Origin of the sequence: Neorhizobium tunisiense (genome assembly GCF_039631515.1) — a bacterium.
GTDB lineage: Bacteria > Pseudomonadota > Alphaproteobacteria > Rhizobiales > Rhizobiaceae > Neorhizobium.
The window spans coordinates 110,319-167,478 of sequence record NZ_JBDIUU010000005.1; the positions used below are offsets into that span (position 1 = coordinate 110,319).

At 62.8% G+C, this 57,160-nt stretch carries 55 protein-coding genes and 1 other RNA gene (2 of these 56 only partly in view); 30 read left to right on the forward strand and 26 right to left on the reverse strand.

Translation table 11 applies throughout. From position 1 onward, the window contains the following. The 3 genes in view from nthA to ABCW43_RS18735 are tightly spaced (at most 11 nt apart) and all read right to left on the reverse strand, a layout consistent with a single transcriptional unit that may run on beyond the window. Positions 1-140, reverse strand: the 5' portion of a protein-coding gene (gene nthA, locus ABCW43_RS18725; RefSeq protein WP_345927165.1) for a nitrile hydratase subunit alpha. The gene continues 517 nt to the left of window position 1, outside the view; the window shows 140 of its 657 coding nt (coding positions 1-140); it begins with the start codon at positions 138-140; its stop codon lies beyond the left edge, outside the window. Between the two features lie 11 nt (positions 141-151). Beyond that, positions 152-745: a LysE family translocator gene (locus ABCW43_RS18730; protein WP_345927167.1), complete on the reverse strand. Its 594-nt coding sequence runs from the start codon at positions 743-745 to the stop codon at positions 152-154. 8 nt (positions 746-753) lie between these two features. Next, positions 754-921, reverse strand: a complete 168-nt coding sequence (locus tag ABCW43_RS18735) for a hypothetical protein (RefSeq protein ID WP_345927169.1) — start codon at positions 919-921, stop codon at positions 754-756. Here ABCW43_RS18735 and ABCW43_RS18740 point away from each other — a divergent pair. Beyond that, positions 920-1,762: an aldo/keto reductase gene (locus tag ABCW43_RS18740; RefSeq protein WP_345927171.1), complete on the forward strand. Its 843-nt coding sequence runs from the start codon at positions 920-922 to the stop codon at positions 1,760-1,762. The two genes, ABCW43_RS18735 and ABCW43_RS18740, sit on opposite strands and share 2 nt — an antisense overlap. A 71-nt stretch (positions 1,763-1,833) precedes the next feature. Here ABCW43_RS18740 and ilvN read toward each other — a convergent pair whose 3' ends face one another. Beyond that, positions 1,834-2,406 carry an acetolactate synthase small subunit gene (ilvN, locus tag ABCW43_RS18745; protein ID WP_345927173.1) on the reverse strand — a complete coding sequence of 191 codons (573 nt, stop codon included), beginning with the start codon at positions 2,404-2,406 and terminating at the stop codon, positions 1,834-1,836. 49 nt (positions 2,407-2,455) lie between these two features. After that, the gene (locus ABCW43_RS18750) at positions 2,456-4,264 is read right to left on the reverse strand and encodes an acetolactate synthase 3 large subunit (RefSeq protein WP_445738976.1); all 1,809 of its coding nucleotides are present in this window, start codon (positions 4,262-4,264) and stop codon (positions 2,456-2,458) included. Between the two features lie 395 nt (positions 4,265-4,659). On the opposite strand from ABCW43_RS18750, the gene ABCW43_RS18755 reads away from it, so the two are divergent. After that, complete coding sequence (locus tag ABCW43_RS18755) at positions 4,660-6,777, forward strand: ATP-binding protein (protein ID WP_345927175.1); 2,118 nt, start codon at positions 4,660-4,662, stop codon at positions 6,775-6,777. A gap of 6 nt (positions 6,778-6,783) precedes the next feature. Here the strand turns inward: ABCW43_RS18755 and ABCW43_RS18760 are convergent, their stop codons facing one another. Both ABCW43_RS18760 and miaA read right to left on the reverse strand, forming a co-directional pair. Then, positions 6,784-7,038 (reverse strand): hypothetical protein, encoded by a 255-nt coding sequence (locus ABCW43_RS18760; protein WP_345927177.1) that lies wholly within the window; start codon positions 7,036-7,038, stop codon positions 6,784-6,786. Positions 7,039-7,118: 80 nt separating this feature from the next. Then, on the reverse strand, positions 7,119-8,015 hold the full coding sequence (gene miaA / locus ABCW43_RS18765) for a tRNA (adenosine(37)-N6)-dimethylallyltransferase MiaA (protein ID WP_345927179.1): 897 nt from the start codon (positions 8,013-8,015) through the stop codon (positions 7,119-7,121). Between miaA and serB the strand changes: the two genes are divergently transcribed. The 4 genes from serB to ABCW43_RS18785 are packed head-to-tail and all read left to right on the forward strand — an operon-like array spanning position 8,016 to position 10,226. Next, positions 8,016-8,906 (forward strand): phosphoserine phosphatase SerB, encoded by an 891-nt coding sequence (serB, locus tag ABCW43_RS18770; RefSeq protein WP_345927181.1) that lies wholly within the window; start codon positions 8,016-8,018, stop codon positions 8,904-8,906. Between the two features lie 49 nt (positions 8,907-8,955). Further along, entirely contained in the window at positions 8,956-9,309 is a 354-nt protein-coding gene (locus tag ABCW43_RS18775; RefSeq protein ID WP_345927184.1) for a type II toxin-antitoxin system RelE/ParE family toxin, read from the forward strand. Continuing rightward, positions 9,306-9,620 (forward strand): helix-turn-helix domain-containing protein, encoded by a 315-nt coding sequence (locus ABCW43_RS18780; RefSeq protein ID WP_345927186.1) that lies wholly within the window; start codon positions 9,306-9,308, stop codon positions 9,618-9,620. The genes ABCW43_RS18775 and ABCW43_RS18780 overlap by 4 nt, the downstream gene beginning before the upstream one ends. A 15-nt stretch (positions 9,621-9,635) precedes the next feature. Further along, complete coding sequence (locus ABCW43_RS18785) at positions 9,636-10,226, forward strand: GNAT family N-acetyltransferase (RefSeq protein ID WP_345927188.1); 591 nt, start codon at positions 9,636-9,638, stop codon at positions 10,224-10,226. Positions 10,227-10,242: 16 nt separating this feature from the next. On the opposite strand, the gene ABCW43_RS18790 is transcribed toward ABCW43_RS18785, so the two are convergent. The 6 genes from ABCW43_RS18790 to ABCW43_RS18815 form a co-directional block, all read right to left on the reverse strand. Next, positions 10,243-11,889: a Do family serine endopeptidase gene (locus ABCW43_RS18790; RefSeq protein ID WP_345927190.1), complete on the reverse strand. Its 1,647-nt coding sequence runs from the start codon at positions 11,887-11,889 to the stop codon at positions 10,243-10,245. Between the two features lie 217 nt (positions 11,890-12,106). Next, the gene (hflC, locus tag ABCW43_RS18795) at positions 12,107-13,057 is read right to left on the reverse strand and encodes a protease modulator HflC (RefSeq protein ID WP_345927192.1); all 951 of its coding nucleotides are present in this window, start codon (positions 13,055-13,057) and stop codon (positions 12,107-12,109) included. After that, the gene (hflK, locus tag ABCW43_RS18800) at positions 13,054-14,148 is read right to left on the reverse strand and encodes an FtsH protease activity modulator HflK (protein ID WP_345927194.1); all 1,095 of its coding nucleotides are present in this window, start codon (positions 14,146-14,148) and stop codon (positions 13,054-13,056) included. The genes hflC and hflK overlap by 4 nt, the downstream gene beginning before the upstream one ends. Positions 14,149-14,288: 140 nt before the next feature. Further along, positions 14,289-14,819, reverse strand: a complete 531-nt coding sequence (locus ABCW43_RS18805; RefSeq protein WP_345927196.1) for a dihydrofolate reductase — start codon at positions 14,817-14,819, stop codon at positions 14,289-14,291. Then, complete coding sequence (locus tag ABCW43_RS18810; RefSeq protein WP_345927198.1) at positions 14,816-15,610, reverse strand: thymidylate synthase; 795 nt, start codon at positions 15,608-15,610, stop codon at positions 14,816-14,818. Before ABCW43_RS18810 ends, ABCW43_RS18805 begins: the two co-directional genes overlap by 4 nt. Before the next feature lie 110 nt (positions 15,611-15,720). Beyond that, positions 15,721-16,614: an NAD-dependent epimerase/dehydratase family protein gene (locus tag ABCW43_RS18815; protein WP_345927200.1), complete on the reverse strand. Its 894-nt coding sequence runs from the start codon at positions 16,612-16,614 to the stop codon at positions 15,721-15,723. Between the two features lie 428 nt (positions 16,615-17,042). Here ABCW43_RS18815 and ABCW43_RS18820 point away from each other — a divergent pair, with 428 nt between their 5' ends. The 10 genes from ABCW43_RS18820 to ABCW43_RS18865 all read left to right on the forward strand — a co-directional run bounded on the left by ABCW43_RS18820 (position 17,043) and on the right by ABCW43_RS18865 (position 23,178). Next, a complete protein-coding gene (locus tag ABCW43_RS18820; RefSeq protein ID WP_345927202.1) occupies positions 17,043-17,474 on the forward strand; it encodes a hypothetical protein in 432 nt (143 codons plus the stop codon). Positions 17,475-17,562: 88 nt separating this feature from the next. Further along, entirely contained in the window at positions 17,563-17,781 is a 219-nt protein-coding gene (locus ABCW43_RS18825; RefSeq protein WP_345927204.1) for a hypothetical protein, read from the forward strand. A 5-nt stretch (positions 17,782-17,786) separates the two neighbouring features. After that, the gene (locus ABCW43_RS18830) at positions 17,787-19,247 is read left to right on the forward strand and encodes a TolC family protein (RefSeq protein ID WP_345927206.1); all 1,461 of its coding nucleotides are present in this window, start codon (positions 17,787-17,789) and stop codon (positions 19,245-19,247) included. A gap of 14 nt (positions 19,248-19,261) precedes the next feature. Continuing rightward, entirely contained in the window at positions 19,262-20,620 is a 1,359-nt protein-coding gene (locus ABCW43_RS18835) for a multicopper oxidase family protein (RefSeq protein WP_345927208.1), read from the forward strand. 32 nt (positions 20,621-20,652) lie between these two features. Continuing rightward, positions 20,653-21,129 (forward strand): cupredoxin domain-containing protein, encoded by a 477-nt coding sequence (locus tag ABCW43_RS18840; protein ID WP_345927210.1) that lies wholly within the window; start codon positions 20,653-20,655, stop codon positions 21,127-21,129. 17 nt (positions 21,130-21,146) lie between these two features. Next, positions 21,147-21,431, forward strand: coding sequence for a copper-binding protein (locus tag ABCW43_RS18845; protein WP_345927212.1), 285 nt, complete (start codon positions 21,147-21,149; stop codon positions 21,429-21,431). A 199-nt stretch (positions 21,432-21,630) separates the two neighbouring features. Further along, positions 21,631-22,011, forward strand: a transfer-messenger RNA (tmRNA) gene (gene ssrA, locus ABCW43_RS18850). 120 nt (positions 22,012-22,131) lie between these two features. Continuing rightward, entirely contained in the window at positions 22,132-22,638 is a 507-nt protein-coding gene (locus ABCW43_RS18855; RefSeq protein ID WP_345927470.1) for an SspB family protein, read from the forward strand. A gap of 21 nt (positions 22,639-22,659) precedes the next feature. Further along, the gene (locus ABCW43_RS18860; protein ID WP_345927214.1) at positions 22,660-22,854 is read left to right on the forward strand and encodes a DUF4169 family protein; all 195 of its coding nucleotides are present in this window, start codon (positions 22,660-22,662) and stop codon (positions 22,852-22,854) included. Positions 22,855-22,968: 114 nt separating this feature from the next. Next, entirely contained in the window at positions 22,969-23,178 is a 210-nt protein-coding gene (locus ABCW43_RS18865) for a ribbon-helix-helix domain-containing protein (protein WP_046626051.1), read from the forward strand. A gap of 20 nt (positions 23,179-23,198) precedes the next feature. On the opposite strand, the gene ABCW43_RS18870 is transcribed toward ABCW43_RS18865, so the two are convergent. From ABCW43_RS18870 to ABCW43_RS18880, 3 genes are all read right to left on the reverse strand, one after another. Beyond that, a complete protein-coding gene (locus tag ABCW43_RS18870; protein ID WP_345927217.1) occupies positions 23,199-26,909 on the reverse strand; it encodes an AsmA family protein in 3,711 nt (1,236 codons plus the stop codon). A gap of 76 nt (positions 26,910-26,985) precedes the next feature. Continuing rightward, on the reverse strand, positions 26,986-28,401 hold the full coding sequence (locus tag ABCW43_RS18875) for an FAD-binding oxidoreductase (protein ID WP_345927219.1): 1,416 nt from the start codon (positions 28,399-28,401) through the stop codon (positions 26,986-26,988). A 378-nt stretch (positions 28,402-28,779) separates the two neighbouring features. Then, the gene (locus ABCW43_RS18880) at positions 28,780-29,274 is read right to left on the reverse strand and encodes a hypothetical protein (RefSeq protein WP_345927221.1); all 495 of its coding nucleotides are present in this window, start codon (positions 29,272-29,274) and stop codon (positions 28,780-28,782) included. Positions 29,275-29,338: 64 nt separating this feature from the next. On the opposite strand from ABCW43_RS18880, the gene ABCW43_RS18885 reads away from it, so the two are divergent. Then, entirely contained in the window at positions 29,339-30,175 is an 837-nt protein-coding gene (locus ABCW43_RS18885; RefSeq protein WP_345927223.1) for an NAD(P)-dependent oxidoreductase, read from the forward strand. Positions 30,176-30,242: 67 nt separating this feature from the next. Here the strand turns inward: ABCW43_RS18885 and ABCW43_RS18890 are convergent, their stop codons facing one another. After that, on the reverse strand, positions 30,243-33,446 hold the full coding sequence (locus ABCW43_RS18890) for an efflux RND transporter permease subunit (RefSeq protein ID WP_345927225.1): 3,204 nt from the start codon (positions 33,444-33,446) through the stop codon (positions 30,243-30,245). Further along, positions 33,443-34,690, reverse strand: coding sequence for an efflux RND transporter periplasmic adaptor subunit (locus ABCW43_RS18895; RefSeq protein ID WP_345927227.1), 1,248 nt, complete (start codon positions 34,688-34,690; stop codon positions 33,443-33,445). The genes ABCW43_RS18890 and ABCW43_RS18895 overlap by 4 nt, the downstream gene beginning before the upstream one ends. Before the next feature lie 277 nt (positions 34,691-34,967). On the opposite strand from ABCW43_RS18895, the gene ABCW43_RS18900 reads away from it, so the two are divergent. The 4 genes from ABCW43_RS18900 (at position 34,968) to ABCW43_RS18915 (ending at position 40,529) form a co-directional block, all read left to right on the forward strand. Then, complete coding sequence (locus ABCW43_RS18900; protein ID WP_345927229.1) at positions 34,968-37,454, forward strand: ATP-dependent helicase; 2,487 nt, start codon at positions 34,968-34,970, stop codon at positions 37,452-37,454. Further along, a complete protein-coding gene (locus tag ABCW43_RS18905; protein ID WP_345927231.1) occupies positions 37,451-38,050 on the forward strand; it encodes an AAA family ATPase in 600 nt (199 codons plus the stop codon). The genes ABCW43_RS18900 and ABCW43_RS18905 overlap by 4 nt, the downstream gene beginning before the upstream one ends. A gap of 249 nt (positions 38,051-38,299) precedes the next feature. Then, positions 38,300-39,301, forward strand: a complete 1,002-nt coding sequence (locus ABCW43_RS18910; protein ID WP_345927233.1) for a zinc-dependent alcohol dehydrogenase family protein — start codon at positions 38,300-38,302, stop codon at positions 39,299-39,301. 82 nt (positions 39,302-39,383) lie between these two features. Continuing rightward, the gene (locus ABCW43_RS18915) at positions 39,384-40,529 is read left to right on the forward strand and encodes an amidohydrolase (protein WP_345927235.1); all 1,146 of its coding nucleotides are present in this window, start codon (positions 39,384-39,386) and stop codon (positions 40,527-40,529) included. Between the two features lie 49 nt (positions 40,530-40,578). Here ABCW43_RS18915 and ABCW43_RS18920 read toward each other — a convergent pair whose 3' ends face one another. Further along, positions 40,579-41,967, reverse strand: a complete 1,389-nt coding sequence (locus ABCW43_RS18920; RefSeq protein WP_345927237.1) for a DUF2778 domain-containing protein — start codon at positions 41,965-41,967, stop codon at positions 40,579-40,581. A 759-nt stretch (positions 41,968-42,726) separates the two neighbouring features. On the opposite strand from ABCW43_RS18920, the gene pncA reads away from it, so the two are divergent. From pncA to ABCW43_RS18935, 3 genes are all read left to right on the forward strand, one after another. Then, entirely contained in the window at positions 42,727-43,353 is a 627-nt protein-coding gene (pncA, locus tag ABCW43_RS18925; protein WP_345927239.1) for a bifunctional nicotinamidase/pyrazinamidase, read from the forward strand. 119 nt (positions 43,354-43,472) lie between these two features. Beyond that, positions 43,473-44,192, forward strand: a complete 720-nt coding sequence (locus tag ABCW43_RS18930) for an AzlC family ABC transporter permease (protein WP_345927241.1) — start codon at positions 43,473-43,475, stop codon at positions 44,190-44,192. Position 44,193: 1 nt separating this feature from the next. Next, positions 44,194-44,508: a branched-chain amino acid transport AzlD family protein gene (locus tag ABCW43_RS18935; protein WP_345927243.1), complete on the forward strand. Its 315-nt coding sequence runs from the start codon at positions 44,194-44,196 to the stop codon at positions 44,506-44,508. Between the two features lie 16 nt (positions 44,509-44,524). Here the strand turns inward: ABCW43_RS18935 and ABCW43_RS18940 are convergent, their stop codons facing one another. Further along, positions 44,525-46,357, reverse strand: coding sequence for an aminopeptidase P family protein (locus ABCW43_RS18940; protein ID WP_345927245.1), 1,833 nt, complete (start codon positions 46,355-46,357; stop codon positions 44,525-44,527). 254 nt (positions 46,358-46,611) lie between these two features. Between ABCW43_RS18940 and ABCW43_RS18945 the strand changes: the two genes are divergently transcribed. Then, positions 46,612-46,785, forward strand: a complete 174-nt coding sequence (locus ABCW43_RS18945; protein WP_046607519.1) for a hypothetical protein — start codon at positions 46,612-46,614, stop codon at positions 46,783-46,785. A gap of 195 nt (positions 46,786-46,980) precedes the next feature. Here the strand turns inward: ABCW43_RS18945 and ABCW43_RS18950 are convergent, their stop codons facing one another. The 3 genes from ABCW43_RS18950 to ABCW43_RS18960 form a co-directional block, all read right to left on the reverse strand. Then, positions 46,981-47,859, reverse strand: coding sequence for a 50S ribosomal protein L11 methyltransferase (locus ABCW43_RS18950; RefSeq protein ID WP_345927248.1), 879 nt, complete (start codon positions 47,857-47,859; stop codon positions 46,981-46,983). Positions 47,860-47,936: 77 nt separating this feature from the next. After that, on the reverse strand, positions 47,937-48,536 hold the full coding sequence (locus ABCW43_RS18955) for an SCO family protein (RefSeq protein WP_345927250.1): 600 nt from the start codon (positions 48,534-48,536) through the stop codon (positions 47,937-47,939). Positions 48,537-48,656: 120 nt separating this feature from the next. Then, complete coding sequence (locus ABCW43_RS18960; RefSeq protein WP_345927252.1) at positions 48,657-48,812, reverse strand: hypothetical protein; 156 nt, start codon at positions 48,810-48,812, stop codon at positions 48,657-48,659. A gap of 281 nt (positions 48,813-49,093) precedes the next feature. On the opposite strand from ABCW43_RS18960, the gene ABCW43_RS18965 reads away from it, so the two are divergent. From ABCW43_RS18965 to ABCW43_RS18980, 4 genes are all read left to right on the forward strand, one after another. Continuing rightward, positions 49,094-51,058 carry a methyl-accepting chemotaxis protein gene (locus ABCW43_RS18965; protein ID WP_345927254.1) on the forward strand — a complete coding sequence of 655 codons (1,965 nt, stop codon included), beginning with the start codon at positions 49,094-49,096 and terminating at the stop codon, positions 51,056-51,058. 1 nt (position 51,059) lies between these two features. Continuing rightward, the gene (locus ABCW43_RS18970; RefSeq protein WP_046607492.1) at positions 51,060-51,527 is read left to right on the forward strand and encodes a chemotaxis protein CheW; all 468 of its coding nucleotides are present in this window, start codon (positions 51,060-51,062) and stop codon (positions 51,525-51,527) included. Positions 51,528-51,730: 203 nt separating this feature from the next. Further along, positions 51,731-52,054, forward strand: coding sequence for a hypothetical protein (locus ABCW43_RS18975; RefSeq protein WP_345927260.1), 324 nt, complete (start codon positions 51,731-51,733; stop codon positions 52,052-52,054). A gap of 159 nt (positions 52,055-52,213) precedes the next feature. Beyond that, positions 52,214-53,872, forward strand: coding sequence for an FAD-binding dehydrogenase (locus tag ABCW43_RS18980; RefSeq protein ID WP_345927262.1), 1,659 nt, complete (start codon positions 52,214-52,216; stop codon positions 53,870-53,872). A gap of 6 nt (positions 53,873-53,878) precedes the next feature. Here ABCW43_RS18980 and ABCW43_RS18985 read toward each other — a convergent pair whose 3' ends face one another. Both ABCW43_RS18985 and ABCW43_RS18990 read right to left on the reverse strand, forming a co-directional pair. Continuing rightward, on the reverse strand, positions 53,879-54,376 hold the full coding sequence (locus tag ABCW43_RS18985) for a CreA family protein (protein ID WP_345927472.1): 498 nt from the start codon (positions 54,374-54,376) through the stop codon (positions 53,879-53,881). Positions 54,377-54,468: 92 nt separating this feature from the next. Then, positions 54,469-55,059, reverse strand: coding sequence for a 3'-5' exonuclease (locus ABCW43_RS18990; protein ID WP_345927264.1), 591 nt, complete (start codon positions 55,057-55,059; stop codon positions 54,469-54,471). A gap of 276 nt (positions 55,060-55,335) precedes the next feature. Here ABCW43_RS18990 and ABCW43_RS18995 point away from each other — a divergent pair, with 276 nt between their 5' ends. Then, positions 55,336-55,875: a GNAT family N-acetyltransferase gene (locus ABCW43_RS18995; RefSeq protein WP_345927266.1), complete on the forward strand. Its 540-nt coding sequence runs from the start codon at positions 55,336-55,338 to the stop codon at positions 55,873-55,875. A gap of 4 nt (positions 55,876-55,879) precedes the next feature. Here the strand turns inward: ABCW43_RS18995 and ligA are convergent, their stop codons facing one another. Next, a protein-coding gene (ligA, locus tag ABCW43_RS19000; protein ID WP_345927268.1) for an NAD-dependent DNA ligase LigA crosses the window boundary here: on the reverse strand, positions 55,880-57,160 show its 3' portion. 876 nt of this gene lie beyond the right edge of the window; only the last 1,281 of its 2,157 coding nucleotides appear in the window; the start codon falls outside the window, past its right edge; its stop codon occupies positions 55,880-55,882.

The following is a 57,160-nucleotide window of genomic DNA, read 5'->3' on the forward strand; positions in this document are numbered from 1 at the left end:
AATCCCTTTTCGGTCAGCACCGTCTCCAGCGCTTTGACGCGTGCCTGCATGTCGCTGTAGCGATTGTCGTGCCCGTGGTCATGCCCATGGCCGTGATGGTGGTCGTGATCGTGATCGTCGTGATGATGATCTGCAGACATGGAGGTCTCCCTTATTTCAGCATTGGCCAGAGGCTCGCGACAAGCAAGAGCGCCATCGTGATGTTGAACCATTTCAGCCGCGCCGGAACCGATAGCCATTCGCGCAGCGCCGAACCGAAACCGGCCCAGGTCGAAACGCTCGGCAGGTTGACGGCCGCGAACGCCAGCCCCACGAGCATCACGGTCGGCAGGTAATATTCCGGGTCCGTATAGGTCGCCATCGCCGTGACCGCCATGACCCAGGCCTTCGGATTGACCCATTGGAAAACCGCCGCGCCAATAAACGTCATCGGCTGCGCTCCGGTCCTGCCGTCCGACAGGCTGCGCGACGTGCCGATCTTCCAGGCGACCCAGAGCAGATAGGCGCCGCCGGCGAATTTCAAAGCTGTGTAGACGACCGGCACCGAATGCAGCAGCGCGCCGAGACCGAGGCCGACCGCGATCAGCAGCGACAGAAAACCGGCACCGATGCCGAGCATGTGGGGAATCGTCCGCACGAAGCCGAAATTTACGCCCGACGCGAAGAGCATCATATTGTTCGGCCCCGGCGTGATCGAGGTGGTCAAGGCGAACAGGACGAGGGCCAGAAAGGTTTCCAGCGACATATTTTCTCCTAGCGCCAATCCGCCCCGGTTGCCTCGACCATCTCGTTTCGCGGATGACCTGTTGTTCCGGTGATAATGTCGTTGGACATGATCTTCAAGCGGAACTTGGCAGCTTCAATCGAAGCCATATGTGAGTAGGATGACTTCTCCAGAAGCGACAGATCGAGGCCCGCCATGTCCGATATCCCGACAGTCACCCTGCCCTCCGGCATTTCCGTCCCGGCGCTCGGCCTCGGCACCTGGCAGATGGGCGAGGATGCCCGCAAGGCCGGCATCGAGATCGAGAGCCTGAAGCGCGGCCTCGACCTCGGCCTGACCCTGATCGACACGGCGGAAATGTATGGCGAAGGCGGCGCCGAAAAAATTACCGCAGAAGCGATTGCCGGCCGGCGAGACGAGGTGTTTCTAGTCAGCAAGGTCTATCCTTGGAATGCCAGCCGAAAGGGCGTCATCGACGCCTGCGAACGCAGCCTCGACCGGCTGAAGACCGACCGCCTCGACCTCTATCTCCTGCATTGGCGCGGCGAGCACCCATTGACTGAGACCGTCGCCGGCTTCGAGGAACTGCGCCGGACCGGCAAGATCGGCGCCTGGGGCGTCTCCAATTTCGATCTCGACGACATGCAGGAACTGATGGAGGTGCCGGATGGCGGAATGTGCGCCGCCAACCAGGTCCTCTACAACCTCTCCCGCCGCGGCGTCGAATACGATCTTCTGCCCTGGTGCCAGGAGCGCGGCATCCCGGTCATGGCCTATTCGCCGATCGAACAGGGCCGGCTTGCCAGAAGCGGCGAACTGATCCGCATCGCCAAGGCCTATCAGGCGACGCCGGCGCAGGTGGCGCTGGCCTTCCTCCTGGAGCGCGACGGCGTCATCGCCATTCCCAAATCCGCCAATCCGGACCGGGTGGCGGAAAATGCCGAAGCAGTCGACCTGGACCTCAGCGAAGCGGACTGGACGGCCCTCGACGCCGCCTTCCCGCCGCCGTCGCGCAAGGCGCCGTTGGAGATGATCTAGCGGAGATCGGGCGTCCCCCGTCCCGCCAGCATCTCGGGCGCTCGGAAGACATCGATCTCCCCCCGAGCCGTTTACATTCCCTGCGGACCGCGGTTCATCGCCGCGATCCCGGTGCGGCACACCTCGACCAGCCCGAGCGGCTTCATGATCGCCACGAACTGGTCGATCTTCGAGGATTTTCCGGTGATTTCCAGGATGAAATGCTCGACCGTTGCATCGACGACCTTGGCGTGGAAGGCGTCCGCAAGCCGCAGCGTCTCGGCGCGGCGGTCACCCTGGCCGACAACCTTGACCAGCGCCACCTCGCGCTCGATCGGCCGCTCCTGGCCAAGCGCATAGGCGCGCACCGTCAGGTCGACGACCCGGTGCACCGGCACGATCCGTTCGAGCTGCGCCTTGATCTGTTCAAGCACCGTCGGGGTGCCCCGCGTCACGATCGTGATGCGGGATAGGTGCGCTTCATGTTCGGTCTCCGAAACCGTCAGGCTTTCGATATTGTAGCCGCGGCCGGAAAACAGGCCGATCACCCGTGCGAGGACGCCCGGTTCGTTGGCGACGAGAACCGAAAGCGTATGGCTTTCGGCTTTTGCCGTCTCAGGCGCGATAAAATAGGCGGATCCAGTCGGTTGCTGATGCGCATTCATGGTCTTAGGTCCATTTCCTCAGAATTTTGTTGAAGGACGACGGCTCGCTCTAGACGAGCTGGCGACCCTTGGCATCGATGGCATTGGCAACCGCTTCGTCCGTGGCTTCGTCCGGCAGCAGCATCTCGTTATGCGCCTTGCCCGAGGGGATCATCGGGAAGCAGTTAGCGAGATTGGCGACGCGGCAATCGAAGATCACCGGCTTCTTGACCGCGATCATTTCCTCGATCTTGCCGTCGAGCTCCTTCGGGTCGTCGCAATACAGGCCGACGGCGCCGTAGGCTTCCGCGAGCTTCACGAAATCGGGCATGGCTTCCGTATACGAATTCGACAGGCGGTTGCCATGCAGCAATTGCTGCCACTGGCGGACCATGCCCATATACTGGTTGTTCAGGATGAAGATCTTGACCGGCAGGTTATGCTGGATGGCGCAGGACATTTCCTGGATGCACATCTGGATCGAGGCGTCACCCGCGACGTCGATGACGAGAGCGTCCGGATGGGCGACCTGAACGCCGATCGCGGCCGGCAGACCATAGCCCATCGTGCCAAGACCGCCCGAAGTCATCCATCGGTTCGGCTCGTCGAATTCGAGGAATTGCGCCGCCCACATCTGGTGCTGGCCGACTTCCGTGGTGATGTAGGTGTCATGCCCCCTGGTCGCCTCGAAAAGGCGCTGCAGCGCATATTGCGGCATGATGACATCGTTGGAATGTTTGTAGGAAAAACTCTTGCGAGCCCGCCAGCGGTTGATCTGGCTCCACCATTCCTCGGTCTGCGCCATGGCCGGCTTTTTCGACAGCGCACGCCACAGGCGAACCATATCTTCGAGAACGCTGCCGACATCGCCGAGGATCGGGATATCGACATGCACGTTCTTGTTGATCGACGACGGGTCGATATCGATATGGACCTTGCGCGAATTCGGTGAGAACGCGTTGAGGCGGCCGGTAATGCGGTCGTCGAAACGGGCGCCGATGCAGACCATGACGTCGCAGTCGTGCATCGCCATGTTCGCCTCGTAGGAACCGTGCATGCCGAGCATGCCGAGCCAGTTCTTGCCGGAAGCGGGATAGGCGCCAAGCCCCATCAGCGTCGAGGTGATCGGGAAATCGCTGAGCTCGACCAGCTCGCGCAGCAGTCGCGAGGCCTCCGGGCCGGAATTGACGACACCGCCGCCGGTATAGAGGATCGGCCGGCGCGCCGAGGCCATCAGCTCGACAGCCGCCTGGATGGCGTTGATGTCGCCCTGGGTTCGCGGCTGATAGCTGGTGTTCCGGGCGACCTCCGGCTTCCGCGTATAGGTGCCGGTAGCAAACTGAACGTCCTTCGGAATATCGACGACGACCGGGCCTGGCCGGCCGGTCTGGGCGATGCGGAAGGCCTCATGGATGATGCCGGCGAGTTCGTTGACGTCCTTGACCAGCCAGTTGTGCTTGGTGCAGGGCCTGGTGATACCAACGGTGTCGCATTCCTGGAAGGCGTCCGAACCGATCAGCGTCGTCGGGACCTGGCCCGACAGGCAGACCAGCGGCACCGAATCCATCAGTGCATCCTGCAACGGGGTGACGGCATTGGTGGCGCCTGGACCGGATGTCACCAGCATGACCCCGACCTTGCCCGTGGAGCGGGCATAACCTTCGGCCGCATGGCCGGCGCCCTGCTCGTGGCGCACCAGAATGTGCTGGATGTCATCCTGCTGGAAGATCTCGTCATAGATCGGCAGGACGGCGCCGCCCGGATACCCGAAGATATGCTCGACGCCATTGTCCTTCAGGGCCCTCAGGACGATCTCAGCGCCAGTCATCTGGTTGTCTGGCATCTGGTTACCTGGCTCCTGGTTGTTCGTATCCGTCATTGTCTTGGTCCATTCGCTGCTGGATTTTTACCGGCGGCTCCTCCGAGCCGGATTGAAGGCATAAAAAAAGGCCCCTGGAGGAGCCTGTCTTTCCGCGCATGGGTGGCTGTCGCCGGACGGTTACACCGTCCTGCCCATGCGCGTTCCCACCACAATAAGAGCGATCGAGATTTTCATGGCGCGAAGTGTTAGCCAGATAAATGTCGTTCGTCAACGTGGGCATGCACCAAAAATCCTCATCGGCCTGATTTTGCTGCTCCGTTTCCATCCGCCGGTGACGCGATTTCCTACACGAGTTGTTAAGCCCGGCACAATATAGTTGGCGTGTTTGGAGGGTAACGACCCGACAGATGAACCATGACTATATCCGCCACCCCAATGATAGGGGCTCGAGTTTGTTGAACAACGATCTGCACCGTTCCACGTCTGCAGGAGAGCAGGATCGTCGTGACGTCCAGAAGCCCGGCAACCGCATGCTTGGTCGCGTCGTCGCCTGCAACGGCTCGCACGCCACCATTTCCGCCGTTGCCGAACAGGGCGAGACTGATCTTACCGAACTCTGGTCCGTAGGCCGGCTGATCTCCATCAGCGTCGGCGAAAACCGTGTCGTGGCGCTCGCCTATGCGATGCAGACCGGCGGCAAGGAGTGGAGCGAAAACGGCAACACCAGCTTTCACATCGAGGCCGAACTGCTCGGCGAGGTGCGCAAGGGACCCGATGGTCGCGACGAGTTCACCGGTGGCATCTCCTGTTATCCCTATCTCGGCGCCGTCGCGCACCGCATTCGTGCCGCCGACCTTTCCCGCATTTATGATACCGGCAAGAACGAGACCTGCGTGGTCGGCAAGCTGACGCAGGACGAAACGATCGACGCCACGATCCATATCCCGTCGATGCTGTCGAAACACTTTGCCATCGTCGGCTCGACAGGCGTCGGCAAATCGACCGCCGTCTCCCTGCTCCTCCACAAGGCGATCGAGACCGACCCGAAGCTGCGCGTCCTGATCCTCGATCCGCACAACGAATTTGCCGCAGCCTTTCCCGATCACGCGGTCGTCATCGATACCGAAACGCTCGACCTGCCCTTCTGGCTGATGCGGCTCGAGGAGTTCTCCGAAGTGGTCTTTCGCGGCCGCCCGGCGGTGGCGGAAGAACTCGACATCCTGCGCGACCTGATTCCGGAGGCCAAACGCGCCTTCCGCGGCAACGAAACCTCGCTGATGCGCCGCTCGACCGAAAAAAGCTCGGTCACCGCCGATACGCCGGTACCCTACCGCATGGCGGACCTGCTGGCGCTGATCGACGAGCGCATCGGCCGCCTGGAGGGCCGCGGCGAGAAACCCTTCCTGCGCGCCTTGAAGATGCGCATCATGTCGGCGATCAACGACCCGCGCTACCACTTCATGTTCTCCAACAATACGATCAACGACACGATCATGGAGACGATCGCCTATATCTTCCGCATCCCTGGCGGCGACCGGCCGATCTCGACCTTCCAGCTCGCCGGCATCCCGTCCGAAGTCGTCAATTCCGTTGCGTCGATCCTCTGCCGCATGGCGTTTGAACTGGCGCTCTGGAGCAATGGCGCAATCCATATGCTCGTCGTCTGCGAAGAGGCGCACCGCTACGTGCCGGCCGACCGCGAACTCGGCTTCTTCCCGACAAGGCAGGCGATCTCGCGCATCGCCAAAGAAGGCCGCAAATACGGCGTCTCGCTCGGCGTTATCACCCAGCGTCCCGGCGAACTCGACCAGACGATCCTGTCGCAGTGCTCGACGGTTTTTGCGATGCGGCTTTCCAACGACCGCGACCAGGAAATCATCAAGTCGGCGATCCCCAATTCGTCGATCTCCACCACCAGCTTTCTATCGTCGATCGGCAATGGCGAGGCGATTGCCTTCGGCGAGGCGATCTCCGTGCCGATGCGCATGCGGTTTGCCCGCGTCGAGAAAAAATTCCTGCCGAAAGCCAACGGCGTCGCCGACAAGGGCACGGAGGATACGCCGGACACCGTCGATCTGCGCACCGTGATCGCCCGCATGCGCGCCGTCAGCGGCCCGGATATTTCCGCATTCCAGCAAAGCTACTCCACCGCGACGGTGCCTTTCCCGGAAGGCGCTTCCGGTGCCGAGGAAGACACGGATGATGATTTCCCGCCGGCAGGCGATGCCGAACTCGATCGCTGGAACCGGGAGATCCGCTCGACGGGCCATGTGACGATCAACCCGACGCCACCCATGGCAGGCAACCCGCAGCCGGAGCCCTATCGGCCGGACATGCTGCCGCGCGCTGCTGCACCCGAACACCCCCCGGCACCCCGCCCCGACCGTTTCGCAGATCTGCGCCGCGAACGCCCGCCCGAGCCGCCGCCCTACCAGCCTGCGCCTCCGACATTTCAGCGCCCGCCGGCGCCCGAAGGCGCCCCGCGCCCGAACCCGCTGCTCCGGCGCGAAGGATCGCTGCGCGAAAGCCTGCTGAAGAAACCGCTGAGCAGTCTTTACGACAAGGATTGAGCTGCATTACTGAGGGCGTTTGGTCGCCTCAGCGATGATACTTAGATGCCGCTCGATCATGACCAGCAGAGCTATCGTCCCGCAGATCAGCGCTGCGAAAATCAATCCCGCGACAGCTCCGAAAACTGCGCCAATCACAAACATCCCCGATCCGCCCTGCGCGGATGCTGCTGTCGCTCCCGACAGCGTGGCGACGACAAGAATGACGATTGCCACAAGCGCATTGATCGAAGAGAGAGTCTTTGCCAGGAAATTGTTCATGAGGTCCCCAACCTTCGGCTATTGAAGCTGCAGAACCGTAACCGATTCGGCAACCACAATCTCTGGTCGCACCACGAAGGTTAGAGAAATTCCCCGCGCTCCCAGCTTTCGTCCATCTGGTTGCGAAACCAGGTCATCTGGCGCTTGGCATATTGTCGCGTCAGTGCCGATCCGCGTTCGACAACCTCTTCCCGGCTCATGCGGCCTTCCAGCATTTCGGCGATCTGGGTGACGCCGATCGCCTTCATGGCAGGCAGGTCGGATGAAGGGCCGAGCGCCAGCAGCGCCCTCACCTCGTCCACGGCCCCGCTCTCAAGCATCGTCTCGAAACGGCGGTCGATGCGCTCGTGCAGGATCTTTCGGTCCGGCAGCACGACGAGTTTCCTCGCACGCGAAGGATCGATCACCATCGGCCCCTGCCTGCCCTGAAACTCGGCGATGGAACGACCGGTCTCCGCCAGAACCTCCAGCGCTCTCACGATCCTCTGCCCGTCCTTCGGCTCGAGGCTCGCGGCCACCGGCGCATCGCGCATCAGGAGCTCCGCATGCAGCGCCTCCGGCCCTTCTTCCTTCAGACGCAGGCGAATCTCGCAGCGAATATCCTGCGATATTTCCGGCATATCGGACAGGCCACCCGTCAGCGCCTTGAAATAAAGCCCGGTGCCGCCGACGAACACCGGCAGCCGGCCTTCGCGCTTCAGCTGCGGCAGAAGCGCCGTCACGTCCCGCAGCCACTCGCCGGTGGAATAAGCCCTCGTCGCCGGCACATGCCCGTAGAGCAGATGCGGCACGCCCTCCATCTCGTCTTCGGCCGGCCGCGCCGTCAGGATCCGCAACGTGTCGTAGACCTGCATGCTGTCGGCATTGATCACCACGCCGTTTCTCTCGCGGGCCAGACGCAATGCAAGCGCCGACTTGCCGCTGGCCGTCGGCCCGGTTATCAGGATCGCATCAAAATTCTCGATAAGGTCGCTCATATGGCTTTCGTTGCCACGCTCATTGCCCATCCGTCAAACCCCGTTCTCACGCAACAGCTCGGAGAACAAGCGGCGGAGGCGGTGAAAGCCTCGGGCCTCTACTGGCTGGCGGACGGGATCGCCTGCGATATAGCGCTCCGCGACGGTTCGGATAGCGAGGTCGCCGAGGCCGATCTGCGGGCCGTCATCGGGAGCGCTCCGATTGATCTCGTCATCCAGGACGCGGACACGCGGCGAAAAAAATTCCTGATCGCCGACATGGATTCGACCATGATCGGCCAGGAATGCATCGACGAGCTTGCCGATGTGGTGGGCTTGAAGGACAAGGTCGCGACGATCACCGCCCGCGCCATGAACGGCGAGATCGCCTTCGAACCCGCCCTTCGTGAACGCGTCGCGCTTCTGAAGGGCCTGCCGATCACGGTCGTCGACGATGTCATCGCCAAGCGCATCACGCTGACGTCGGGCGGCCCGGAACTGATCGCCACCATGAAGGCCAGGGGCCACTACGCCGCCCTCGTATCCGGCGGCTTCACCGTGTTCACCAGCCGCATCGCCGCCACCCTCGGCTTCGACGAGAACCGCGCCAACATCCTTCTCGAAAAGGACGGCATCCTCAGCGGCGAAGTCGCCGAACCCATCCTGGGCAAACAGGCCAAGGTGGACGCGCTTCTCGCCATCGCGGAAAAGCTCGGCATCTCCCCGGAAGACACGATCGCCGTCGGCGACGGCGCCAACGATCTCGGCATGCTCGGCATCGCCGGTTCCGGCGTCGCGCTCCACGCCAAGCCCACCGTTGCCGCCCAGGCAAAGATGCGCATCGACCACGGCGACCTGACCGCCCTCCTCTATATCCAGGGCTATCGCAAGACGGATTTCGTGACGGCCTGATTACAACCCTTGCGATTGACGGATTGAAATATACATCGCATCATTTGCATTGAAGATCATTGCAAAAATGGTATATTTCATGCGTTGGACGATTGAGTTTCTCGATGCTGAAGTAAGGGAAAAACTCTACTCCCTTCCCTTGGACATGCGTGCGGTCTTCGAGCGCATCTCTCACCTGATCGAAGACCATGGCCTTGCCGGGATGCGCGCGCCATATGTGAAGCATCTCGAAGGCCCCATTTGGGAAATGCGCCTAACGGGGCGCGATGGCATTGCCCGTGCCGCCTATATCACGGTGAAAGAAAGACGCGTCGTTGTCGTGCATGTTTTTCGAAAGAAGACACGGAAAACGCCGCGTCGCGACATCGAATTCGCGCTGAAGAAAGCGAAGGAGGTCAAATGACGAAACGAAATAGTCTGCTTGCCCGGGATGCCTTTGAAGAGTGGCGCAAGGACCCCGAATTTGTCGCGGCCTACGACGCCCTCGAAGAGGAATTCGCCCTCGCGGAGGCCCTGATCAAGGCACGCGCGCAGGCTTCCATGACGCAGGAGGACGTCGCCAAGGCCATGGGCACCACGCAGGCCGCAATCGCGCGGCTGGAGAGCGGCCGCTCCATGCCCTCCACCCGCACCTTGCAGCGTTTCGCTGACGCCACCGGCACCAAACTCCGCATCAGGTTCGAAAAGCCGAAATCCTCTGCGAAGGTCTCGTAGGATAAAGTCCAAGACATGCCCCCACAGATCATCCTCGAAACCGAACGCCTGCGCCTCAGAAGCTGGATCGACAGCGATCGCGATCTCTTTCGCGAGATCAATTCCGATCCGAAGGTAATGGAATTCTTCCCGTTCCGCCGCACCCACGAAGAGGCGGATGCCTTCCTCGCCAAGCTCAACGACGCGATCACCGAGACCGGGCTCGGCTTCTACGCGCTGGAACTGAAGGAAACCCGGGAGCCGATGGGTTTTTGCGGCCTGTCGCTCGCCAACATGCCGGATGTTTTTCCGGTCGAGACCGTGGAGATAGGCTGGCGTCTGGCGACCCGCTTCTGGGGCAATGGCTATGCCACGGAAGCCGCCCGCGCCCTTCTCGACTTCGCCTTCGGCGAAAAGCATCTCGACGCGGTGGTCTCCTTCGCGGTCGGCGAAAACAAGCGATCGACCGCGGTGATGAAGCGTCTCGGCCTGCACCGGATCACCGGCATGGATTTCGACCATCCGCGGGTGCCGGATACGCATCCGCATCTGAAACCGCATGTGGTCTATGCGATAACCCGCGACGAATGGCAGCGCCAGCGAGCGTCCGCGGGACGCGCCCGCTGACCCGCTCACGCCAGGCTTATTCCAGCGGGAGCGCCACGAAGCGCAGGTTTCCGGAAGGATCCGAGACCATTACATGCGCGTTGCGCCGGCCCTCGGACTTCAGGACCGCAATCCGCTTGACGACGTCGGCTGGGCTTTCCACGAAATCCTGTGCCACTTCGACCACGACCTCGCCGACCTTCAGCCCCTTCTGGGCGGCCGGTGAGTTCGGCGCGACGGCGGTGATCAGCACCCCCTCGACGCTTTCGACGATGCTGAAACTCTTGCGGCGGTCCTCGTCCAGCACGGCGAGCGTCATGCCGAAGGCTGCGGCAGGATCCTGGCTGAGCTCGCCCTTCTGGTCTCCGGGCGCATTGTTGCCCGGCGTCTTGTTCTCGCCCTGGCCTTCCGGCAAGGCCGGCTGGTCGTCTTCCTCCTCCGGATCGGCGCTATCCTCCAGGCGGCCGAGCGTCACCTTGACGGTCTGCTGCTTGCCGTCGCGCAGGATCACCACGTCGACTTCCTTGTTGACCGGGCTTTCCGCGACGATACGCGGCAGGTCGCGCATCTCGTTGACGGACTGGCCGTCGAAGGTGAGGACCACGTCGCCGGCCTTGATCTCGCCGTTCTTGATCGGCCCGCCATTGACGACGCCCGATACCAGGGCGCCGCGCGCCCGGTCGAGGCCGAGGCTTGCCGCCACGTCGTCGGTGACCGGCTGGATGCGCACACCGAGCCAGCCGCGGCGCGTCTCGCCGAATTCGGTGAGCTGGTGGACGACGTTTTCGGCGAGTTCCGTCGGTACCGCGAAACCGATGCCGATCGAACCGCCGGACGGCGAAATGATCGCGGTATTGATGCCGATCACCTCGCCGCGCATGTTGAACAGCGGGCCGCCGGAATTGCCCTTGTTGATTGCCGCATCCGTCTGGATGAAGTTGTCATACGGCCCGGCATTGATGTTGCGGCCGCGGGCCGAGATGATGCCCAACGTAACAGACCCGCCGAGACCGAACGGATTGCCGATCGCCATCACCCAGTCGCCGATCCGCATGCGGCGGGAATCGCCGAAGCGCACTGCCTTGAGCGGCGCCTTGGGCTCGACCTTCAGCACCGACAGGTCGGTCTTGGTGTCGGTGCCGACCAGCCTGGCCTTGAGCTTGGTGCCGTTCGGAAAGATCACCTCGATGTCGTCGGCGCCTTCGATGACGTGGTTGTTGGTGACCACGTAGCCGGAGGGATCGATGACGAAGCCCGAACCGAGCGAGGAAACCTTCTGATTGCTGTTCTGGTTGCCCTGGCCGTCGAAGAAATCCTCGAAAAACTCCTGGAACGGCGAGCCTTCCTGTATCTGGGGTTGCGGGCCGGCACCCTGGTCCTTGACACTCTGGGAGGTGGAGATGTTGACGACGGCATCGAGCAGGCCCTCGGCCAGATCGGCGATCGAACCCGGCCCGCCGCCTGTCATCGGCCCTGGAGCCGGAGGCGGATTGATGCTCGGAGACGGTGTCGGCGGAGCCGGCAGCATGAGGCCCGGAGAACCGGCGGCCGGCGGATTGGCATTCTGCCCCGGAGCGGCAGGGATCGCGGTCTGGGCAATCGCCTGCAAGGGCGCCGCCAGCAGGGCAAAAGTTGCCGCAAGCGTGACGGTGCGCTTGAAGGTCGATCGAACCGAATGAGCCATCTGGCATCCTCGCTGTTGGATTGTCCGCAACCCCGCAAGAGCGGTCTCTACCCGGGCAGGCTATAGGAACCTTTGAATCGGGCGGAGTTTCGGCAGAGCATAAGGCGGAATGACGACTGTGGAAATTACCTTTTCGTGAGGATTGCGCCCTACCCGTCACACTTATGGATGGTCTTGTCATGAAAGGGGCGGCTTGCGCCGCCCCAAGCTTGTCGGATCAGTTCGTCGGCGCTGCGGGCGCGCCAGGCGGTGCCGGTCGGGCCGGAGGCTGGATCGGCGCAAGTGCCTGACCTGCGGATGACTTGAAGAACCGGAAGAACTCCGAATCCGGCGACAGCACCAGGGTCGTGCCGTTGTCGGCAAGTGCCGCCACATAGGCACGCATGGTGCGGTAGAACTCGAAGAAGGCCGGGTCGCGCTGGAAGGCTTCGCCGAAGATCTTGTTGCGTTCGGCATCGCCCTGACCGCGCAGGATTTCCGCATCCCGCTGTGCTTCGGAGACGAACTCGACGACCTGACGGTCGGCGATCGCCCGCCGCCGCTGGCCCTGCTCGTTACCACGGGCGCGGATCAGTTCGGCCTCGGCAAGACGCTCGGCCTTCATGCGCTGGAAGGTCTGCTGCGAGACTTCCTGGGTGAGGTCGGTGCGGCGGATACGAACGTCGCGGATCGCGAGCCCGAGTGTTTCCGCAGCAGCAGTGAGGTCTGCGCGTACCTCCTGCATCATCGAAGAGCGCTCGTTGGAGAGTGCCGCATCGAAATTGCGCAAACCATAAACGCGGCGAAGGGCCGCGTCGAGGCGGGTACGAAGCCGCGATTCGGCCGAATCGCGATCACCCGAGACGGTTTCCCGGAAGAGGCGCGGGTCGGTGATCGAGTAGACGACGAAAGCGTCGACTTCATAGAAGGCACCGCCGCGCACCTGGACGCGGATATTGTCGAGATCGAAGCGCAATGCCCGGTCTTCGACATATTGGACGCGGTCGGCGTCCATGAAGGCGAACGGCAGCTTGAAATAGATGCCCGGTTCGCGCTTGACGTCCTGGATCTCGCCGAAGCGGACGACGATCGCCTGTTCGCGCTCGTTGACCACGAAAACCGACGAATAGATGAGCACGAGGAGAACGGCGAGGCCGATCAGGATTGCGGGGAGTCGATTGGAGTTCATCGTGTGCCTCCCTGCTTCGTCTGCGGCTTCACCATCTCGTTGAGCGGCAGATAAGGGACGACGCCGTCCTTGCTGTCCAGAATGATCTTGTTGGAGTTCTTCAGGACCGCTTCCATGGTTTCGAGGAAGATTCGCCGGCGCGTGACTTCAGGCGCATTGGCATATTCGTTGTAGATCGAGACGAAACGTTGCGCCTCGCCCTGCGCTTCGTTGACGACCCGGTCCTTGTAGGCGGACGCCTCTTCACGGACCTGGGCTGCCTGACCGCGGGCCTGGCCGAGCTTCTGGTTGGCGTACTGGTTCGCCTCTTCGACGAAACGATCCTCGTCCTGCTCGGCACGCTGCACTTCTTCGAAGGCGTCGGCCACTTCACGCGGCGGTGCCGCATCCTCGATCGGTACGGCATTGATGGAAAGGCCGGAACCGTAGGTGTCCATCGTGCCCTGGATGATATTGCGCACTTCGGTCGAGATGCCTTCGCGGTTGTCGCGGAAAATATCCTGCGCCGGACGGCGGCCGACGACTTCGCGCATGGCACTTTCGGAAACCTGCTGCAGCGTCGACGCCGGACCTTCCAGGTTGAAGAGATAGGCCTTGGGATCGGTCACGGTAAACAGAACGGAGAACTGAACGTTGACGATGTTCTGGTCGCCGGTCAGCATCCAGCCGGCATTGGAGCTGGAGCCCCGGGCCGCACCGATATTCTGCTGCTGTTCGGTGACCTTGACGATCTCGACGGATTCGAACGGCCAGAAATGGAAATGCAGGCCCGGCATGGAGATTTCGTCCTTCGGCCGGCCGAAGCGCAGTTCGACCCCGCGCTCGTCCGGCTGGACCGTGTAGACGGACTGGAACGCGAGGAAGGCAATGATCACGATGAGAACGATCGCGAAGGCGCCGCCGTTGAAGCTGCCGGGCATCACGCTGCGCAGCCGGTCCTGACTGCGCCTTATGATGTCCTCGAGGTCGGGTGGACCACCGCTGCCGCCGCCGCGCGGGCGGTTCGGTCCCTGTCCCCAGGGCCCTTGATTATTACCGCCACCGCCGCCCCAAGGGCCGCCGCCGCCACCATTCTGATTGCTCCAGGGCATCAAAACCTCTTTGTTCGTATTCGCTCCCAAGCCGCGACCCTGCCGTGTGGCAGCAATCTGGCTATTGCCCGTTATAGGGATGGGAAGGCCCGCTTTCAACGCAGGTTCAATAACTTCCCGTTCAACGGTAACGAAATGTTTCAGTTTGTCGCGGTTCGGCGGGTATAAGTGGTGAAACGGGTCGGATAACTGTCCTTCTCCCCCACCGGAACGGCAACCTCCTCCACCTTCTCGAACGCCGCCGGATCGATGGCAGGAAAGAACGTATCGCCGTCTGAGATATCGGTCTCGACATGGGTGACGCGCAGCATGTCTGCGATCTTGATCGCCTGGGCGTAGATCTCACCGCCGCCGAGCACATAAATCTCGTCGGCCCCAACCTCCTCGGCCCTGCGGCCGGCGATCTCCAGAGCCGCGTCGAGGGATACGGCCACGTCGACGCCCTCGTACCGGAAATCCGGATTGCGCGTAACGATCACATGCGGCCGCCCCGGGAGAGGCCTGCCGCCGAAACTGTCGAACGTCTTGCGCCCGACGATGACCGGTTTTCCCAAGGTCAGCGCCTTGAACCGCCTGAGATCGGTCGAAAGCCTCCAGGGCATGTCCCCGTTCCGGCCGATGACGCCGTTCTGCGAGACCGCCGCGATGATGACGAGGCGAGGCTTGCTCACACCGCCACCGCCGCCTTGATATGCGGATCGGCCTCATATCCTTCGAGCGCAAAATCCTCGAAGCGGAAGGAGAAGATGTCCTTCACGGCAGGATTGATGCGCATGGTGGGCAGCGTCTTGGGAGTACGGGTCAGTTGCAGCTTCGCCTGCTCGAAATGATCCGAATAGATATGCGTGTCGCCGAGCGTGTGGACGAAATCGCCCGGTTTCAACCCCGTCACCTGGGCAACCATCATCGTCAGCAATGCGTAGGATGCGATGTTGAAGGGCACGCCGAGAAAGACGTCGGCTGAGCGCTGGTAGAGCTGGCAGGAGAGCTTGCCGTCGGCGACATAGAACTGGAACAGGCAGTGGCAGGCCGGCAGCGCCATGTCGTCGAGCTGGCCGACGTTCCAGGCAGACACGATATGCCGGCGCGAATTGGGGTTGACCTTGAGGCCCTCGATCAATTGCGAAATCTGATCGACATGGCTGCCGTCGGGGGCGGGCCAGGAGCGCCACTGGTAGCCGTAAACGGGGCCAAGTTCGCCCTTCTCGTCGGCCCATTCATCCCAGATCGAAACGCCGTTTTCTTTCAGATAGGCGATATTCGTATCGCCCTTCAGGAACCACAAGAGCTCGTGGATGATCGATCTCAGATGCAGCTTCTTGGTCGTGAGGACCGGAAAACCTTCTGCGAGGTCGAAGCGCATTTGATATCCGAACACCGAGCGGGTACCCTTGCCGGTGCGGTCGCCCCGGTCGGTACCGGTTTCCATCACATGCCGAAGAAGATCGAGATATTGTTTCATGGGTCAGGCCGCCGATTCCATCGTCAGGGAATGATATAATAGCATAAGGCCGCCCGACAAATCTCCCGTGGCGGCTTTCCCCGCTATTTTGGCAGGCCCGGCTTTCGGGATCACCTGGTGACGTATTTGCGCCAATCGTGGTTCTCGGCGAAACCCAGGACCTCCCTGATCTTGCGGTTGCTGATCGGAGCCTCGAACCCGCCGATCGCGCCGACGATAGGCGTGCCGGGCGCCCAGCGCTCGAGGAACGGCCGGGTCGGCTCAAGCGCGGTAATCGTATCGTTGACCGCGTTGAAGACCTGGAAGCCCAGGCCGTCCTTTTCGATACAGAGATGCACGATCTGACCGAGATCGCGGGCATCGATATAGCTCCAGGCATTGCGCTTGCGCGATGGCGGGTCTGCCAGGAAACCGGGGAAGCGGCTGTAATCCTCCGGCGAGATCACGTTGCCGATCCGAAGCGCATAGATGTCCGCGCCGAAACGCATGGCAAAGGCCCTCGCCGTCTTTTCGTTGACGACCTTGGAGAGGCCGTAGCTGTCCATCGGGTCGACATCGTAATCTTCGGTGAGCGGAAACGAATGATAGTCCTTGTCCCCCTCGGCAAAGCAGACCCCATAGGTCGTCTCGCTGGAGGCGATGATCACCTTGGGGATGCCGAGCTTCATCGCCGCCTCGATGACATTGTAGGTGGAGATCGTGTTGGCGGAGAACGTCGCATTGTCGGGGCGCATCAGGATGCGCGGCACGGCGGCGAAATGCACCACCGCATCGACGGGCGCAGGCCCTTTGCCACTTTCCAGCCCCTGGAAGCCGAAATGCATGGAGAGCGCGTTGAAGGTCTCGCCGCCGTCCCTCAGATCGGTGATCAGCGTGTTGACGCCGGGGCAATCGAGCGGCACCAGATCGAGGTTGAAGACCTCATGCCCTTCTCCGAGGAGATACGGCACAACATGCCGTCCCGCCTTGCCGCTGCCGCCGGTGAATACGATCCGCTTGCCCATGATGCCGCCTCCTCAAATCCCATCCGACCCTGCCGCGACTGCCGGCATAGCCTGCCTGCTGCGACGAGGCATGGCCGAAACGACGTAACCGGGGCGATGATGAAGCATGGCACCGCCTGCCCGTCAATGTCGATCGCGCCTGCCGATCGTCGCCTCCGCTTCACAAGAACGTGCAGTCAAGCGCTTCCCCTTGGACCTTGCCCGAAGGGAAAACGTGACTGGCGAACGTTCACAAATCGACGAGGTGGAAAACGGCGCTCCGGAAGGGTTGCGACGCAAGCATCACGAGAGCAGGAAGTCCCGGCACTCCGCTGCCTGCAAGGCACCGGCCGCCGCCAATGCCAGGCCCGGCCGTCCTCCCCGGCCTTCGTGACGTTGTTGCGGTGCCACACAAACGACGCGAAATGGTGGTTGGAGAAGGGCGGCGGTTGACAAGCTTGAAGGCTCTGTCGATCCTGACAGGCATGAGCGGGATGTATCGAATCACATCTAAAGCAATGGCACTGATGTTCAGACTGGTGATGATCTTGTCACTGGCTGGCTACAGCTTTTCTGCCGTCAGCGCCGCCATGCATCCCGAAAGCTCCGCCCAGATCGCGCAGATCGTAGAGGGCCACTCCTCTCATCATGGCGACGATCGCGTTGCGATGGCCGATACCGATCATCACGGCAACCAGCAAGACCACGGCAGCCCGGAGAAATCCAAGAACTCCTGCTGCAAGGATTATTGCGGGGTTGCGGCCATCACATGCTCCGGCTCCTCGTTAAACCATCCGCGCGTGGTTTCCATTCGCGAGTTCATCGACGACACGGATGCCGCCGGTCAAAAGCCGAGCCTCAATCGTCCACCTAATATCTGAGAACTAGCACCCGCTGGGCGGGTCTTGCTGTGCCTGTGCGCGAGTGAGCGCCATGGCGCAATTGCGATCATATTCTCGGATTTTCACCATGAAACATTTGTTCCTGGTGGTTGCTCTTCCGCTTTTTGCCAGCGGATGTGCATCCACACTGCCTGAAGTCGTTGCTTCGACGGACCACCCTGACACCGTGTCCGACGTCAGGCCCGCCCGGTATCAGAGCCCGTTGGGCGGCTACACTCACCGCATGCCCGTCGATCCGAAGCCCTGGCGCGGTCTCAATGACGCCCAGGCTCCGAAAAAAGGATGAGCGCGATGATCACCCATCACATCAAACTCGTGTCCGCCATCGTCTTTCCCCTCGTCGCCGCAGGCTGCGTTACGACGGACTACGCAGCCAGAGATGCCGGTTTCGTGAATGCCTCGTCGAAAAGCAGCGAGGCAACCGGCAAACAAACCGTGTGGGTCCAGAACCGACAGCAGGCTCAGGCAGTCCGGGACCGCGTGAAGGCACTGATGGCCAGGAAGACCGTCGACGTCGAGACCGCCGTCCAGGTCGCTCTCCTGAATAACAAGGGCCTCCAGGCCTCCTATGCCGATCTCGGGGATAGTGCTGCGGACGCATGGCAGACACAGCTTTCGGTTTTTCCGACCTTCTCCGTCGGCCTGACCGGGATAGCCACTCCCGGACTCGAGGCCTATCGTGTTCTCGAAGGCGCTATCGCGGCCAATATTCTGGCACTGGCGACATACGACAAGAACATCAGGCTGGCCGATACCCGCTTCCGCCAGGCTCAGCTCAGCGCGGCCATCGCCACACTCTCTCTCGCCGCCGAAACCCGCCGAGCCTGGATCAACGCCGTGGCGGCATGGGAGAACGTCGCCTACCTCAACCAGGCCAAGGTAGCCGCCGACGCTGCCTCCGAGCTCGCCAAGAAAATCGGCGAAGCCGGATCGATGCCGAAGGGCGACCAGGCACGGGAGCACGTCTTCTACGCCGAGCTGACTGGCGAGACCGCCAAGGCAAGGCTCGAAGCAAAGCTTGCCAAGGAAGAGCTGGTCAGGCTGATGGGCCTTTCCGGCTCCGACATCGACTTCCAGATTCCGAACCGTCTCCCCTCGCTGCCGAAGGCATTGATCAAGCGCGACGACATCGAGGCCGAGTCGATTCACAAGCGCATGGATCTGCAGGTCGCCCGCCTGGAGCTTGAGGCGACTGCCCAGTCCTACAAGCTCGAGGATGCCACCCGGATCGTCACCGACATCGAGCTGGTCGGCACTTACGAAAAGGAACGCGAGCGCGAAGACGGCAAAATCCTCTCGGACGTCTCGAAGACCGCATCGCTGGAGTTCACGATCCCGATCTTCGATTCCGGCCAGGCGCGTCTGCGAAAGGGTGAACTCGCCTACATGCGGGCCGCCAACCAGCTGGCGGAACTGGCGGTCAACGCCCGTTCGCAGGCGCGCTCTGCCTATCTGGCCTACAAGTCGAACTACGACATCGCACGCCATTACCGAAACAGCGTCCTGCCGTTGCGCAATGCCATCGAGGAGCAGTCCCTCCTCTCCTACAACGGCATGATCACCAGCACCTTCGAACTGATCGCCGACACCCGCGAAAAAATCGACTCCACCATCCTCGCCGTCAACGCCAAACGCGACTTCTGGCTCGCCGAAGCGAACCTTGCTCCCGTCATCTATGGCGGCAGCACCGGTTCTGCCTCGGCAGAAACCGAGGTGGCTTCGGCTGAAAAAGCCGCAAGCGGCGGACACTGAGAAAGGAAACGAGAATGTTCAATAGAAGACAACTGCTCGGAGCAGGTGCCGCCGGAGCCGCCCTCGTCTCCTCCCAGGCTTGGGGCCAGACCTCGAATATGGGTCTGCCGGAGGCGGCCGTCATGGGCACTGCCGCAACCCAGACGCCGGTTCGCCCGTCTGCCGGCCCCGATTACAACCCGGTCCTGACCCTGAACGGATGGACCCTGCCCTTCCGCATGAACAACGGTGTCAAGGAGTTCCATCTCGTCGCCGAGCCTGTCGAGCGCGAAATGGCGGAAGGCATGACCGCCTACCTCTGGGGTTACAACGGCCAGTCGCCAGGTCCGACCATCGAGGCGGTCGAGGGCGACCGGGTCCGTATCTTCGTGACCAACAAGCTGCCGGAGCACACGACGGTCCACTGGCACGGCATGATCGTTCCGTCGGGAATGGACGGCGTGGGCGGTCTTTCGCAACCCCACATTCCCGTCGGCAAGACCTTCGTCTACGAGTTCGACCTCGTGAAGTCCGGCACCTTCATGTACCACCCGCATTCCGACGAGATGGTCCAGATGGCGATGGGCATGATGGGGTTCTTCGTGGTGCATCCCAAGGACCCGAAGTTCATGCCGGTGGACCGCGACTTCGTTTTCCTGCTCAGCGCCTATGACATCGATCCCGGCACCTACGTGCCGCGCGTCATGGAGATGACCGACTTCAATCTCTGGACCTGGAACAGCCGGGTCTTCCCGGGCATCGATCCGCTGGTGGTCTCGAAGAACGACAAGGTCCGCGTCCGCGTCGGTAACCTGACGATGACCAACCACCCGATCCACATGCACGGCTACGATTTCGAGGTGACCTGCACCGACGGCGGCTGGGTCAGGCCAGAGGCACGCTGGCCGGAGGTCAGCATCGACATTCCCGTCGGCGCGATGCGGGCCTACGAGTTCGACGCAAAGCATGTCGGCGACTGGGCGATCCATTGCCACAAGTCGCATCACACGATGAACGCGATGGGCCACGACATCCCGACCTTCATCGGCGTCGACAAGAAGGACGTCACCAGGAAGATCAGGCAGATCCGTCCCGAGTACATGCCGATGGGTACGGCCGGCATGGCGGATATGGGCGAGATGTCCATGGAAATACCGGAAAACACCGTTCCCATGATGACTGGATGGGGGCCTCACGGCCCCATCGAGATGGGCGGCATGTTTTCCGTGGTGAAGGTCCGCGAGGGTATCTCGGCGGGCGATTACACCGATCCGGGCTGGTACGAAAACCCACCCGGCACACAGGCCTGGGAGTGGACGGGAAGCCTTCCCGACGCGACCAAGGCCAAAGACGCAAAGACGCAGCCGCCGTCGAAACATCCGAACCACGGCTGATCGGTAACTCCCAACAATCAAAGGACATGATCATGAAAACTGCAATCCTCGGCCTCATCCTCGCCACCCTCGCAACGCCGGTTCTGGCCTCGGGCAGTCATGCGGGCGGCCACGGTGAAATGGCCGTCGGCGAACCCGGCGACAAGTCGAAGGTCAGCCAGACCATCCGCGTCAGCATGAAGGAGACGCCGGATGGCAAGATGATCTTCACCCCCAGCGACTTTAAAGTCCGCAAGGGCCAGACCGTCCGCTTCACCATCAAGAACGAAGGCGAACTCGACCACGAGTTCGTCCTCGATCAGGAGGCCAAGGTGATGGAGCACAAGGCTGTCATGGAGAAGTTCCCGGACATGGAACATGACGATCCGAACGCGATCCGCCTCAAGCCGGGCATGTCCGGCGATATCGTCTGGAAATTCACCAACGACGGCGTCTTCAAGATCGCCTGCCTCGTTCCCGGCCACTACGACGCCGGAATGCACGGCGACGTTACCGTCGCCAACAAGTAAGGAAGAAGGAGTAGTCCATGAAAACCGTTTTCAAACTTGCTCTCGTCACAGCGCTGGGCCTCACATCCGCCAGCGGTGCGTTTGCCCAGGAATTCACCAAGGGCACGGTCAAGAAGGTCGATGACAAGGCCAAAAAGGTGACGCTCGTCCACGAGGAGCTGAAGGGTCTCGAAATGCCCGCCATGACCATGGTCTTTCAGGTCGGGAACGACGCGTTGCTGGCCAAGCTCAAGGAAGGCGCGAGCGTGCAGTTCGTCGCTGAACGCGTCAACGGCAAGCTGACGGTCACGCAGGTGAAGTGACCCCTAAGGCCGCGCTTCTTCGGGGAGCGCGGCCTTACCTCTCGGAAAGCCATCTGAAAATCACGGTGCCACAGGGCGATCGATTGCAAGGTTAATTCCCGCCTGTATGACCGCAAACAGCCGACCGGAGCCCCGTTCTTCCGAACGGGCGGCAAAAATCATCGTGACGAGAGGTAATCAGGGCCTTTCACGCCTCCTACCCCTTTTCACCGGCGGAGGAAGCGCCTATATCACGGTTGCCGGACTTCGGTCCGGCTATGGCAATAAACGGTCGGTGTAATAAACCTATTGGACCCGGGGGCGGTACCCGGCGCCTCCACCAAAAACCGGTCGGTCGCATTGGAAATCCTGCGGACCGGCTTTTGATGGGGGCGAAATAGGATCGACAAGGGCTTAAAGATCGAACTTTTGCTCGGCATGATACCACCGTTATCGGGTCAAAAAGTGTAGTTGCAAACGACAACAACGCTAAGGGTTATGCTCTCGCTGCCTAATGGCGGTGCGGGAAATCCGAACTAAGTCCTTGGAGGTAGCACTTTAAGGCGGGGTCCGAAGGCACCTGGCAACAGAAGCCTTCACCTTCGCTCCCCAGTCGAATACTATGGAACTGACTCGGATGCTCGTCGGGGCTTCCCCGCAACCGGTCGGCATGGCATAACGCGTCTGACTAAAAGACGAGAGAATGGAAAGACAGGACCGTATGGGGCAGGACCACATCCGTTACGATATTCTGGCGCAGGACGCTTTGCGTGGCGTCATCCGTAAGGTTTTGACCGAGGTTGCGGCCACGGGCCGTCTGCCGGGCGACCATCATTTCTTCATCACATTCCTCACCGGCGCTCCGGGCGTGCGCATCTCGCAGCACCTCAAGGCGAAATATGCGGAACAGATGACCATCGTCGTCCAGCACCAGTTCTGGGACCTCAAGGTCTCCGATACCCAGTTCGAGGTCGGCCTTTCCTTCTCCGACACCCCGGAACGCCTGGTCGTTCCCTTCAACGCCATTCGCGGTTTCTACGATCCCTCGGTGAATTTCGAGCTCGAATTCGAAGTGCCGCTCGCCGACGAGGACGAGAACACAACCGCCGAAATCACCGCCATTCCCGTAGAAGCCGTCTCCAAGTCTACCGACACCGAAGCCAAGCCCGGCGAAGAGAAGAAGCCCGGCTCGGTCATCTCGCTCGATTCCTTCCGCAAGAAGCAGTAAGCGCCGGGAGGCGCGACAGCCATGAGCGCCGAAATTGTCAATCTTCGCCAGTTCCGCAAAGCCAGGGAACGGCTCGAAAAGGAAAAGGAGGCGGAGCAGAACCGCCTCACCTTTGGCCGTACCAAGGTCGAAAAGTCCCTGACCAAGGCACGCAACGACAAGGCGGAGAAGGGGCTCGACCAGGGCCACCTGGAAAAGCCCGGCAAGGACGACTGACTTTCCATCCGGTGCATATTAACGATCCGCTAACCAGGCTTGAGCCGGCCGGCTTGACGCCGGAAGTACCACAGTCTGAATAAGCGAGCTTGTTCCGAAGGTCCGGAGAGTCTCGTGATCCGCAAACATTCCGCGACCCTTCACGGTCATCGCACCAGTTTTTCCCTCGAAGACGAGTTCTGGCTCGAATTGAAGGCGATCGCAGCAAAACGCGATATCAGCCTAGCAACCCTGATCGCCGAGATCGACGATCAAAGAGATGCCGCCAGCAATCTCTCGTCGGCGCTGCGCGTCCATGTCCTGACGTGGCTCAAGTCCTCCTAGACCCGAACCGGTCGGGGCAGCTACTGCTGCACCCCTGGCAGGCTTGGCATATTGGAAATGCCGGGGGTCGGAAGGTTCGGAAAGTTCTGCCGGATCGCGCCGTCGGTCGGCGGCACGATGAGCTGCGGCGGCTGGTTGATCTGACGCTGACGCACCTCTTCCGCCGCACGCGCCGCCGCTTCCACCGCCTGCCGCTGGCGTTCAGCCTCGGCTGCCTGCTGCTGGCGGGCGCGCTCTTCGGCCGCCGCCTTGTCACGGGCCGCCTGCCGCTCGATCGCCTGAAAGTTATAGAGCGCCACCTCGCGGCGAAGCCGCTGCTTTTCGAGCACGCTCGCCTGCAGCGTCTCGACACGCCTCCGCTGCTGCTCGAAGGCGCGCTGCGACAGGAAATTCGTCATCGCCGCGATATCGATCCGTTTGGCGGGTGCTGCGAGATCCCCCGAATATTCGAGCCGGATGGTCGGATCGCCACCGGCCAGCGCTTCCTCGCCGGCATCGTAGGTGACCGCCAGATTTGCGTTCAGACTGTCATCCAAAAGGTCGAAGCGCCCTTCGCCCGACAGTTTCGTGGTGCCGACGCCGGCTGCGACATTCTGCGCCCGCGCTTCGCCGGTCGTGATCGTCACGGGGATGGTCACGTTACCGAGCACCGCGTTTCCCTGATGCAGCAAGCCGGTTGCGACCGGCCGGACCCGCGCCTCCGTCACCTCGCCGCCGAGCTTGTCGACCCCGGCCATCAGGGGCTTCATCGCATCGGGATTGATGCCGGCGACGGTCAGGCCCTTCAGCCGCAATTCGGCCGAGCCGCTGGTTGCGCCAAGGAGTTCGGCCAAGGTTTTGCCGGTTGATTCGGCGGACATGTTGAAATCCAGCTTGCCGCTGGCGACCGGCTTGCCGCCAGCCTTCCAGACGAGCGGCGCGAGATCGGCATTCTCAGCCGCGAGCCGTGCCTGCAGAAGTCCGGTTCCGTCACCGTTCGACATCAGCAGCCGGCCGGCGAGCCGGCCGCCCTGCCAGTCGCCTGCACCGTTCTCGATGGTGATGCCGCCGCTGCGATGGGTGACCCTGGCCGCAAAATTATCGATATTCCCGAACATGCCGGCATCGAACCTTCGCGCCTTGACGTCGAGAGCGACATCCGCGCCGGAAAAGATCGGACGGGCGAAGGGCCTGGACGAAAACGCCGCGCTCTGTGGATCGCTGACCGGCCCGTAGATCGCCTCCCCGAGCCAGGCAAGATCAAGACTGTCGACGCTGAGCGAACCGGTGGCCGGCATGCCCGGCGCATTGCGGTCGATGGTGATGTCGCCGCTGATCGTATTGCCGTCTGCCGCACCTTTCAGCGCCGCAATCTTCAAGGCCTGAGGGGTCATGCTGATATCCGCGTCGAGCGTGACCGGCAGGCCTGTCCCGAACTGCGGCAGGCCGATGCCGTTCATCAGCAGATAAGGCTCCAGGTCGGCGCTTCTCAGCGTGACGTGACCACTGCCCTCGCCAAAACCCTCGCTGCCGATCCGGATATCGCCGTTAAGGTCCAACGAGGTCTTTTCGGTGGTGAACGTCAGCCCGGTCTTTGCCGCGGCATCCGGACCCTGATGGACGTTGAGCAGCAGTTCGCCCGCCCCGTCCCCCTTGAAAGGCAGGGGATCGAGACCCGCCTGCCCCAGGAGAACCATCGGATCGGGATTGTCGAGCGAGGCGACGAGCGTCATGTCGGTCCCGCTCGTCAGGTCGAAAAGGCCGGGCAGCTTCAGGTTGGCATTGAGCGCGCTGCCGTTCGTCTTGCCTTTGACGACGACCTCAACCCCGTTCAAGCTGCCGCCGACGGTCAGACTGGCGCCGAGATCCGTATTGGCGAACCAGGCGCCGTTTGCCGCAAGCCGGGCCAGGGCCGGATGTGGAGGCAGCCGATCGCGCAGCATGGTCAGGAAAGCCGTCGGATCGGCGGAACGGAAGCTGACGCTGCCATTACCAGAATAGGCAAGCAGCGAGCCTTCGATGCGACCCCGCGCCGAAACCGTGGCACCCTCGATATTGCCGATCGTCAGGCGCTCCAGCGACAGCGCACCGCCGGCCAGGGTGAAGGCGGTATCGACGTTATTGGCGGCTACTCCCAGGGCGGTGAACCGGTCGGCCTTCAGCGTCGCGGCAACCCGATGGTCGAGCACGTCCTGCCCGGCGTCGTCGCCGGTCAACAACGAGGCGAGCGCCCGCATGGCATCGATATCGATCTCGTCGCCGGCAAGGCTCATCGACAGATTGGGCGTCTGCCCCTGGGCGGACTGGCGTTCGAGGCGGCCCTTGAGCGTCGCCGGACCGACCGCCAGTTCGAGGTTGTCGAACCGCTGCAGGTCCGGCGTCAGGTTGACTTTGGCCGAAAAGCCGGCGGAGCGGAGCTGGCGCAGCTCGGGCGCCACCCGGCCCGAAAGCCAGTCGGAAAGTCCGGACGGCTGGCTGGAGGCGACCAGCATATCCCCGACGAAGGACGTCCGGTCGCGCAGCACGAGGCTGCCCTTGGCCTCCAGCTGCGTGCGGCCCGGCAGGGTCGCCACCACGTTGTCCACCGTCCATCCGCGCCCCGCAGGCCGTATGTCGAGCCTGATGTCGCGTATGGTCGTATCGTTGGCGACGATCGCCGGCAGCCGGAGGCTGGCGCGGCCAGGCACCTGCGGAATGGGGATCGATGCCGCGAGCCGGATGAAATTGTTGATGCGGCGCTGCGCCGATGCGGCGGCATCGCGGCCGGTCTTGGCCCGCGCCCCCTCGCCCAGCCTGTTGACATCGATCTGCTGGCCGTCGGCGGTCAGCAGGAATTCAGGCTTCCCGCCCGTATCGAGCGTCGCCTCGCCGGTCACGACGTAAGGGTTGTCGGTCGCCCCGACTTCCAGCCGGTATTGGGGCACGCGAATACGTTCGTTGGTAACCTCGAAACCGCCCTTGAGGCGCGGCCCGGGCGGCGGCGGCGTCACCGGCTCGGTCTCGTCTTCCTCCTGAAGGAAGTCGAGCGTGAAGTTGCCGTTATAGGCAGGCTTGTTATCTGTAACGGTGAGCTCGCCGTCAAGGTTGACCTCGACGGGCTGCGCATCCGGCCAGAGCCTGAGGCGCAGCGGCATACGCTTGCCCTCGGCATCCGCGGTGCCGCTCGCCAGGTTGAACCGCGTCTCATAACCGTCGAGCGTCGCATTGCCTTCGCCGCGCCACGGACCGCGCAGCGAACCTGCGGAAAAATCGGCTGCGAGGCCGGTAATCTGCCGCGACCGGCCGGACTGTTCGTCGATCAGGCTGATCTCGCCGCCGGTGATATGCACGTCCTCGATGACCACGGTGCGGGCCGGGATCGCGGCGCGGCTGCCGCGCATCCAGTCGAGCGAGCCATCCTTCAACAGCCGGACCCGAGCCTTCGGCTCCTCGATGCGCATGTCGAAAATGCGCGCCTCGCCCGAGAGGAAGGGCGCCAGCTCCATATCCATCGAAAACCGCGCGACCTGCACCAGCGGCTGACCATCCGTATCGCCCCCCACCCGTACGTCATGCAGGGTGACTGAGGGAAACGGCAGTATACGCGCATCGACATGACCGTGGACGGTGACCTTCTTGCCGAGGATGCGGCTTGCCTGTTCCTCGAAGCCAACGCGCAGGCTCGACCAGTCGACGAAGAAAGGCGCGAGCAGCGCTGTGAACAGCGCCACCACCACCAATCCGCCGAATGCCAACAGGATGCGTCCGAGCACGGTATCCGTCTCCCTGATCTCGCCTAAGAGACTAGTTCCATCGGCTTCACAGGCAAGTCAAGCTTGCGGGAGCATCTCATTCGGCAATCCTGAAGATCTTGCCCGGATTGAAGATATTATCCGGATCGAGGCCCTGTTTGATGGTCCGCATCAGGCCGACCGCACCGCCCAGCTCCTCCTCCAGGAACGACATCTTGCCCTGGCCGATGCCATGCTCGCCGGTGCAGGTTCCGTCCATGGACAGCGCCCGGTGGTTGAGGCGGGCGATGAACGCCTCGACCTTGTCGACCGAGGCCGGGTCCTTGCCGTCGAACAGCACCAGGACATGGAAATTGCCGTCGCCCGCATGGCCGACGATGGGCGCAAGCAATCCCTGCCCGGCGATATCGTCTTGCGTCTCGGCAACGCATTCGGCAAGCCGCGAGATCGGCACGCAGACATCGGTCGACAGGCCGTCGAGTTCCGGCGCCAGCGCCCGGCTCGCCCAATAGGCGTTGTGCCGGGCGTGCCACAGCTTTGCCCGCTCCTCGGCATTGGCGGTCCAGAGGAATTCGTCGCCGCCGCATTCCGCGGCGATCTCGGCGAACTGCGCCGACTGCAGCGCCACCGTCTCCTCGGTGCCGTGGAATTCCAGGAAGAGCGTCGGCTTTTCCGGATAGGAGAGTTTCGAATAGGCGTTGCAGGCCCGCATCTGCACGTCGTCCAGCAATTCGATGCGGGCGACCGGTATGCCCATCTGGATGGTCATGATCACGGCGTCGCAGGCCGCCTTGACGCTCGGGAAGGCGCAGACGCCGCCGCCGATCTTTTCCGGAATGCCCTGCAGCCGCAACGTCACGGAGGTGATGACCCCGAGCGTGCCTTCCGAGCCGACGAAGAGACGGGTGAGATCGTAACCGGCCGAGGATTTCCGGGCCCGCTGCGCGCTGCGGATTTCTTCGCCGTCGGCGGTGACGACGGTCAGCGACAGGACATTGTCCTTCATCGTGCCATAGCGCACCGCGTTGGTGCCCGACGCGCGGGTGGCGGTCATGCCGCCGATCGAGGCGTTGGCGCCGGGATCGATCGGGAAGAACAGGCCGGTGTCGCGAAGCTCGCGGTTCAGCTCCTCGCGGGTGATGCCGGGCTCCACGGTTACGTCGAGATCGGCCGGGCTGACCCGAAGCACCTTGTTCATGCGGCTGAAATCGATCGAGATGCCGCCGGATGGGGCATTCACCTGGCCTTCAAGCGAGGAGCCGACGCCAAAGGGCACGACCGGCACGCAGTGCTCGGCGCAGGCCTTGACCACGGCTTTGACGTCATCGGCGCTCTCGACGAAGACGACGCCATCCGGCAATTGCGCCGGCAGATAGGTCGTCGTGTGGGCATGCTGTTCGCGAAACGACTGGCCGGTCTGAAAACGCTCACCGAAGGACTGTTTGAGGATGCCGAGGACCGTCGAGATGCCCTCTTCGTTGCGAAGGCCTGGCTTCACATCCTTGATCGCCATGATCACTCTCCTCCTTGGCTTTTCAAGGGATTGGTTAGGCGACGGGTCGGGGTTTGTCCAGACGGAACAGCAGTGGACCGACCGGGCGAAGTCCGGCACCCGTCCCACGTCGCCGGAGGGAGACCATTTTCCGCGAACCCCGGTGGCAGGACTTACCTCGTTTCCTCCTACCCGGCGCCGGCCCCGCCTCGCCGGCACGCCTGCCGGTGTATCCGCGACGGAACGAAGGGATTGTAGGTACGGACTGGGAAGGCGGGGATGAGAGGGGTGAAAATTTGAATTAAGTCGTTGAGCAGGCAGGCGGGTAAAGCTTGGGACATCCCCGCAATGGCACTGCCCGACGAACTCGAAATGAGGATGACGGACGCGGAACCGAACTTAGCCCGCTGTGGCCACGCTCAGCCTCTGCTGTACCTGATCGACATTGCCGCGGACGTATACGGCCGTGGGCTTGCCCCCGGCGCTGGCAAGCGCGAGAGCGATGATGGTGACTTCCTCTTCGAAGGTCGTGACGTAAAGCACCTGCATGGGATTGATGTATACGGGCTGGTTATGGGTATTCTTGAAGCCGATCAACGCCATACGTCTCTCCTTCTGCTGCGTGGCAACATTGCCATGCCATGCACAAGGTTGCCGCAAGTTTAACAGGCGCCGGTCGCGGACGTCATGGACACAAGAACCCTCGAAAGCGACCACCGCAAGGAGATATCCACGGCGAGCCTCCCGCGTCGGTAAGTCCTTCAGCTCCATCCCGGCAGGGGTTACAGGAGCCGCACGCGAATCGCCGAAGTAGTCGTTGACCGAGGTGGAGGCAGGAGTTCCCTGATTCCGGCACACGGGCAGATCTTTTTCCCTCGGCGCCAAATAGTTCACCTGCAAGTCACCGATCGATGCTCTAGATCAGGTTCTGCCCTTATCAAGTTTCAGGAGATCAGCGATGGCGACAATTGCAATTATCGGCGCGGGTGCGATGGGGAGCGGGATCGGCCGGCAGTTGGCGGACGGCGGCGCCAAGGTCTTGACCTATCTGGATGGCCGCTCGCCCGAGAGCCACGACCGGGCCAGAGCCGCCGGAATGGAGCCCGCTCCGCTCGAAGACATCATCGGGGCTGAGATCGTTCTATCGATCGTCCCGCCCGGCGAGGCGATCGGCGTCGCGGAACGTCTGTCGGCGGCGATCGGAGAGCGCCCTGCCCCGGTGACATTCATCGATTGCAACGCGATCTCGCCCGACACGATGCGCCAGGTTGCAGCCGTTTTCAGGCCCGGCCAGGCTAACGTGCTGGACGGCTCGATCATCGGCCTGCCGCCGCAGCCGGGGAAAGTCGGACCAAAACTCTATATCAGCGGTGACGGGGCGGACAGAAGCGCCGTTCTCGCCGCGCACGGGCTTCACGTCCGCCGGATCGAAGGGGCCGTCGGCGCAGCCTCGGCGCTGAAGATGTGTTATGCGGGCATCAACAAGGGCGTTACCGGCCTCGGCACAGCCATGCTTCTCGCCGCCATCGGATCGGGCGCCGACCAGAGCCTCAGACGGGAGATGGCCGAAAGCAATCCCGACCTCGACAGGAAACTCTCAAGTGCCATTCCGGACATGTATGCGAAAGCCTATCGCTGGGTGGCGGAGATGGAGGAGATTGCCGCATTCCTCGGCGAAGACGATCCGGCCTCGCTGATCTTCAGGGGAATGGCCGGATTGTTTCAGAAGATGGCCGATGATCGGGCAGGTGGCGGCGAGCTTGCCGGCCAGCTGAACGTGCTGCTCGGCCGGTAGAGCAGCCCCGAGGATCGCCTCCGGTGCAACGGGAAGCGACGACTTGCGCCGGCGCTCCCGAACAGGCTCACTCGGCAGCGAGCAGCTGTTCCTCTTTTTCCTTCTCGTTGTCCTGCTTCTCCTGCCCGCGACGCGTGGCATGCGCCAATTCCTGATGGAACCGCGCTTCCTCGTGCATATGCGGCTTGGCGAAGCCGGCGATCAGAAGATAGGCGACCGGAGTGATGAACAGCGTCACGATGACCGCAAAACCGAGGCCGCCGACGATGACCCAGCCGAGCGCGATACGGGCTTCCGCCCCCGCGCCCTGGGCCAGCAGCAGCGGCACGCCGCCGATGACGGTGGCGATCATCGTCATCATCACCGGGCGCAGCCGGATCGCACAGGCGGTTTCGATCGCCTCGCGCACGCTCGCCCCGCGGTCCCGGAGCTGGTTGGCGAATTCGACGATCAGGATACCGTTCTTGGCCATGACCCCGACGAGCAGCACGAGGCCGATCTGGCTGTAGACGTTGAGGCTCGATCCGGTCAGCACCAGCGCGATGGCCGCGCAGGCAAGACCAAGCGGCACGGTCGACATGATGATGATCGACGACAGCACGCTTTCGAACTGCGCCGCCAGCACCAGGAAGATGATCGCGATCGCAAAACCGAAGGTCATCAGCATGGCGTTGGAATTTTCGCCGAGCGTCTTGGCTTCTGCCATCGGAACCAGCCGGACGCCCGCCGGCAGCAACGGCTGGGCGATCGCGGAGACTTCCCTGACAGCATCGCCGAGCGCCACGCCGTCGCGCAGGTTCGACGAGATTGAGACAGATGCGAGCTGTTCCTCGCGGTTGAGCTGCGGCGCCACCGCGCCTTCCTTCAACGTCGCGATCGTCGACATCGGCACGATCTTGCCGTCACCGGTCTTGAGGAAGATGTTCTCTAGATCGGTCGGGTCGTCGATCGGCCTTGTGGTCGAGGTGAGCTTGACGGGCAGCGCATCGCCATTGACGAAGACGTCGACGACCGAGCGGCCTTCGAGCAGAGACTGCATGGCGGTCGACAGGCCGGTAATGTCGATGCCGAGGTCGGAGGCCCGCTCGCGGTCGATCGCGACCGAAAGCTGCGCCTGGGTCGGCTCGTTGGTGAGACGCGGCGTATCGAAGAATCGGGCGCCCTCGCTTTCCATATGCGACACGAGCTTCTGGGCCGTCGAGGTCAGGAGGTCGTAGTCGTTGCCGACCAGGGCCATCTGCAGGCCGTTGCCGGCGCCGCGGATCTTCAGGCTGTTCGCCTGCATGGTGAAGCCGCGCAGGGCCGGAACCCGGAGCGCCGCGGCGTTAACGTCGGCGGCGATCTGGTCCTGGCTGCGGGTGCGCTCGTCCCAGGGCGCCAGCGTCAGCACCATGAAGCCGCTATTGGTATTGCTGCCGAAACCCGAGATCGAGAAGACATTGGTGATCTCGCCGGAATCGCGCAGCGACTTCAGGTTCTCCTCGACGCGCTGCATCTGGTCGCGGGTATAGTCGAGGCTGACGCCCTGCGGAGTCGTCAGGCGCAGCATGATCGTGGCGCGGTCTTCGCGCGGCGTCAGTTCGCTCTTGACCAGCCCGAAGACATTGTAGGCGGCAATCGAGAAGACCACCGACACGACGATGACGACCAGCGGCGCATTGAGGCAGAACCGCAGCGACGACGCATAGACCCTGGCGAACCCGTTGCCGAAGGCTCCGAGCAGGCCGTGGTCCTCCTTCATCGGCTTGGTCAGCATGCGCGACGCGAGCATCGGGCAGAGCGTCAGGGCGGTGACCGACGACAAGGCCACCGAGAAGGCGAGTACGAAGCCGAATTCCTTGAACAGGCCGCCGATCTGGCCGGGCAGGAAGGACAGCGGAATGAAGACGGCTGCGAGCGTTGCGGTGGTCGCGATGACGGCGAAGAACACTTCCTGGGTACCGAGCACGGCGGCGGCGCGCGGACCCATGCCTTCCGCTCGTCGCCGGACGATGTTTTCGAGCACGACGATCGCGTCGTCGACCACGAGACCGGTCGCGAGCACGATCGCGAGCAGCGTCAGGATGTTGATCGAGAAACCGACGAGGTAGATCGCCACCAGCGTGCCGATCAGCGCCACCGGCATGGTGATCGCCGGGATCAGCGTGGCGCGCCAGTCCCGCAGGAAGAGGTAGATGACCACGACGACGACCGCGGCCGAGAGCATCAACGCGATCTCGACCTCGTGCAGCGCGCCCTGGATGAAGATCGCGTCGTCGCCAGTGATGGCGATGCGAGTGCCTTCCGGCAGGGTCTTCTGCATCTCCGCGACGGCGGCCTTGACGCCTTCGGAAATGTTGAGCGTGTTCGACTGCGCCTGGCGGATGATGCCGAGGCCGACGCCCTGCACGCCGTTGGCGCGCAGCACGGTCGTGCCGTCATCCGGACCGAGTGCCACGGTCGCCACATCGCGGACGCGGACATTCGGGCTTACCAGGACGTTTTCGAAATCCTGCGGCGTGGTGAGGTTGGCGGTGGCGCGAACGACGATATCCTGGGTCGTGCTCTTCAGCGAGCCGGCCGGAACGTCGAGAGCGGCGCTCGACAGCGCCTTGGAGACGTCGGCGACGGTGAGCCCTCGGCCGGCCAATGCCGCCTGGTTCACGTCGACGCGAAAAACCTTGTCCTGGTCGCCATAGAGATCGACGTCCGCCACACCTTCGACGGCGGCGAGCCGATCGACGACCTCATTGTTGACGAGCTGGGTGAGGTCTTCCATCGACAGTTTCGACGAGGTGACCGCAAGCCGCATGATCGCGTCGGAATCGGCGTCCGCCTTGACGATGCGCGGCTCGTCGGCATCGTCCGGCAGCTGGTTGACGACACGGCCGACCGCATCGCGCACGTCGTTTGCGGCTTCCGACAGATCGACGCTGTCGGCAAATTCCATCGTCACGCGGCTGGAGCCGAATTGCGACTGCGAGGACAGCGCCTTGAGGCCGGAGACGCGGGCGACCGCGCCTTCGATGACCTGGGTGACTTCCTGGTCCATCGTCTGCGGCGAGGCGCCGTCATAATTGGTACGCACCGTGATGACCGGCTGGTCGACGTCGGGAAGTTCGCGCACCTCGACGCCGGCGAGCGCCGCAAGACCCGCGACGACCATCAGCGTGTTCAGAACTGCGGCAAGGATCGGCCGGCGGACGAAGAGGGCGGTAAAGCTCTGCCCGGATTTCTCCGCCTCTGCCTTGCCGTCGTCGTCATGGCCAACGCCTGGGAGCTCCGTCTTCATTGGCGCGCCACCTCAGCCGTTTCCGGCGCCCCGAAAATCCGGACCGCCGCCCCTTCCCTCACACGCTGCAAACCTTCGGTCACGATCCTGTCGCCCTCTTTGAGCTCGGCGCCCACGAGGACCGCATCGGGATTGCGCTGAACGACGCGCACCCGGGTCTTGACGGATTTATTGTCCCTGACCTGCCAGACATACGAACCTTCGCCGTCCCACTGGATGGCCAGCGGATCGACCGCCGGATATCTTTCGCCGGCAAAGCGCATGCCGACGTTGAAGGCCATGCCGGCGCGCAGCACGTCGCCCGGATTTTCCACCCGGGCGCGGATCCGCATCGTGCGGCTGGCGGGATCGATGCGGTTGTCGATTGCTTCGACCTTGCCGGAAAAGACCTGGCCCGGACGGGCGATCGAACTCGCCTCGACCGCCTGGCCCGGTTCGATGGCGACGGCAAAACGCTCCGGCGCCCAGAAATCGACGAGGATCGCCGTGCGGTCGTCGATCGTCACGACATTGGTCTGGGTGGTGACGTTGTCGCCGATATTGACCGCGACGATGCCGGCAATGCCCTCGATCGGCGCAACGATGTCGCGGCGCCGGAGATTGAGTTCGGCGGTGGAGAGCGCAAGCTTGGCGGCCTGTTCGGCGATCTGCGCATCGAAAACGTCAAGGCGCGAGAATGACTGAAGGTTCTTGTAGGAGGCGGATTTTTCCTGGGCGCTGGCCAGCGCCACCCGCGCCTTGTCGCGCTCGATCGTCTGCTCTTCGTCGTCGAGGCGGGCGAGAACCTGGCCCTTGGTGACCTTCTGGCCCGACGTCACCATGATCTCGTTGATGGTACCGGAAGCCTGCGGCATGACGACGACCGACTGGATCGCCTCGCCGCTGCCGATCGCCGAGAGGCTGTCGTTAACGGTGCCGGTCGCGACCGGCTGGGCGACGACGAGCGTGGCGCGATTGCCGCCACCCTGTCCGCCACCTTGGCCGCCTGCCCCGCGCTGGCCGTTCTGGGTTGCTCCCTGTGCTCCGCCTTCGCCTTGCGGACGCACCGCGGGATTGCCGCCGGCACCACCCGCTGGAGCGGGTGCGGGCTGGGCCGCGGTTCTCGGAATGACGGCGGCGATCACTTCACCGGGAACGCCCATCTTTGTCAGGGTTCCGCCGGCGCTCGGCACCAGGTAGACCCACAGGCCGAGCGCTCCGGCCAGGACTACGATACAGAGCAGAAGCTGTTTCCAAATCCGCATTCAATTCTCCGATGGCGGCACGAAAAGGCCATATTGCCCGGGAGTATCCTTGTTTGCAGGTGCTCACGCAATGGGTGTTCGGCAACCTTACAAAAATGTAACCTCACGATATTTCACGGATATGTTAGGCCGGAGGCATACATATACTCCTAAAATCGCCGCTTTCGCAGTGGGCAACCGGCGGCCTCTTCACAATTTGGCCTTGCCTTGTGTGAACAGTCGGAATGAAAGCAGAACATTTTCTGGTCTTTCAGGTCCGAATCACTACATTGGCCGCATGACGAACAGTTTCGACGACATTCCGTTCTTCGACGAAGAACCGCAGCACCCGCAGGCGCCGCGCAAAGCCACGTCGCCAGCCCCGCCGCAAGCTGCCGGCAATGGCGGCCTCGGCATCGCCGCGCGCGCCATGGCGGCCCGCGACCAGAACCGGGCGCCCGACTATCTCGCAGGCCTCAACCCGGAACAGCGCGAAGCGGTCGAGACGCTCGACGGCCCTGTCCTCGTGCTCGCGGGCGCGGGCACGGGCAAGACGCGGGTGCTGACCACCCGCATCGCCCACATCCTTGCGAGCGGCCGGGCCTTCCCTTCGCAGATCCTTGCCGTCACCTTCACCAACAAGGCGGCGCGCGAGATGAAGGAACGCGTCGGCGTTCTGGTCGGCGGCGCGGTCGAGGGCATGCCCTGGATGGGTACGTTCCACTCGATCGGCGTAAAACTGCTGCGCCGCCATGCGGAACTCGCCGGCCTTCGCTCCGACTTCACCATCCTCGATACCGACGACGTGGTGCGGCTGATCAAGCAGCTGATCCAGGCCGAGGGGCTGGACGACAAGCGCTGGCCGGCAAAACAGTTCGCCGGCATGATCGATACCTGGAAGAACAAGGGCCTGCTGCCGGCCGACATCCCGGAAGGCGACGCCCGCGCCTTTGCCAACGGCAAGGGCCGCGAACTCTACGCCGCCTACCAAAACCGCCTGCGCACGCTGAACGCCTGCGATTTCGGCGACCTCCTGCTGCACCCCATCGCCATCTTCCGCAAGAACCCGGATCTCCTGAAGGAATATCACGGAAAATTCCGCTATATCCTGGTCGACGAGTACCAGGATACCAATACGGCGCAGTATATGTGGCTGCGGCTGCTTGCGCAGCGGCCGAAGGACATTCCCCAGAACGTCTGCTGCGTCGGTGACGACGACCAGTCGATCTATGGCTGGCGCGGCGCCGAAGTCGACAACATCCTGCGCTTCGAGAAGGATTTTCCGGGCGCCAAGGTGATCAAGCTCGAGCGCAACTACCGCTCCACCGAACATATCCTCGGCGCCGCCGGCCACCTGATCGCCCATAACGAGGGCCGCCTCGGCAAGACGCTGTTCACCGACCGCTCCGACCCCGATGACGAGAAGGTGGTGGTGCATGCCGCCTGGGATTCGGAGGAGGAAGCGCGCGCCGTCGGCGAGGAGATCGAAAACCTCCAGCGGAACAAGCACAAGCTCAACGACATGGCGATCCTGGTGCGCGCCTCGTTCCAGATGCGCGAGTTCGAAGACCGGTTCGTGACGCTTGGCCTCAACTACCGCGTCATCGGCGGCCCGCGCTTCTACGAGCGGCTCGAGATCCGCGACGCGATGGCCTATTTCCGCATGGTCTGCCAGCCCTCCGATGACCTCGCCTTCGAGCGGATCATCAACACCCCGAAACGCGGCCTCGGCGACACGACCGTGCGCTACCTGCACGACTATGCCCGCGCCCGCGACATCCCGATGCTCGCCGCCGCAGCCGATCTCATCGAGACCGACGAACTGAAGCCGAAGGCGCGCAAGGCGCTGTTCGACGTGGTCACCGATTTCCGCCGCTGGCAGGGCCTGCTCGAAAACACCCTGCACACCACGCTCGCCGAGCAGATCCTCGACGAGAGCGGCTATACCGCCATGTGGCAGAACGACAAATCGGCCGAAGCGCCGGGCCGGCTGGAAAACCTCAAGGAACTCGTGCGCTCCATGGAGGCCTTCGAGAGCATGCGCGGTTTCCTCGAACACGTGTCGCTGGTCATGGATGCGGAGACCAACGAGAACCTCGACGCCGTCTCGATCATGACGCTGCATTCGGCCAAGGGCCTGGAATTCGACACCGTTTTCCTGCCCGGCTGGGAGGAAGGCCTGTTTCCGCACCAGCGGGCGCTCGACGAGGGCGGCCGCTCGGGCCTGGAGGAAGAACGCCGCCTCGCCTATGTCGGCCTGACGCGCGCAAAGCACCGCTGCCATATCTGGTTCGTCTCCAACCGCCGCATCCACGGCCTGTGGCAATCGACCATGCCCTCGCGCTTCCTCGACGAACTGCCGGCCTCCCATGTGGATGTCGCGGCCTCCGACAGCAATTACGGCGGTTATGGCGGCCGCGGCGGCTACGGCCAGTCACGCTTCGACAAGGCCGACCCCTTTACCAACAATTACTCGACCCCGGGGTGGAAACGCGCCCAGGCCAACAAGACCGACGCCACCCGCGACAACTGGGGCACCCGCTCCGGCCACGCCGTGGAACGCATCGGCTACGGCGAAAGCGGCCCGCGCACGCGAACGATCGATGGGGAGCTGGTGGCCAAGTCCGTCGCCGACACGCCGTCGCAGTTTTCGGTCGGGGATAGGGTGTTCCACGTCAAGTTCGGGAACGGCAATATCTCGGCGATCGAGGGCAACAAGCTGACGATCGAGTTCGATCGGGCCGGGCAGAAGCGGGTGCTTGACGGGTTTGTGGAGCGGGTTTGAGCTTGGATGCTGCTATAGGACCTGACGACCCGATTGAAATCCTGCTGCTGACCGGACCTGCGGGCGTCGGCAAGTCTACTCTTTCCTGGGAGATCTCCGCTCGCCTCGCCGAGGCCGGTATTGCGCATGCGGCGATCGAAAGCGATGAACTGGACCGGATATTCCCGCGCCCTCCGCGCCAGGAACTGGAGCGGCTGTCTCCCGGCACGATCGATGTCAGTGCCCTCACCCTCAAGGCGATATGGTCCACTTACAAGGAGCTGGGGAGCAAGCGCCTGATCCTGTCAGGCGTCATGATGCACCTGGATTTCGACAGAAGGTGGATCACGTCGGCGATACCCGGTGCCAGGTTCACTGTCGTTCGCCTGATGGCAACAGAAGAAAACATTGCCAGCAGATTGGCCCGGCGAGAAACTGAAGGAAGCATGGAGGATCAACTCGGACGTTCTCTCCGGCAGATGAACCGCATGGCGAACGAAACGGGCAAGGATATTCTCTACATAAATACCGACGGACGCACCGCTTCCGAGATCACAGACGAGGTTTTAGCAAGGATAGACTGGCTGCAACCACAAAACAGGACTGAAATGTTCTAGGCCTGCTTGGCCACCAGAGCAGCCAAACGTTCCCGCAACGTCGCCTTCCCTCGCCTCACCGCATCCGCGCCGGGCACCTCCCCGTCCATCGCCATGCCTGTCATTCCGGCATAGGATTGGGCGGCGGCCTGCGGGAAGCCGAGCGACCGGTACCCTTCTTCCCATTGTCCGGCGGACAGTCACCTTGTCAGCCTCCCTGTCTCCCGCTACCTCAATCACTGGAACTCTGGAATTTTAAGGGAGGACACCATGAAAGCCATCGTCACGGCCCCTGGCGGGCTCGATGCCCTAAAGCTCGTCGATCTGCCGGATCCGGGCAAACCGGGCCTGGGTGAGATGCGGGTGGCGCTGCATGCGAGTTCGATCAATTTCCATGACCTGAGCGTCGCAAGCGGCCGGACGCCGACCGATGGGCGGGTGCTGATGGCGGATGGGGCCGGTATGGTCGAGGAGGTCGGCGAAGGGGTGGTCGAGTTCAAACCCGGCGACCACGTGGTCTCCTGCTTCTTTCCGGACTGGCAGGACGGTCCGCCTTTGCCCGGCGGTTTTTCGCGCACGCCGGGCGACGGGATCGACGGGTTCGCGACGGAATACGCAGTGCGGCCGGCGGCGGCCTTCACGCTGGCCCCGAAAGGGTTCAGCCATGTGGAAGCGGCGACCATCACCACGGCGGGGCTGACCGCCTGGCGGGCGCTGGTGGAGCTTGGGCGGCTGAAGGCCGGTGAGACGGTGCTGGCGCTCGGCACGGGCGGCGTGTCGATCTATGCGCTGCAGATCGCGAGAGCCATGGGCGCGCGGGTGGCGATCACGTCGTCCTCGAACGACAAGCTGGAGCGGGCGAAAAAGCTGGGAGCCGAGTTTACGGTCAACTACAAGGAACACACCGACTGGGGCAAACAGGTTTTTGACTGGACCGGCGGTCGCGGCGTCGATCATGTGGTGGAAGTCGGCGGCCCGGCGACGCTTGGGCAATCCATCCAGGCGGTGAAGATGGGCGGCCATATCGCCATGATCGGCGTCCTGACCGGTCCGCGCGGCGAGGTGCCGACCGCAGCATTGATGGGCAAGCAGGCGGTGCTGTCGGGCATTCTCGTCGGCAGCCGACGCCAGCAACAGGATTTCGTGCGGGCGCTCGATACGGGCCTCGTCCGGCCGGTGATCGACAAGGTGTTTGCGCTCGAAAATCTCGCCGACGCCTTCCGCTACGAGATGGCTGGCCACCATTTCGGCAAGATCGGCATCGAGTGGTGATTGGTCGGGCAGAGGTTTTCCTTGCGGAGAACCCCTGCCCCGGTTACCTCGGGATCAGACCCGGCGATCAGGGAGCGGCCCCATGTTTCTCACCAACCAGGACGTCATCGACCTCACCGCATGGCGGCGCAGGCTGCATGCCATGCCGGAAGTGTCCGGCGAGGAGATCGCGACGGCGGCGGAGGTGCAAGGCTTTCTCGCCGATACCAGGCCGGACCGGGTCGTGACCGGCCTCGGCGGCACGGGCGTTGCGGTCGTCTATGACAGCGGCCTTCCCGGGCCGACCGTGCTGTTCCGCGCCGAGCTGGATGCGCTGCCGATCGAGGAAGTCGGCACGCTGGACCATCGCTCGACGGTCCCCGGCAAGGGCCATATGTGCGGGCATGACGGCCACATGGCCATGCTGGCGGCGCTCGGCCGTCAATTCGGCCGCGAAAGGCCAAAGCGCGGCCGCGTCATTCTCATGTTCCAGCCGGCCGAAGAGACGGGCGCAGGTGCTGCGGCGGTCATCGGCGACGAAAAATTCCAGGACCTGCTGCCGGATTACAGTTTTTCCCTGCACAACATGCCCGGCCTGCCGCTCGGTCGCGTCTGGCTGAAGCAGGGGATCGTCAATTGCGCGTCGCGCGGCCTCAAGGTCGTCCTCACCGGGCGCACGGCGCATGCCTCCATGCCGGAGACGGGCATCTCGCCGGTACCGGCGGTCGCAGCGCTGATGCCGGCGCTGACCGCGCTGAGCGACGGCTCGATCGCAACCGGCGACATGGTGCTGGCCACGGTGACCCATGCCTTGGTCGGCGAACCGGCCTTCGGGATTGCGCCCGGCCATGCCGAAGTCTGGGTGACATTGCGCACGATGACCGACGGGCAGATGGAGGCGTTGACGACCAGGGCCGAAACCCTCGTCCGCGACATCGCCGCGGAAGGCGGCCTCGAATACGAGATGGACTATCACGACATCTTCGGCCACTGCGAAAACGATCGGCAAGCAACCGAGATGCTGCGAGCGGCGATGGATGCGGAAGGCGTTTCCCACGATGCGGGCGATACGATGCGCGGCTCGGAAGATTTCGGCCGCTTCGCGACCGTCTCGAAATCGGCGATGTTCTTCCTCGGCGCCGGCGAAAACATGCCGAACCTGCACAATCCGAACTATGATTTTCCCGACGACCTGATCCCGATCGGCACGAAGATTTTTATGCGCGTGGCGCGGGATATTCTCGGCTGAACTCTTGAACGGGCGACGCCTTCATGTGGCGTCACCGCCATGGCTCCGACTAGGCGTCGTTATTGCCGAACAGCTTGGCCATGAAGCCGCCATTGGTGCCGCGGCCGGGGCGCTTGCCGTCCCATTTGGGCACGATCACCATATGGGTGATATCGCCGCGCTGGAAGGCCTTCAGGAACGCGCTGTAGTCGGCGAAGGCGACGCAGCCATGCGAGTCGCCGCGCACGCGCAGCAGGAAGCTGTGGGCGAGCAGGCCGGTGCGGCCCTGCGGCGCCTTGCCGTCGACCGGCGTCAGGCGGATCGCGGCAACGCCGTGGAACAGCTTTTCGCGCATCGACAGCTTATAGGTGCCGGGCGGCGTCGGGCCACGCATCGTCACATGCGTAAAGTTGGGGTTGTCGCGCATCTTGCCGATGCCGGAATGCGCCTCGAGCTTGGAGCCGTTCGGCATATAGACCATGCCGCCGGAAATATCGTAGACGGCGACTTTCGTGCCGATGCCGGGCCAGGCCGGCGCGGACTGCGACGGACGGGTCTGCTCCTCGCGCATCGGATTGTCGGGCTTGGCGAAGGCGAGCGCCGTCGGCTTGTCGTCGCCGTCATTCGCCCTGGCGGGCTTTTGCGGCGCGACCGCCGCGATGGCTGCAAGCGCTGCCGGCTTGGCGGGCTTGTCGGCGGCGGAGCCCGGACGGATCACAGGCAGCGGGCCGGCCTTCGGCAGGGCGTGGGAAGGCGCCGTGGGAACGGCCTCCTCGACCACCGCCACTTCGCTCTCGTCGGTGCCGTCTTCGGCGTCTTCTTCCAGGGCGGTTTCTTCAAGCGCGGCCATCTCGACCGGCTTCATGTCCTTGAGCCCGGCAACGGTGGTGACCGTCTGGGCATCCTGGATCATATCCGGCAAGGTGCCGCTGGCGGCGCGGGGCGCCACGACCACGAGGCTTTCCATCGCAGGGCCGAGCACCGCGCGGATGGCATTGGCGTCCGGACGGGCTTTTTCGAGTGCGGCGAACCGCTGCTCGTGTTCCTGATGCCGGGCGGCCTTGGCCATCGCGACGTTGAGCACCTGGCTGACGCTCGAAACATCCGGCTTGCGGGCTTCAAGCGCGGCGATATCGGCACCAGCGAGGCGCTTGCCCTTCGGATTGGCGGGCGCACTGCCCGGCAGGCGGGAGAATTTCGAAACGTCGATTTCGCGTTCGCGGGACACAGCGGCGGGGGCGATATGGGCGATCGGTCTTGCCAGAGTCGTTTCGAACTTGACGTCGGAAGCCGACTTCACCGCGGTCGCCATGGTAACCATCGACGCGCCCATCAGGGCTGCGACCGTCAGGCCGAAACCGACCGTGACATTCACCAGGAGAGAGCGGGATTTCTTGCGGCGTTGCGGAACCTTGCCTGCCTGCCTGCCATTCACCGACGTCTGGACCGAACGCGCCATCACTCGTTACCCGAACCGTTACTCACACCGGCGGGGATCGCTTCCGCGAGACCGCCAACACAACCTTGGCGAGCGCTGAGCAAACGAAGAATTTGCTCACTGCCGCCTATCGACTGCATGTGAGGATGAACGATTATGGTAACCAATGTCTTTACGTCGCCCCGATTTGGTTTCGGTGGTGCACATAAAAGCGCATGCCGTCGGAAGTTTAACCGAATTGCGGCAACAGGGTGTCCGCCCCGTGCCGAATTGAGGTTAGTCAAGCCAACGACCGTTGCTGTTTAGCCACAAAATCCAAGTCTTTCAAGGCTTGTCAGAATTTTTATACCATTTCCCTCTCCGCCCGCTGCCGGCCCTCGGACACATATTTCGACAGCAGCGCCTTGGCGACGTCCATGACCGCCCTGACCCGAGGTGTATACCGAAGCCTTTCAGAGTGGTCGGACAGGCCTCTGCAGCAGGCGAATCCTGGGTCGAAAACAGTATATCAGGTCGTTTTGGTAGGTCGTCACGAACTCGAGAACAGCCCGATCCCGAGCTCGCCGTGAATGCTCGACAGCGTTGTAGAGACTGAGTCCCGCCGCATCGCGATGGCCCTCTCGGGGAGTTTTTCCGCACCCACAAAACAGCCGGATGCCCCTCGCTGGTGGATGAAAATCGACAGAACCGCGCTGACTGCTGCGCTGCAAAACACATCGGCCTTGATCCCGCCGCCCGCCCTTGGCATCCTCCGGCGATCCAGGAACCGGAGGACGACCGATGAAAGCGCTGCTCCTGATCGACATCCAGAACGGTTTTTGTCCGGGTGGCAACCTGCCCGTCGCCCATGGCGATGAAATCGTGCCGATTGCAAACCAGCTGATCGAAGGCGGCGGTTACGACGTCATCGTCGCCTCGCAGGACTGGCACCCGGAAAACCACGGCAGTTTCGCCTCCCGGCACCCGGGCAAGAAGCCGTTCGACATGGGCGAGTTGTCCGGCCAGAAGCAGGTCATGTGGCCGGACCATTGCGTACAGGGCACGCCGGATGCGGAATTCCACCCTGACCTCAACGTCGAGGCCGTGGACTATATCCAGCAGAAGGGCGAGAACCCTGCGGTCGACAGCTACTCCGCCTTCCGCGACAACGACCAGGCCGCAATAACGGGCCTTGCCGGCTATCTGAGAGCCCAGCAGGTGACCGAACTCGATCTATGCGGGCTTGCGACCGACTATTGCGTGAAATTCTCCGCTCTGGATGCCGTGGAAATGCTGCCGGGCGTAAAAGTGCGCTTCATCGAGGACGCCAGTCGTGGCATCGATCCGGAAGGCGTGAAGAGCGCCATTGCCGAGATGAGGGACAAAGGCATCGGCATCGTTTCGAGCAAGGACATCCTTGCGGCCTGACCGCCCGAACCGGGGTCGGCACAACCCGATAGTTCAGCGGAATCGATCGTTCCATCAGCCCAATTGAATTGCGCGAGGTCCCGCATGGCTCTAAAGCCGGTGCGAAAAGGATTTCTTCGATGAATCGCAGCGAATTCAACCAGGGTCTGAAGGGCGGCCTCATTATCGCCCTCTCCTCGGCGCCGTTCGCGGTGCTGTTCGGCGCCGTGGCAAGCGACAACGGCCTCTCGGTCGTGGAAGCGGGCCTGATGAGCGCGACCGTCTATGCCGGCGCCAGCCAGCTCGTCGGCATCGAACTTTTCGGCCACCAGGTGGCGCCGTGGCTGATCGTGCTCTCCGTCTTCGCGGTCAATTTCCGCCACATCCTCTATTCGGCGGCGCTGACGCGGTTCATTACCCATTTCACGCCGGTCCAGAAATTCTTCACCTTCTTCGTGCTGACCGACCCGCAATTCGCCGAAGCCGTGAAACGCGGCGAAAGCGGCCGGGGCGTCAGTTTCTCCTGGTATATCGGCTTCGGCGCCGCGATCTATTTCCCCTGGCTGTTCTTCAGCGTCGTCGGTGCGTTTTTCGGACGGATGATGGGCGATCCGCGAGCGCTTGCGATCGACGTGCTGCTGCCGGTCTATTTCCTCGGGCTGGTCATCGGCTTTCGCAGCAAGCCGGGCTTTTATCCGGTGGTGGCGGCAAGTGCACTCGGATCCGTGCTCGGTTATCATTTTGTCGGCTCGCCCTGGCATGTCAGCATCGGTGCCGCGGTCGGCGTGGTCGTCGCCGCCTTCCTGCCATTGTCCACCGAGCCCGCGCCGATGACGGCCATCGCCGAGACGGAGAGCTGATATGGCAGACCAGCTCTCGATGGACATGGTGGTTCTGATTCTCGCCGCAGCGGCCGCGACCTTCCTCACCCGCATCGGCGGTTATGTGCTGATCACCCGGATGAAGACGATCCCGCCGCGCATGGAACAGGCCCTCAACGCCGTGCCGGCGGCTGTCCTGACCACGCTCGTCGCCCCCGCCTTCTTCAACGGCGGCTGGGACGTCAAGATCGCCATGCTGGCAGCACTGGTGGTTGGCATCCGATATCCGGGCCTCCTGCTGCTCGGCGCCGGCTGGGCGGCGGCGATGCTCTGCCGCCACCTGCTGGGCTTCTGATTCGAGAGGCTTTAATTCAAGAGAGCGGCTCGGTCGCCTTCACAAGCCAGGTCTTGACGGCTTCGTCGTCGATCAGCGGCAGCAGCTTTTCGCGCACAGTGGCGTGGTAGCCATTGAGCCAGCCGAGTTCCTCCACCGTCATCAGCGCAGGCAGCACCAGGCGGCGGTCGATCGGGCACCAGGTCAGCGTCTCGAAAGCGAGCATCGGCTGGTCGCCGCCGTCGATCTCCTCCGCCGCCTTCACATAGATCAGGTTTTCGATACGGATACCGAAAGAGCCGGGACGGTAATAACCGGGCTCGTTCGACAGGATCATGCCGGGAAGCAGTTCCTGGGTCGCCAACCGCGAGATGCGCTGCGGCCCCTCGTGCACCGAGAGATAGGAGCCGACACCGTGGCCGGTGCCATGCGCATAGTCGCCGCCGGCCTTCCACAGCGCGATGCGGGCGAGCGGGTCGAGGTCGCAGCCGCGGGTGCCCTTGGGAAAACGAGCCGTGCTGATGCCGATCATGCCCTTCAGCACGAGGGTGAAGAATCGCTTGTGCTCGTCCGGCACGGCACCGACCGCGACCGTGCGGGTGATGTCGGTCGTGCCGTTGACGTATTGTGCACCCGAATCGACGAGGAAAAGTTCGCCCGCTTCGAGCTTACGGTTGGTCTCGGTCGTGACGCGGTAATGGATGACCGCGCCATGCTCGCCCGCACCCGAGATCGTCTCGAAGGAAATGTCCTTCAGCGGGTTCTGCATGTTCTGGCCGACGCGGGCGCGGGTTGCCTCCAGCGCCTTGACCCCGTCGATCTCGGTGATCGTGCCCGGTGCTTGGCTGTCGAGCCAATAGAGATATTCGACCATTGCGGCGCCATCCTGCAGATGCGCCTTGGCCGAGCCTTCGAGCTCCTCGCGGTTCTTGCAGGCACGCGGCAGTTTTGCCGGATCGGAAGCCTCGACCACCTCGCCGCCGGCGGCCGCGATCACCTTGGTGAGCGCGAGCGGCGTCAGGTCGGGATCGATCAGGATTTTTGCGCCGTCCGCCGAGAAGGCAGCAAGCCGGGCGAGGAATTCCGACGGCGGACGCTGCACGGCGATCTGCGCCAGATAGGCGGCCTGCTCAATGCCGGTCTTCATCTGGTCGAGGAAGATCTCGGCCCTGCCTTCGGCTGGGATGATGGCGCGCGATAGCGGATAGGGCGTGTGCGGAACGTCGTCGCCGCGGATGTTGAATATCCAGGCGACCGATGTCGGGTCGGCGATGACGACTGCTGCAACACCCTTCTCCTTTACCTGGCTCGCTATGGCGGCGATCTTCTCGCTCGCCAGCGTGCCGGCATATTCCTGTTTCTGGATCGAAACGGCGCCATGCGGTTCGGCCGGCCGATCGGTCCAGATCGCATCGAGCGGATTGGCATCGAGCAACACCAGCGAGCCGCCGATCTCGGCGAGCGCCCTTTCGAGCCGGCGCACCTCCGCGCCCGCATGCAGCCATGGGTCGATGCCGAGGCGAAAGCCCTTCGATCCATGGCGCGGCAGCCAGACATGCGGCGGTTCGTTGACGAGGTCGCCGGCGGTGAACACCGAACCGTCCACCTGCTCGGCAAGCTGGGTGACGTAACGTCCATCGACAAAAACGACAGCCTCACGCTGCGTGACGAGTGCCATGCCGGCCGAGCCGGTAAAGCCGGTGAGCCAGGATAGGCGCTCTGCCGAGGCCGGCACGTATTCGCCCTGGTATTCGTCGGCACGGGGGACGAGAAAACCGTCAATGCCGAGATTGGTGAATTTCGCGCGGAGCGCACTGACGCGATCGCGACCGAACTGCGGGGCGGACTTCACTTCGAAGGACTGGAACATGGGGTTGTTTTTCCGGGCTGCCTGATTCCGAGAGGTTGAAACCATGTTAGCCGATCTTCGACAGACATTGCCAGCCGAGCCGCATGAGCGACGATTGTGCATCTGCTCAACAGGTCTGGCGCAGATCTGTTCATCCTATGCAGCACGCGCATACCACCAATGAGAGAAGCCCTCTCACTGTGCAGTGCAGCAATCGCTATATTCCAGTCATCGAACGGGCGCCGAACAAGGCCCGTATCAAAAGGATCGCTTCCATGGCCAACTCTTTCTTCCGCAATGCCTTCAACCGGGTGGTCGAAGCTCGCGAGCGTCAGGTTGCCCGTTACGTCAACGGCGCTTTGCTGTCCCTCGACGATGAAACGCTGAAGGGCCTCGGCACCAGCCGGGAAGAACTGCGCCGCAAGGGCGCTCAAAGCTACGTATTCTGATTTTACGGCTGGCGCGGGATCTCCTCCCTCACCCGCCCCGGCTTCCAGGATACGAGGCCCGCTCGAGCAGATCCTCCCTCACGCTCGCGGGTTCGATCAGTCTCAAACTGATCGCAAGGCGGCACCACCGGTGCCGCCTTTTTGCTGTTTGGCACCAGTAGCCATGCGAAAAACTCAATGCTGCATTGCGAAAAATCATTCGTGGCGCAGATGGATCGTCACCCAGCCATTGCGCCAGATGGTGCGGACATGGGCGAGACGGACGCCGCTATAGGCGGCCAGCACCTTCCAGCGCTGTCCTGCGAGGATGCCGGACAGGATGACCGACCCGCCAGGCGCCAGATGTGCCGCCAGCTGCGGGGCCATCTTCATCAGCGGCCGCGCAAGAATGTTGGCAATGATCAGATCGAACGGCCCTTCGCGACCGAACGCCGGCGAATGAAATCCCGGCGCGGTTTCCAGACGGATGCCCGTCGCGATGCCGTTGCGGCGGACATTCTCCCTGGCCACCCGCACGGCGACCGGATCGATGTCGGTCGCGAGCACCGGAATATTCCGCAGCTTGCGCACGGCGATCGCCAGCACGCCGCTCCCGGTCCCGAGATCGAGCGCATTGCGGACCGTCCTTGCGCGCATCACCTCCTCGATCACTTCGAGGCAGCCGGCAGTCGTGCCATGGTGGCCGGTGCCGAAGGCCTGGCCCGCATCGATCTCGATGGCGATATCGTTGATTTTCACCTTGTCGCGGTCATGCGAGCCGTGGACGATGAACCGCCCGGCCCTCACCGGCTTCAGCCCCTCCAGCGACTTGGCGATCCAGTCGATATCCGGAATGACTTCCCTTTGGATTTCCAGAGCGGGAAAGGCTTGCGCAAGGCCCTCGGCCACGCGCTCGCGCACCATCTCCTCGTCATCCGCCATCATGTAGACGGAGGCTTCCCAGATATCCCTCTTCTCATCGACTTCGGTGGTGGCGATGGCGAAATCCTCTTCGCCGAAGACCTCCGACAGGATATCGAGGATCTCGGTCGCACCTTTTTCGGTGGACGTGACGTAAAGGCGGATTTCGCTCAAGGAAAAGGTCTCTCAGCTATTGATCGGTGGCGGAGAGGATTGCCACAGAAGCTGTGTCCGCTTCAACGCCAAACGTATCAGCCCTTGATCAGTTTTTCGAGCTTCTTGATCGCCACGTCCGGGTTTTCGCCATAGGCAATGGTGCCGGCGAAGCGCCCGCCATCGTCGAGCAGGAATACCGAAGCCGTATGATCCATCGTGTAATCGCCGGTCGGATCCTTCTCGTCGACCGGCACTTTCTTAAAATAGACCTTGAAGCCCTTGGCCATCTCCTGGACCTTGGCCGGCGGGCCGGAAATGCCCTTCACCCGGTCGGTGACATTGGAGACATACTGGCCGAGCAGTTCAGGACTGTCGCGTTCCGGATCGATGCTGACAAAGTAGCCGTTGAGCTTGGTGCCGTCCGGATCGACCTTGTGCAGCCAGCCGTTAAGCTCGAACAGCGTCGTCGGGCAGACTTCCGGGCAATGGGTGAAACCGAAGAACAGCGCCGTCGGCTTGTCCTGAAACGCCTTCTCGGTGATCGGCTGGCCGTTCTGGGCGACGAGCTGGAACGGTACGCCGAAGGGACCTTCGGCAAGCTGCTGTTTCGAACGCGTGAACGTCAGCGTCAGCGTGACCAGCACGCCCGCCAATGCAACGACGGCGATCCACAGAACGATTCGAAAGCTCTTCATCGGTATCTCTTCAGCTCAGGCTTGGTTGACGGAGCGATAGACCCGAGCCGCCGGACACGCAATTCAAGAAGTCGTTTTCGAAAGACATCGCGCTGATTTGTCTCAACGATACGGCAGCGGTCAGAAACACCAGGAAAGACCGTTTTCACCGAGCGTCAGCAGAATGGAAGAGCCGAACCGAAGCCAGCCATAAAAGGCGACGCCGCCGAGCCCGAGCAAGAGCAGGCTTACGGCGGTGATCAGCGGCAGGCGGTAACCGTCGACGGTGTTATCCATGGCGTTCAACCTACAACCTTTTCCGGCTTGTTGGAAGGCCGGCACAACCTCCAAACAGGCTTAGCGTAAGATTAATACCTGTCTGAGATCTTATAAGGGCGAAGGTGGTTCACGAATCGTTGCGGCAAATGGGAGTGGGATGCGACGCGCATCGCACTGAGGGCCGCGATATCGCCAGGACCGCCAAAGACATGACGTCGCCGATACCGGCTCGCTCCCTGTTTCCATCTTTATCCGAAAGCCTGCCGGACCTGTCCGGCACCGGGAGGAATTTCAACAGCATGACGGCAAAACCCATTCGCAAGTCGCTCTCGGTCAATCACCGACTATGGACCCTGGCAGGATCCGCCTTTGCCGGTATCGGCGCCATGTTGCTTGTCGGCTGGTACGAGGGCCGCCAGGTTGACGAAGCGCTGCAGCGCGCCACCGAGGTCCGGGAGCATGTGGATACCGTCAACGGCATGCGCATCGCCAACCTGGAGCTCGTCCTGGCGGCGATGGACACGATCGTCGACCGCGACGACAAACGCGTTGATCCTGCCCGTCTGAAGGCGATGGCAGACTCCATCGATAAGCTGAAAAGCTCCTCGGGCGACCTGAAGAAACTCGCGGCCGAAATTGGCAATCCGGGCCTCGTCTCCAGTTTTGAAACGGATCTCGCGGCTGTTTCGACGACGATCCAGGTCGATCTCAGAAAAATGGTCGAAACGGGCGCATCCGACGAAGCCTATGACAAGATCGACGACGTCATCGACGGTGCCGGCGAACGGGTCGGCACAACGCTCGAGACAGCGGCTGTCGCGGGCGAGAAGCTTGTCGGCAACCGCGTCCACGAGGCGAACACGCTTTCCTCGAACGCGCTTTATGTGCAGCTTGGCTTCGGCTTGATCGCACTGGTCGCCATGGCGATCCTGCAGAGCGTTCATGGCGGCGCCATCCGGCGCGGCATCGACGGTGTTCGCGCCAGCATGCAGCGGATCATCGGTGGCGACTACAGGAGCCCCGTGCCCGGTATCGACCGCGGCGACGAGATCGGTGAGATGGCGCGGGCCACCGACATCTTCCGGCTTGCAGCCGTCGAGCGCCAGACCCTGGAGAACAGCCTGGAGGACGAACGCCGCCGCAACGAAACCCAACGGCAGGCGAGCGAGTCGGAACAGAAGGCCGAAGCCCAAGCGCTCCACTTTGCCGTCGATTCGCTGGCCGGCGCACTCAACCGTCTTGCCGAAGGCGACCTTGCGGCCGCGGTCGAGCGCCCCTTCCGGGGCGATCTCGAGCGCCTGCGCACCGACTTCAACCGGGTCGTCGAACGCTTGCGCCACATCATGACAGAGGTCGCGAACAGTTCCAGTTCCATCGGCGCCAACGCCAACCAGATGCGCTCCGCTGCCGACGACCTGGCCAAGCGGACCGAGAAACAGGCGGCCTCGCTCGAGGAAACATCGGCAGCCCTTGAGGAAATCACCTCGACCGTGCGCAACGCCACCAGCCGCGCCGAAGAGGCGACCCAGATGGTGAGCGATGCCAAGGACTATACCGAACAGTCCTCCGGCGTGGTTCGCGATGCCACAGCCGCCATGGGGCGGATCGAGGGCGCGACCGCCGAAATCGGCAAGATCATCAACGTCATTGACGAAATCGCCTTCCAGACCAACCTGCTGGCCCTCAACGCCGGGGTCGAGGCGGCCCGCGCAGGCGAGGCCGGCAAGGGGTTTGCCGTCGTCGCCCAGGAAGTGCGCGAGCTCGCCGGGCGCGCAGCTGGTGCCGCCAAGGACATCAAGGCACTGGTCACCCGCTCGAACCACGAGGTCAAGACCGGCGTGGACCTGGTGAAGGCGACGGGCGATGCCCTGACCCGGATCGGCGACGACGTGCTGAAAATCAACGATCACGTTCACGCGATTTTCACTTCTGCACGCGAACAATCGACCGGACTAACCGAGATCAATATGGCGATCAGCCAGATGGACCAAGCAACGCAACAGAATGCCGCAATGGTGGAGCAGAGCACTGCTGCCAGCCATTCGCTGGCGAGCGACGCCGAAAACCTCAACCAGCTGATCAGCCATTTCCAAATCCGTGGAGGCAATGGCCCGCGCGCCGTCGAGGCTGCGAGCGCTTCCACGCCACCCAAACCATCGCCCGCACTCAACTTGATGAACAAGCTCGCGGGAGCCTTCAGCAATAGCCCCACCTCCGCCAAGCCGAAGGCCGTGGGATCCTCAGACAAATGGGAAGAGTTCTGACATGAGCAATGCCATCAAGCAGTCCGGCGCCTACCTTGAAATCGTCTCCTTCCATCTCGGAGACCAGGAATTCTGCATCGACATCATGGCGATCCGCGAAATCCGCGGCTGGGCGCCGGTGACGCCGATGCCGCACACGCCGCCTTACGTGCTCGGCCTCATCAACCTGCGCGGCGCGGTAATCCCGGTCATCGACATGGCCTGCCGTCTCGGCATGAAGATGACCGAACCGTCGGAACGCTCCGCGATCATCGTCACCGACATCGCCGGCAAGCTGGTCGGCCTGCTGGTCGAACAGGTTTCCGACATGATGACCATCCGTGGGGAAGACCTGCAGCCGGCCCCGGAAATCATCCCGGAAGCCCAGCGCGCCTTCTGCCGCGGCATCGTCGCGCTCGAAAAGACCATGGTCTGCTTCCTGAACCTCGACACCGTCATCGCCGACGAACTCGCGCGCGAAGCCGCGTAATCTGCGGCGCAAAAAGTTCGAAACTGTGTCCTGATCTCCCGTTACACGCAGATGTGACGGGAGATTAACTTATTGTAATCATTGCCTATTTGTAACAATTTTAAACGGAACCGGGGAACCGGGACCACGTTCTCCCGTCGCAAAACGCCCAACCGACGCCTCAAACGCCCCTCGGCTGGTTTACCCAAGATAGGAGAACGACCATGAACAAGGCTTTTGCTCTCGCAGTCCTGATGTCCGCCGCCACGGTGGGAACCGCCTATGCCCGCGATATGGGCATGACGGCAAAACCCGCTGGCGACGTCGCCATCGTCTACACCGACCCGGAAATCGATAACAGCGCAAAGCGGCTGGACGTTCCGGACGCCTTCATCCACCCGGATCAGGCCACCATCCAGAAGGCGCAGAACGAAGTGAAGACCGACCGCGCGCTGCGCGCCGATCTTCTGAGCCACAAGGTCGAACTCAACAACGTCGTGGCGATCGACACCGCCGCAGATGGCAGCCGGATCGTCTACGTCCGCTGATTCGTCCACCATTCCCCACGGATTTCAAAACCGGGTTCGCTTGCCGAGCCCGGTTCTGTCGTTTTGCCGGCCATCCTGTTGACCTCAGCCACACCGCATGACTGTATTCGTCGACGGGATGCAACATGGCTTGCGTCCCACGCTTTGGGAGGAGCGCGCTTGAGCGACAGAGTTGACGCCATCGTGGTGGGCGCAGGGCTTTCGGGCCTCGTTGCCGCGACCGAACTTGCAGATGCCGGCCGCTCCGTCCTCATCCTCGACCAGGAACCGGAACAGAACCTCGGCGGCCAGGCCTTCTGGTCGCTCGGCGGGCTGTTCCTCGTCGATTCTCCCGAGCAGCGGCGGATGGGCATCCGCGATTCGCTCGAACTCGCCTGGCAGGACTGGCTCGGCACCGCCGGTTTCGACCGCGAGGAAGACCACTGGCCGCGCCTTTGGGCGGAAGCCTACGTGGCGTTCGCCGCCGGCGAAAAACGCTCCTGGCTCAGGCAGATGGGCCATCGCATCTTTCCGATCGTCGGCTGGGCGGAACGCGGCGGCGGCTCGGCGACCTCGCATGGCAATTCCGTGCCGCGGTTCCACACCACCTGGGGCACAGGCCCCGGTGTCGTCGAACCGTTCGAGCGACGGGCGCGCGAGGCGGAAAAAAGCGGCAGGGTCCGCTTTCTCTGGCGGCACCGCGTCGATAACCTAGTCAAGACCGGCAGTGCCGTGACAGGGGTCGCCGGCACGGTCCTTGCGGCGAGCACGGCGCTGCGCGGCGAGGAAACCTCCAGGACACCGGCCGGTGACTTCGAGCTCAATGCGCCGATCGTCATCGTCGCTTCCGGCGGCATCGGCGGCAACCAGGATCTCGTGCGACAGATGTGGCCGGCAAGGCTCGGGCGACCGCCAGCCTTCATGGTCTCCGGCGTGCCGAAGCACGTGGACGGCCGGATGATCGGCATTACCCGGGCAGCCGGCGGGCAGGTGATCAACCGCGACCGCATGTGGCACTACACGGAAGGCCTGAGAAACTGGAACCCGATCTGGCAAAACCATGGCATCCGCATCCTGCCCGGCCCCTCCTCTTTATGGTTCGACGCGACGGGCAAGCGCCTGCCCGCCCCTTTTTATCCCGGCTACGATACGCTCGGCACGCTCCAGCATCTCATGGCGACCGGCTACGACCATAGCTGGTTCGTGTTGAACCAGAGCATCATCCGCAAGGAATTTGCGCTCTCCGGCTCCGAACAGAACCCGGACCTGACCGGTCGCGACTGGAAGCTGACGGCGAAACGGGCGATCGGCAGGAAGGCGACCGGGCCGGTCGAGGCCTTCAAGGAACATGGCGAGGATTTCGTGATCGCCGAGAACCTTGGCGAGTTGGTGGCCGGCATGAACCGGCTTGTCGGCAGCAATCTTCTGAACCTCGCCCAGATCGAGCGCGAGATATCGGCCCGCGACGGCCAGGTGGCCAATCCCTTTGCCAAGGACGCGCAGATCATGGGCATCCACAATGCCCGCCGCTCACTTGGAGAAAAGCTGGTGCGGACCGCAAAACCGCATCGCATTCTCGATCCGGCACATGGACCGCTGATTGCGGTAAGGCTGAATATCCTGACGCGCAAGACACTGGGCGGGATCGAGACCGACCTCTCGGCCCGCGTGCTCGGAGAGAACGGAGAAGCCATCCTCGGGCTTTATGCCGTCGGCGAGGCCGCTGGTTTCGGCGGCGGCGGCATGCACGGGTATCGGGCGCTGGAAGGCACCTTTCTCGGCGGATGCCTGTTTTCCGGCCGCAATGCCGGCCGGGCGGCGGCCGCCGCCCTCGCCTGAGCCCGATTACGGCTTGGGCTTGCCGTTCTTCCAGGTGACGTTCTGGTTGTAGAGCGGGATGGTCGAGATCGCCATCTTGGCCGAGCCGTCGGTGAGCTCGCGCGTGTGAACCAGGTAGATCAGCGTATCGTTGGCCTTGTCGTAGATGCGGTTGACGACCAGCGACTTCCAGATCAGCGACATGCCTTCGCGAAACACCTCGTCGCCGTCCTTGGAAAGATCGATATTGCCGATCTCGATGGGGCCTGTCTGGCGGCAGGCGATCGAATTGTTGGACGGGTCCTCGAACCAGTTGCCGTTCTTCAGCCGGTCGATGATGCCGCGCTCGAAATAGGTCACATGGCAGGTAACGCCCTTCACCTGCGGATCGGCGACCGCCTCGACGATGATGTCGTTGCCGATCCAGTCGACGCCGACCTCGCCGACCACTTCGGCGGAGGCGGGAAGGACAAGCGCGCCGAGTGAAATGGCTGCGGCAGATGCAAGGCAGGCAAGGCGGCTCATGGGTTGCGTCATGGGGACTTCTGCTCCGGTAAACGATCCGTGATCTGAGATAAGGATTGCCGGAGCGGAAACAAGCGGAAGCGCGGCAACTCTTATTTGAGCCGGCAGGTGCAGGGGGCATAACCGCCTGAAAACAGCCGCCCGACCTTCATGCCGATCGCCGCCGGAATGTCGCGGACATGCGGTACGGCAAGCGATTTGGCGATCGCGACCGTCGCCCGCGCGCAGACGGCCGCGTCTTCGGCGGCATTGTGATGGGCGAACCTGAGGCCGAGATGCTGGGCAAGGACGTTGAGCTTGTGCGACCCGAGATGCGGCCAGACCTTCTGCGACATTTTTACGCTGCAGAGATAGGAGAGCTCCGGATAACTCTGCCGATAGGCATCGAGGCAGGCCCGCCAGACGCTGAAATCGAACGCCGCGTTATGGGCGATCATCGTCGCACCGCGAAAATCGTCGGCGAACTCGTCCATCACCTCGGGAAACTCGCCGGCATCTTCGACATGTTCCGGCCGGATGCCATGGATCGCGACGTTGAAGGAGGAAAACCGCATGTCCTTCGGGCGGATCAGCCGTTCCTCCACCCGCACCACCTCGTCGCCCTCCAGCCAGGCAAGCCCGACCGAACAGGCGCTGCCGCGCTGCTCGTTGGCGGTTTCGAAATCGATGGCGATGGTTTTCAAGGGCGAGTTCCGGGTGAAGGTTGGAGAACTTCTACAGGCGGGAATTCGATTCGGCAAAGACAGCGAGCGCTTTCACCCTCTTGACGCCTTGGCGCTTGTTTGAGACCTTCGCCACCATGACCCGTTTCGCCGCCCACATGCATCTTACCGTGACCATTCACCCCGCAGGGTGCGTGGCGGTTTTGGCGCGTTAACCGGTCATCCGTCCACCAACCCTGCCGACGGCAGGGTTCGGTATTTCCGCTCTGCCTCGGTGAAGAACCAAGGAGAGCAAGCATGATCGAGTTCGATATCCCTCCACCGCTGGACCCCGATGCACGATGGCCTGAAGGCCTGTCGATCCGCGCCCGCACGCCGGCGGATGCGCCGGCCATTACCGCCTTGCACAATATGCCCGGTTACCGTCGGGGCACCCTCAGAACGCCGCACCACAGCCCGGAAGAAATCCGCAAGGGCATCGAGAACCAATCCGCCAATTCTATCTCACTGGTCGCGGTCCTCAAGGACAGGATCGTCGGCGACGTCGGTATGACCCGCTATGCAAATCGCCGGGCCTATGCCGGAAGTATCGGCATGGGCGTCCACGACGCCTATACCGGCCGCGGAATCGGTCGCGCCCTGATCGGCGAGATCCTCGCCATCGGCGACCGGTGGCTGGACCTGAAGCGAATCGAGCTGACGGTCTATACCGACAACGAAACGGCGATCCGCCTCTACGAGCGGAACGGCTTCGTGAAGGAAGGCCATTTCAAGCAATTCGCCTTCCGCGACGGCGAATATGTCGATGCCTATGCGATGGCGCGGTTCAGGCTCTAACCGGTCACCCGATAAAGGCCAGCCATTCATCCTCGTCCATCACCTGGACGCCGAGCTCCCTCGCCTTGTCGAGCTTGGAGCCGGCGCCCGGGCCGGCGACCACATAATCCGTCTTCTTGGAGACCGACCCGGCCACCTTGGCGCCAAGGCTTTCCGCCCGCGCCTTGGCTTCGTCGCGGGTGAATTTTTCGAGCGAGCCGGTGAAGACGACCGTCTTGCCGGCAACCACGCTATTGCTCGCGGCGATCTGTTCGGCAGCCTGCGGCGTTACCTCTTCGCGAAGCCGGGTGATGACTTCGACATTGCGCGGCTCCTTGAAGAACTCGACGATGGCCCGCGCCATGATCTCGCCGATGCCCTCGATATTGTTGAGATCGTCCCAGGCGTCTCCGGAAAGGTCGGCTGCATCGTCCATGGCCTTGGCAAAGGCCTCGTAGGTGCCGTAGGCGCGCGCCAAGAGCTTGGCGGTGGTCTCGCCCACGTGGCGGATGCCGAGCGCATAGATGAAGCGGTGGAGCGCGATCTCGCGCCGCTCATCGATCGCATCGAAGAGTTTCTTGACGCTGACCTTGCCGAAGCCTTCGATATTCTCAAGCTTGGTGAGCGCCGATCCCTCCTGCCGCCGCTTCAGCGTAAAAATATCCGGCGCGGTGCGGATCTTCAGTGCCTCGTCTTCCGCCTGGAAGAAGAAATCGATCTGCTTGGACCCGAGACCTTCGATATCGAAGGCATTGCGCGAGACGAAATGCTTCAAATGTTCGGTCGCCTGCGCCCGGCAGACGAAACCGCCGGTGCAGCGGGTGACCGAATCGAGCTTGCCAGTCTTTTCGTTGCGCTCCCGCACCGCATGGCTGCCGCAGACGGGGCATTTCTTGGGAAATTCGTAAGGCACGGCTTCCTGAGGGCGCTTCTCCATCACCACGTCGAGCACCTGGGGGATGACATCCCCTGCCCGCTGGACGATGACGGTATCGCCGACCCGGATATCGTGGTCGGGCTGGCGGATCGGCTCGCCGGAATTGCCCAGGCCCTTGATATAATCCTCGTTGTGCAGCGTCGCATTGGTAACGACCACCCCGCCGACGGTGACCGGCGTCAGCCGTGCGACCGGCGTCAGCGCGCCGGTGCGGCCGACCTGGATGTCGATGCGCTCCACATGGGTAAAGGCCTGTTCCGCCGGGAATTTATGGGCCGTCGCCCAGCGTGGCGATCGCGAGCGAAAACCGAGCCGCGCCTGCAGGTCGAGCCTGTCGACCTTGTAGACGACGCCGTCGATCTCGTAGTC

Coding starts and splice junctions, on each gene's coding strand:
- ABCW43_RS18985 (WP_345927472.1), bottom strand. CDS start 54,376: ATGAGCCGCCTTGCCTGCCTTGCATCTGCCGCAGCCATTTCACTCGGC.
- hflC (WP_345927192.1), bottom strand. CDS start 13,057: ATGAACTCCAATCGACTCCCCGCAATCCTGATCGGCCTCGCCGTTCTC.
- hflK (WP_345927194.1), bottom strand. CDS start 14,148: ATGCCCTGGAGCAATCAGAATGGTGGCGGCGGCGGCCCTTGGGGCGGC.
- ABCW43_RS18860 (WP_345927214.1), top strand. CDS start 22,660: ATGAGCGCCGAAATTGTCAATCTTCGCCAGTTCCGCAAAGCCAGGGAA.
- ABCW43_RS18845 (WP_345927212.1), top strand. CDS start 21,147: ATGAAAACCGTTTTCAAACTTGCTCTCGTCACAGCGCTGGGCCTCACA.
- serB (WP_345927181.1), top strand. CDS start 8,016: ATGGCTTTCGTTGCCACGCTCATTGCCCATCCGTCAAACCCCGTTCTC.
- ABCW43_RS18785 (WP_345927188.1), top strand. CDS start 9,636: ATGCCCCCACAGATCATCCTCGAAACCGAACGCCTGCGCCTCAGAAGC.
- ABCW43_RS18875 (WP_345927219.1), bottom strand. CDS start 28,401: ATGGCGATCAAGGATGTGAAGCCAGGCCTTCGCAACGAAGAGGGCATC.
- ABCW43_RS18960 (WP_345927252.1), bottom strand. CDS start 48,812: ATGGATAACACCGTCGACGGTTACCGCCTGCCGCTGATCACCGCCGTA.
- ABCW43_RS18935 (WP_345927243.1), top strand. CDS start 44,194: ATGGCAGACCAGCTCTCGATGGACATGGTGGTTCTGATTCTCGCCGCA.
- ABCW43_RS18810 (WP_345927198.1), bottom strand. CDS start 15,610: ATGAAACAATATCTCGATCTTCTTCGGCATGTGATGGAAACCGGTACC.
- ABCW43_RS18910 (WP_345927233.1), top strand. CDS start 38,300: ATGAAAGCCATCGTCACGGCCCCTGGCGGGCTCGATGCCCTAAAGCTC.
- ABCW43_RS18815 (WP_345927200.1), bottom strand. CDS start 16,614: ATGGGCAAGCGGATCGTATTCACCGGCGGCAGCGGCAAGGCGGGACGG.
- ABCW43_RS18740 (WP_345927171.1), top strand. CDS start 920: ATGTCCGATATCCCGACAGTCACCCTGCCCTCCGGCATTTCCGTCCCG.
- ABCW43_RS18965 (WP_345927254.1), top strand. CDS start 49,094: ATGACGGCAAAACCCATTCGCAAGTCGCTCTCGGTCAATCACCGACTA.
- ABCW43_RS18895 (WP_345927227.1), bottom strand. CDS start 34,690: ATGCGGATTTGGAAACAGCTTCTGCTCTGTATCGTAGTCCTGGCCGGA.
- ABCW43_RS18885 (WP_345927223.1), top strand. CDS start 29,339: ATGGCGACAATTGCAATTATCGGCGCGGGTGCGATGGGGAGCGGGATC.
- ABCW43_RS18995 (WP_345927266.1), top strand. CDS start 55,336: ATGATCGAGTTCGATATCCCTCCACCGCTGGACCCCGATGCACGATGG.
- ABCW43_RS18940 (WP_345927245.1), bottom strand. CDS start 46,357: ATGTTCCAGTCCTTCGAAGTGAAGTCCGCCCCGCAGTTCGGTCGCGAT.
- ABCW43_RS18735 (WP_345927169.1), bottom strand. CDS start 921: ATGGCGGGCCTCGATCTGTCGCTTCTGGAGAAGTCATCCTACTCACAT.
- ABCW43_RS18890 (WP_345927225.1), bottom strand. CDS start 33,446: ATGAAGACGGAGCTCCCAGGCGTTGGCCATGACGACGACGGCAAGGCA.
- ABCW43_RS18730 (WP_345927167.1), bottom strand. CDS start 745: ATGTCGCTGGAAACCTTTCTGGCCCTCGTCCTGTTCGCCTTGACCACC.
- ABCW43_RS18915 (WP_345927235.1), top strand. CDS start 39,384: ATGTTTCTCACCAACCAGGACGTCATCGACCTCACCGCATGGCGGCGC.
- ABCW43_RS18900 (WP_345927229.1), top strand. CDS start 34,968: ATGACGAACAGTTTCGACGACATTCCGTTCTTCGACGAAGAACCGCAG.
- pncA (WP_345927239.1), top strand. CDS start 42,727: ATGAAAGCGCTGCTCCTGATCGACATCCAGAACGGTTTTTGTCCGGGT.
- ABCW43_RS18760 (WP_345927177.1), bottom strand. CDS start 7,038: ATGAACAATTTCCTGGCAAAGACTCTCTCTTCGATCAATGCGCTTGTG.
- ABCW43_RS18920 (WP_345927237.1), bottom strand. CDS start 41,967: ATGGCGCGTTCGGTCCAGACGTCGGTGAATGGCAGGCAGGCAGGCAAG.
- ABCW43_RS18840 (WP_345927210.1), top strand. CDS start 20,653: ATGAAAACTGCAATCCTCGGCCTCATCCTCGCCACCCTCGCAACGCCG.
- ABCW43_RS18750 (WP_445738976.1), bottom strand. CDS start 4,264: ATGACGGATACGAACAACCAGGAGCCAGGTAACCAGATGCCAGACAAC.
- ABCW43_RS18855 (WP_345927470.1), top strand. CDS start 22,132: ATGGGGCAGGACCACATCCGTTACGATATTCTGGCGCAGGACGCTTTG.
- ABCW43_RS18825 (WP_345927204.1), top strand. CDS start 17,563: ATGAAACATTTGTTCCTGGTGGTTGCTCTTCCGCTTTTTGCCAGCGGA.
- ABCW43_RS18930 (WP_345927241.1), top strand. CDS start 43,473: ATGAATCGCAGCGAATTCAACCAGGGTCTGAAGGGCGGCCTCATTATC.
- ABCW43_RS18780 (WP_345927186.1), top strand. CDS start 9,306: ATGACGAAACGAAATAGTCTGCTTGCCCGGGATGCCTTTGAAGAGTGG.
- ABCW43_RS18970 (WP_046607492.1), top strand. CDS start 51,060: ATGAGCAATGCCATCAAGCAGTCCGGCGCCTACCTTGAAATCGTCTCC.
- miaA (WP_345927179.1), bottom strand. CDS start 8,015: ATGAGCGACCTTATCGAGAATTTTGATGCGATCCTGATAACCGGGCCG.
- ABCW43_RS18790 (WP_345927190.1), bottom strand. CDS start 11,889: ATGGCTCATTCGGTTCGATCGACCTTCAAGCGCACCGTCACGCTTGCG.
- ABCW43_RS18955 (WP_345927250.1), bottom strand. CDS start 48,536: ATGAAGAGCTTTCGAATCGTTCTGTGGATCGCCGTCGTTGCATTGGCG.
- ilvN (WP_345927173.1), bottom strand. CDS start 2,406: ATGAATGCGCATCAGCAACCGACTGGATCCGCCTATTTTATCGCGCCT.
- ABCW43_RS18975 (WP_345927260.1), top strand. CDS start 51,731: ATGAACAAGGCTTTTGCTCTCGCAGTCCTGATGTCCGCCGCCACGGTG.
- ABCW43_RS18945 (WP_046607519.1), top strand. CDS start 46,612: ATGGCCAACTCTTTCTTCCGCAATGCCTTCAACCGGGTGGTCGAAGCT.
- ABCW43_RS18835 (WP_345927208.1), top strand. CDS start 19,262: ATGTTCAATAGAAGACAACTGCTCGGAGCAGGTGCCGCCGGAGCCGCC.
- ABCW43_RS18830 (WP_345927206.1), top strand. CDS start 17,787: ATGATCACCCATCACATCAAACTCGTGTCCGCCATCGTCTTTCCCCTC.